General features: G+C 63.6%; 52 protein-coding genes and 1 tRNA gene (2 of these 53 running past the window's edge). 38 read left to right on the plus strand and 15 right to left on the minus strand.

Annotation, left to right across the window (positions count from 1 at the left end; all coding sequences use genetic code 11):
* The 6 genes from ABID58_RS19410 to ABID58_RS19435 form a co-directional block, all read left to right on the plus strand.
* Nucleotides 1-418, plus strand: partial view of a MaoC family dehydratase gene (locus ABID58_RS19410; protein WP_148749390.1) — the 3' portion only. Its footprint begins 29 nt before the window's first position; the window shows 418 of its 447 coding nt (coding positions 30-447); its start codon lies off the left edge, out of view; its stop codon occupies nucleotides 416-418.
* A 101-nt stretch (nucleotides 419-519) separates the two neighbouring features.
* Nucleotides 520-1,017, plus strand: coding sequence for a hypothetical protein (locus ABID58_RS19415; protein ID WP_148749391.1), 498 nt, complete (start codon nucleotides 520-522; stop codon nucleotides 1,015-1,017).
* Nucleotides 1,018-1,179: 162 nt separating this feature from the next.
* Nucleotides 1,180-2,298: a helix-turn-helix transcriptional regulator gene (locus tag ABID58_RS19420; protein ID WP_354034087.1), complete on the plus strand. Its 1,119-nt coding sequence runs from the start codon at nucleotides 1,180-1,182 to the stop codon at nucleotides 2,296-2,298.
* Nucleotides 2,299-2,408: 110 nt separating this feature from the next.
* On the plus strand, nucleotides 2,409-3,530 hold the full coding sequence (locus tag ABID58_RS19425) for a helix-turn-helix transcriptional regulator (protein WP_354033949.1): 1,122 nt from the start codon (nucleotides 2,409-2,411) through the stop codon (nucleotides 3,528-3,530).
* A 219-nt stretch (nucleotides 3,531-3,749) separates the two neighbouring features.
* The gene (locus ABID58_RS19430) at nucleotides 3,750-4,007 is read left to right on the plus strand and encodes a hypothetical protein (RefSeq protein ID WP_354033951.1); all 258 of its coding nucleotides are present in this window, start codon (nucleotides 3,750-3,752) and stop codon (nucleotides 4,005-4,007) included.
* A gap of 186 nt (nucleotides 4,008-4,193) precedes the next feature.
* The gene (locus ABID58_RS19435; RefSeq protein ID WP_354033952.1) at nucleotides 4,194-4,922 is read left to right on the plus strand and encodes a sulfite exporter TauE/SafE family protein; all 729 of its coding nucleotides are present in this window, start codon (nucleotides 4,194-4,196) and stop codon (nucleotides 4,920-4,922) included.
* Here the strand turns inward: ABID58_RS19435 and ABID58_RS19440 are convergent.
* Both ABID58_RS19440 and ABID58_RS19445 read right to left on the minus strand, forming a co-directional pair.
* The gene (locus ABID58_RS19440) at nucleotides 4,919-8,119 is read right to left on the minus strand and encodes an efflux RND transporter permease subunit (protein WP_354033954.1); all 3,201 of its coding nucleotides are present in this window, start codon (nucleotides 8,117-8,119) and stop codon (nucleotides 4,919-4,921) included. The two genes, ABID58_RS19435 and ABID58_RS19440, sit on opposite strands and share 4 nt — an antisense overlap.
* A 185-nt stretch (nucleotides 8,120-8,304) precedes the next feature.
* Entirely contained in the window at nucleotides 8,305-9,546 is a 1,242-nt protein-coding gene (locus ABID58_RS19445; RefSeq protein WP_354033955.1) for an efflux RND transporter periplasmic adaptor subunit, read from the minus strand.
* Nucleotides 9,547-9,747: 201 nt separating this feature from the next.
* Here ABID58_RS19445 and ABID58_RS19450 point away from each other — a divergent pair, with 201 nt between their 5' ends.
* Both ABID58_RS19450 and rnz read left to right on the plus strand, forming a co-directional pair.
* A complete protein-coding gene (locus tag ABID58_RS19450) occupies nucleotides 9,748-10,350 on the plus strand; it encodes a TetR/AcrR family transcriptional regulator (RefSeq protein ID WP_354033957.1) in 603 nt (200 codons plus the stop codon).
* A 46-nt stretch (nucleotides 10,351-10,396) separates the two neighbouring features.
* A complete protein-coding gene (gene rnz, locus ABID58_RS19455; RefSeq protein ID WP_354033959.1) occupies nucleotides 10,397-11,302 on the plus strand; it encodes a ribonuclease Z in 906 nt (301 codons plus the stop codon).
* A gap of 16 nt (nucleotides 11,303-11,318) precedes the next feature.
* Here the strand turns inward: rnz and ABID58_RS19460 are convergent, their stop codons facing one another.
* Complete coding sequence (locus ABID58_RS19460) at nucleotides 11,319-12,167, minus strand: IclR family transcriptional regulator (protein WP_354033960.1); 849 nt, start codon at nucleotides 12,165-12,167, stop codon at nucleotides 11,319-11,321.
* A 139-nt stretch (nucleotides 12,168-12,306) separates the two neighbouring features.
* Between ABID58_RS19460 and ABID58_RS19465 the strand changes: the two genes are divergently transcribed.
* From ABID58_RS19465 to ABID58_RS19520, 12 genes are all read left to right on the plus strand, one after another.
* Nucleotides 12,307-13,227: a dihydrodipicolinate synthase family protein gene (locus tag ABID58_RS19465; protein ID WP_354034088.1), complete on the plus strand. Its 921-nt coding sequence runs from the start codon at nucleotides 12,307-12,309 to the stop codon at nucleotides 13,225-13,227.
* 28 nt (nucleotides 13,228-13,255) lie between these two features.
* Nucleotides 13,256-14,362, plus strand: coding sequence for a four-carbon acid sugar kinase family protein (locus tag ABID58_RS19470; RefSeq protein WP_354034090.1), 1,107 nt, complete (start codon nucleotides 13,256-13,258; stop codon nucleotides 14,360-14,362).
* On the plus strand, nucleotides 14,359-15,396 hold the full coding sequence (pdxA, locus tag ABID58_RS19475; protein ID WP_354033961.1) for a 4-hydroxythreonine-4-phosphate dehydrogenase PdxA: 1,038 nt from the start codon (nucleotides 14,359-14,361) through the stop codon (nucleotides 15,394-15,396). Before ABID58_RS19470 ends, pdxA begins: the two co-directional genes overlap by 4 nt.
* Before the next feature lie 13 nt (nucleotides 15,397-15,409).
* The gene (locus ABID58_RS19480) at nucleotides 15,410-16,540 is read left to right on the plus strand and encodes an iron-containing alcohol dehydrogenase (protein ID WP_354033962.1); all 1,131 of its coding nucleotides are present in this window, start codon (nucleotides 15,410-15,412) and stop codon (nucleotides 16,538-16,540) included.
* 63 nt (nucleotides 16,541-16,603) lie between these two features.
* The gene (locus ABID58_RS19485; protein ID WP_354033964.1) at nucleotides 16,604-17,575 is read left to right on the plus strand and encodes a Bug family tripartite tricarboxylate transporter substrate binding protein; all 972 of its coding nucleotides are present in this window, start codon (nucleotides 16,604-16,606) and stop codon (nucleotides 17,573-17,575) included.
* Nucleotides 17,576-17,753: 178 nt separating this feature from the next.
* Nucleotides 17,754-17,827 (plus strand) — tRNA-Gln (locus ABID58_RS19490).
* A gap of 155 nt (nucleotides 17,828-17,982) precedes the next feature.
* Entirely contained in the window at nucleotides 17,983-18,348 is a 366-nt protein-coding gene (locus ABID58_RS19495; RefSeq protein WP_354033965.1) for a DUF1428 domain-containing protein, read from the plus strand.
* Between the two features lie 410 nt (nucleotides 18,349-18,758).
* The gene (locus ABID58_RS19500; protein ID WP_354033967.1) at nucleotides 18,759-20,012 is read left to right on the plus strand and encodes an ABC transporter substrate-binding protein; all 1,254 of its coding nucleotides are present in this window, start codon (nucleotides 18,759-18,761) and stop codon (nucleotides 20,010-20,012) included.
* Nucleotides 20,013-20,079: 67 nt separating this feature from the next.
* Nucleotides 20,080-20,943: a branched-chain amino acid ABC transporter permease gene (locus ABID58_RS19505; RefSeq protein WP_354033969.1), complete on the plus strand. Its 864-nt coding sequence runs from the start codon at nucleotides 20,080-20,082 to the stop codon at nucleotides 20,941-20,943.
* Nucleotides 20,944-20,970: 27 nt separating this feature from the next.
* A complete protein-coding gene (locus ABID58_RS19510) occupies nucleotides 20,971-21,942 on the plus strand; it encodes a branched-chain amino acid ABC transporter permease (RefSeq protein ID WP_354033971.1) in 972 nt (323 codons plus the stop codon).
* Entirely contained in the window at nucleotides 21,932-22,699 is a 768-nt protein-coding gene (locus ABID58_RS19515) for an ABC transporter ATP-binding protein (protein ID WP_354033973.1), read from the plus strand. Before ABID58_RS19510 ends, ABID58_RS19515 begins: the two co-directional genes overlap by 11 nt.
* Nucleotides 22,696-23,415 (plus strand): ABC transporter ATP-binding protein, encoded by a 720-nt coding sequence (locus tag ABID58_RS19520; protein ID WP_354033974.1) that lies wholly within the window; start codon nucleotides 22,696-22,698, stop codon nucleotides 23,413-23,415. The genes ABID58_RS19515 and ABID58_RS19520 overlap by 4 nt, the downstream gene beginning before the upstream one ends.
* 45 nt (nucleotides 23,416-23,460) lie before the next feature.
* Here ABID58_RS19520 and ABID58_RS19525 read toward each other — a convergent pair whose 3' ends face one another.
* The 3 genes from ABID58_RS19525 to ABID58_RS19535 form a co-directional block, all read right to left on the minus strand.
* Nucleotides 23,461-24,033, minus strand: a complete 573-nt coding sequence (locus ABID58_RS19525; protein ID WP_354033976.1) for an invasion associated locus B family protein — start codon at nucleotides 24,031-24,033, stop codon at nucleotides 23,461-23,463.
* Nucleotides 24,034-24,097: 64 nt separating this feature from the next.
* Nucleotides 24,098-27,235 carry a multidrug efflux RND transporter permease subunit gene (locus ABID58_RS19530; protein WP_354033978.1) on the minus strand — a complete coding sequence of 1,046 codons (3,138 nt, stop codon included), beginning with the start codon at nucleotides 27,233-27,235 and terminating at the stop codon, nucleotides 24,098-24,100.
* Complete coding sequence (locus ABID58_RS19535; RefSeq protein ID WP_354033979.1) at nucleotides 27,232-28,407, minus strand: efflux RND transporter periplasmic adaptor subunit; 1,176 nt, start codon at nucleotides 28,405-28,407, stop codon at nucleotides 27,232-27,234. The genes ABID58_RS19530 and ABID58_RS19535 overlap by 4 nt, the downstream gene beginning before the upstream one ends.
* Before the next feature lie 400 nt (nucleotides 28,408-28,807).
* Between ABID58_RS19535 and ABID58_RS19540 the strand changes: the two genes are divergently transcribed.
* From ABID58_RS19540 to ABID58_RS19570, 7 genes are all read left to right on the plus strand, one after another.
* A complete protein-coding gene (locus tag ABID58_RS19540; protein WP_148749412.1) occupies nucleotides 28,808-29,047 on the plus strand; it encodes a hypothetical protein in 240 nt (79 codons plus the stop codon).
* A gap of 234 nt (nucleotides 29,048-29,281) precedes the next feature.
* The gene (locus tag ABID58_RS19545) at nucleotides 29,282-31,690 is read left to right on the plus strand and encodes a TonB-dependent receptor (RefSeq protein WP_354033980.1); all 2,409 of its coding nucleotides are present in this window, start codon (nucleotides 29,282-29,284) and stop codon (nucleotides 31,688-31,690) included.
* Nucleotides 31,691-32,002: 312 nt separating this feature from the next.
* On the plus strand, nucleotides 32,003-34,516 hold the full coding sequence (locus ABID58_RS19550) for a TonB-dependent receptor (protein WP_354033981.1): 2,514 nt from the start codon (nucleotides 32,003-32,005) through the stop codon (nucleotides 34,514-34,516).
* A gap of 20 nt (nucleotides 34,517-34,536) precedes the next feature.
* Entirely contained in the window at nucleotides 34,537-35,226 is a 690-nt protein-coding gene (locus ABID58_RS19555; protein WP_148749414.1) for a Fe2+-dependent dioxygenase, read from the plus strand.
* On the plus strand, nucleotides 35,223-36,236 hold the full coding sequence (gene exbB / locus ABID58_RS19560; RefSeq protein ID WP_354033982.1) for a tonB-system energizer ExbB: 1,014 nt from the start codon (nucleotides 35,223-35,225) through the stop codon (nucleotides 36,234-36,236). Before ABID58_RS19555 ends, exbB begins: the two co-directional genes overlap by 4 nt.
* Nucleotides 36,237-36,239: 3 nt before the next feature.
* The gene (gene exbD, locus ABID58_RS19565) at nucleotides 36,240-36,701 is read left to right on the plus strand and encodes a TonB system transport protein ExbD (RefSeq protein ID WP_354033984.1); all 462 of its coding nucleotides are present in this window, start codon (nucleotides 36,240-36,242) and stop codon (nucleotides 36,699-36,701) included.
* A 10-nt stretch (nucleotides 36,702-36,711) separates the two neighbouring features.
* Nucleotides 36,712-37,503, plus strand: coding sequence for a TonB family protein (locus tag ABID58_RS19570; RefSeq protein ID WP_354033985.1), 792 nt, complete (start codon nucleotides 36,712-36,714; stop codon nucleotides 37,501-37,503).
* Nucleotides 37,504-37,602: 99 nt separating this feature from the next.
* On the opposite strand, the gene ABID58_RS19575 is transcribed toward ABID58_RS19570, so the two are convergent.
* The 8 genes from ABID58_RS19575 to gntR form a co-directional block, all read right to left on the minus strand.
* Nucleotides 37,603-38,025: a hypothetical protein gene (locus tag ABID58_RS19575; protein WP_354034092.1), complete on the minus strand. Its 423-nt coding sequence runs from the start codon at nucleotides 38,023-38,025 to the stop codon at nucleotides 37,603-37,605.
* Nucleotides 38,026-38,128: 103 nt separating this feature from the next.
* Nucleotides 38,129-38,809 (minus strand): site-2 protease family protein, encoded by a 681-nt coding sequence (locus tag ABID58_RS19580; RefSeq protein ID WP_148749418.1) that lies wholly within the window; start codon nucleotides 38,807-38,809, stop codon nucleotides 38,129-38,131.
* Between the two features lie 181 nt (nucleotides 38,810-38,990).
* Entirely contained in the window at nucleotides 38,991-39,383 is a 393-nt protein-coding gene (locus tag ABID58_RS19585) for a GFA family protein (RefSeq protein WP_354033987.1), read from the minus strand.
* 3 nt (nucleotides 39,384-39,386) lie between these two features.
* Nucleotides 39,387-40,544, minus strand: coding sequence for a serine hydrolase domain-containing protein (locus tag ABID58_RS19590; protein WP_354033989.1), 1,158 nt, complete (start codon nucleotides 40,542-40,544; stop codon nucleotides 39,387-39,389).
* A 27-nt stretch (nucleotides 40,545-40,571) separates the two neighbouring features.
* Nucleotides 40,572-41,318, minus strand: a complete 747-nt coding sequence (locus ABID58_RS19595; RefSeq protein WP_354033990.1) for an SDR family NAD(P)-dependent oxidoreductase — start codon at nucleotides 41,316-41,318, stop codon at nucleotides 40,572-40,574.
* A 21-nt stretch (nucleotides 41,319-41,339) separates the two neighbouring features.
* The gene (locus ABID58_RS19600) at nucleotides 41,340-42,071 is read right to left on the minus strand and encodes an SDR family oxidoreductase (protein ID WP_354033992.1); all 732 of its coding nucleotides are present in this window, start codon (nucleotides 42,069-42,071) and stop codon (nucleotides 41,340-41,342) included.
* 165 nt (nucleotides 42,072-42,236) lie between these two features.
* Nucleotides 42,237-44,066 (minus strand): IlvD/Edd family dehydratase, encoded by a 1,830-nt coding sequence (locus ABID58_RS19605; protein WP_148749423.1) that lies wholly within the window; start codon nucleotides 44,064-44,066, stop codon nucleotides 42,237-42,239.
* 127 nt (nucleotides 44,067-44,193) lie between these two features.
* On the minus strand, nucleotides 44,194-45,291 hold the full coding sequence (gene gntR / locus ABID58_RS19610) for an HTH-type transcriptional regulator GntR (RefSeq protein ID WP_354033993.1): 1,098 nt from the start codon (nucleotides 45,289-45,291) through the stop codon (nucleotides 44,194-44,196).
* A gap of 205 nt (nucleotides 45,292-45,496) precedes the next feature.
* Between gntR and ABID58_RS19615 the strand changes: the two genes are divergently transcribed.
* From ABID58_RS19615 to ABID58_RS19665, 11 genes are all read left to right on the plus strand, one after another.
* Complete coding sequence (locus ABID58_RS19615) at nucleotides 45,497-46,558, plus strand: ABC transporter ATP-binding protein (RefSeq protein WP_148749424.1); 1,062 nt, start codon at nucleotides 45,497-45,499, stop codon at nucleotides 46,556-46,558.
* 56 nt (nucleotides 46,559-46,614) lie between these two features.
* Nucleotides 46,615-47,928, plus strand: a complete 1,314-nt coding sequence (locus tag ABID58_RS19620; protein WP_148749425.1) for an ABC transporter substrate-binding protein — start codon at nucleotides 46,615-46,617, stop codon at nucleotides 47,926-47,928.
* Between the two features lie 68 nt (nucleotides 47,929-47,996).
* Complete coding sequence (locus ABID58_RS19625; RefSeq protein WP_148749426.1) at nucleotides 47,997-48,944, plus strand: carbohydrate ABC transporter permease; 948 nt, start codon at nucleotides 47,997-47,999, stop codon at nucleotides 48,942-48,944.
* A 2-nt stretch (nucleotides 48,945-48,946) separates the two neighbouring features.
* Nucleotides 48,947-49,822 carry a carbohydrate ABC transporter permease gene (locus ABID58_RS19630; RefSeq protein ID WP_148749427.1) on the plus strand — a complete coding sequence of 292 codons (876 nt, stop codon included), beginning with the start codon at nucleotides 48,947-48,949 and terminating at the stop codon, nucleotides 49,820-49,822.
* A gap of 89 nt (nucleotides 49,823-49,911) precedes the next feature.
* Nucleotides 49,912-50,898 (plus strand): D-erythronate dehydrogenase, encoded by a 987-nt coding sequence (denD, locus tag ABID58_RS19635; RefSeq protein WP_354033994.1) that lies wholly within the window; start codon nucleotides 49,912-49,914, stop codon nucleotides 50,896-50,898.
* Nucleotides 50,899-50,928: 30 nt separating this feature from the next.
* Nucleotides 50,929-51,894 carry a sugar kinase gene (locus tag ABID58_RS19640; RefSeq protein ID WP_354033996.1) on the plus strand — a complete coding sequence of 322 codons (966 nt, stop codon included), beginning with the start codon at nucleotides 50,929-50,931 and terminating at the stop codon, nucleotides 51,892-51,894.
* Nucleotides 51,895-51,907: 13 nt separating this feature from the next.
* Nucleotides 51,908-52,558 (plus strand): bifunctional 4-hydroxy-2-oxoglutarate aldolase/2-dehydro-3-deoxy-phosphogluconate aldolase, encoded by a 651-nt coding sequence (gene eda, locus ABID58_RS19645; protein ID WP_354033998.1) that lies wholly within the window; start codon nucleotides 51,908-51,910, stop codon nucleotides 52,556-52,558.
* A 60-nt stretch (nucleotides 52,559-52,618) separates the two neighbouring features.
* A complete protein-coding gene (locus ABID58_RS19650; RefSeq protein ID WP_148749431.1) occupies nucleotides 52,619-53,788 on the plus strand; it encodes an acetyl-CoA acetyltransferase in 1,170 nt (389 codons plus the stop codon).
* Between the two features lie 126 nt (nucleotides 53,789-53,914).
* Nucleotides 53,915-54,121, plus strand: a complete 207-nt coding sequence (locus ABID58_RS19655; RefSeq protein WP_148749432.1) for a hypothetical protein — start codon at nucleotides 53,915-53,917, stop codon at nucleotides 54,119-54,121.
* Between the two features lie 574 nt (nucleotides 54,122-54,695).
* Entirely contained in the window at nucleotides 54,696-55,223 is a 528-nt protein-coding gene (locus ABID58_RS19660) for a carboxymuconolactone decarboxylase family protein (protein ID WP_354033999.1), read from the plus strand.
* A gap of 28 nt (nucleotides 55,224-55,251) precedes the next feature.
* On the plus strand, nucleotides 55,252-55,554 hold the full coding sequence (locus ABID58_RS19665; protein WP_187434639.1) for a nucleoside triphosphate pyrophosphohydrolase family protein: 303 nt from the start codon (nucleotides 55,252-55,254) through the stop codon (nucleotides 55,552-55,554).
* Between the two features lie 7 nt (nucleotides 55,555-55,561).
* On the opposite strand, the gene glsA is transcribed toward ABID58_RS19665, so the two are convergent.
* A protein-coding gene (gene glsA, locus ABID58_RS19670) for a glutaminase A (RefSeq protein ID WP_354034000.1) crosses the window boundary here: on the minus strand, nucleotides 55,562-56,628 show its 3' portion. Its footprint extends 778 nt past the window's final position; the window shows 1,067 of its 1,845 coding nt (coding positions 779-1,845); its start codon lies off the right edge, out of view; its stop codon occupies nucleotides 55,562-55,564.

Consider the following 56,628-nt stretch of genomic DNA (forward strand, 5'->3'; position numbering starts at 1 on the left):
CACCGTCGGCATGCGTTTCAAATCTCCCGAGGTCGAGGTCACCGAAGCCGACATCAAGCGGTTTGCCGCCGAGTTTGATCCGCAGCCGATGCATCTCGACCACGAGGCCGCCAAGGCGACCTTGTTCAACGGGCTGGCTGCGTCGGGATGGCACACGGCGGCGATCGCCATGAACCTCGCGATCCAGACCCGTCCCTTCGGCCCGCACCCGCTGATTGGCGCCGGCGTCGACGGGCTGCGCTGGACCATTCCGGTGCGGCCGAATGACCGCCTGCATCTGGTCGGCGAGGTCATGAGCCTGACGCCGTCGAAGTCGAAGCCGCAGGGCATTGCGCTGGTGAAATGGACGATGTTCAACCAGAACGGCGAGGAGGTTTATACCTTCACCCCGATCGCGATCGTGCCGCGGCGCGCCTAGCTAGGGCGGGTCGCCTTTCACCATTGGCTGGACCGGGCCAGCCCTTGCGGCCTGCCGGGAGAGGTGGTCAGCTTGCTCCGGGGAAAACGCTGGAGGCTGACATGAAGCCAATCCTTCTTGCCGCTGTGCTGCTGGCCGGCGCCTTGAGTGCCGGGCCTGCGGTGGCGCAACAATCCAAAGTCGGTGACTGGACCATCGAAAAGCGCAGCCAGGACACCCATTGCAACGCCAGCCGCGGCTACAAGGACAAGGACGACGAGAACCGCGACTATGTCATCGTCATCACCTATTCCGACAAGGCCATCGTGATCGTGATGATCTACGACGGCTGGGAGTGGGACAAGCTCGGCGAGATCCTGAAGGCCGACGTCGGTACCGATGATGCCGACATCATGTCGAAGGCGAAGTGGGAGGTCATGGACAAGACCACCGTGCGCGGCATCTTCGAGTTCGATCAGTCCATCATGGACCGCCTGTCGAAAGCCAAGCGTCTCACGCTCGATTTCGAGGACGATGACGACGACAGCATCGAGATGCAGATTCCGCGCGCCGGCGAGGCGCTCGCTGCGCTGAAGTTCTGCGAGGAGAACCGGAAATAAAGTGCCGGGCGCCTGAGGCGCAGCAGGGCGCCGGCGAGCTAAAGGCCAACGTCCATGCTGGCGTGATCACGTTCCAGCGCACTATCCTCCGATCGGATGATGAGGGTCTGCTCCGGTTGTGGTATCGTGCCCGACATTGTTCATCCAAAGCTATTCAACGCCATGCACAGACCGCGGAAACTGCCCGATCTGGTCGAGTCCATTTACGATGCCGGTCTCGATCCCTCGCTGTGGAACGACGTCGTCGTGGGCATCCGCGATTTCGTCGGTGGGCAGGCCTGCGGGCTGTTTTCCAAAGATTCGATCAGCAAGTTCGGCGTCACGCATTATTATTGCGGGGCCGATCCGCACTACATCCAGCTCTATTCGGAAACCCATTCCAAGTTTGATCCGCTGGCGATCCTGCCGCCACACGGCCAGATCGTAAGCATCCCCGATCTCGTCAATTTCGACGAATATCGCCGCGGGCGCTTCTATCAGGAATGGATGCGGCCGCAGGGTTCTCACGATGCCGCCAATGTCGTGCTCGAGAAGTCGAACGCGAACTGCCCGGTGATGATGACGGTGCTGTCGGGCCGGCGCATGATCGACGCCGGGATGAAGCACCGGATGTCGCTGATCGTGCCGCATGCAAGCCGCGCGCTGCTCGTCAACCGCGCCATCAGCGCGGAGCTGACGCTGGCCACAGCGCTCGCGGATGTCCTGGACAATCTGTCATCGGGTATCTTCCTGCTCGATTCCAGCTGCCACGTAGTCCACGCCAATGCGAGCGGCTACGCGCTGCTCGAGGCTGACGACGTGGTCCGCATCGTTGCCGGCCAGCTCGTGACCAGCGGCACCGAGGCCAATCAGACGCTGCGCGAGGCTTTTGCGGCCCGCGGCGATGCTGCCTCGCTTCTCGCAGGCGGGCACGCGATTCCGCTGCTTTCGCACAAGGGCGAACGCTACGTTGCGCATATCCTGCCGCTGTCGTCGGTGCTGCGGAACGGCAGCGAGCGGTCGTCCGATGCCGTCGGCGCGCTGCTGCTGCGCAAGGTCACGCTGGGCGGGCAGTCCTACGGCGAGCTGATTGCACGGACCTTCGATCTGACGCCGGCGGAACTGCGCGTGTTCCTGTCGATCGTCGAGGTCGGCGGCGTTCCGGAGACCTCCATCGCGCTCGGCATCGCGGAGACGACGGTGAAGACGCATCTGCATCGCGTGTTCGCCAAGACGGGCACCGCGCGCCAGGCGGATCTCGTCAAGCTTGCGGCCGGATTCTCCAATCCACTCGTCAACTAGCTGGTCAATTGGCGCGAAACCGTTGAACCTATTGGTGTCTCGGCCGACTCCATAGAAAAGCCAGAGGGCATCAACGTCTTAAATCCTCGCGCCGGACTATTGACCGTTCAATGCAGCTGACCGCAAAACACTCCGAGCTGATCGAGAGCATCTACGACGCCGGACTCAATCCTGAGTTGTGGTCCGATGTTGTCGTCATGCTCAACGGATTCTTCGGCAGCCGAGCCTGCGGCCTGATTTCAAAAGACAAGATCAGCAAGTCCGGATCGACGCACTATTATTGCGGGGTCGATCCGCACTTCATCCAGCTCTATGCCGACGAATATTCGCAGCATGACCCGCTCACCAGGCTGCCGCGCTACGGCGAGGTCCGCAACATCCCGGATCTCGTGAATTTCGACAAATATCGCCGCGGGCGCTTCTATCAGGAATGGCTGCGTCCTCAGGGATGTGCCGACGTCGCGAATGTGGTGCTGGAACAGGCGATCTCGCCGTGCCCGATGCTGATGACGGTGATCCCGGGCAGGGAGATGCTGGACGCGAAGATGCGTGCGCGCATGCAGCTCGTCGTTCCCCATGCAAGCCGCGCCTTGATGATCAACCGGACAATCGAGCGGAAGCAGCAGAAGGCAATCGCGCTTGCCGATGTCGTCGATCGATTGAGTGCCGGCGTGATCCTGCTCGATGCCGCCTGCAACATCGTCCACAGCAATCCGGCCGCCGACCTCATCCTGGACGAGGACGACGTCTTGCGGTCCGTCAACGGCCGCCTGCTGGCGAGATCGCCCGACGCGAATGCAGCGCTACGCAACGTCTTTCGTGACGAAGCGGAGGTGGTCGCAGCCGCGGCAGCGGACCGTAACATTTTGCTGACATCAAGCGGTGGGTCGCATCACGTCGCCCATGTGATCGCGCTGCCCTCGCTGCTGCGAGAGGGAAGCGCAGGGCGCGCCTGTGGCGCCATCGGCGCCCTGTTCGTCTGGAAGGCGAAGCTCGACGCGCGCTCTTGCGCCGGGCTGATCGACCGCACGTTCGAGCTCACGCCTGCGGAACTCAGGGTCCTACAGTCGATCGTCGACGTCGGCGGCGTGCCGGAGACGGCCGGCGCGCTCGGGATCGCAGAGACGACGGTGAAGACGCATCTGCATCGCGTGTTCGCCAAGACCGGTACGAGCCGCCAGGCCGACCTCGTCAAGCTCGCGGCAGGTTTCTCCAACCCGCTGATCCACTGACGCTCGTCAGCGCTGAATAAAGCATCAGCGCCGCGCCTGCAATTTCATCATCAGAATGTTATCGCGCGTCATTCGTTTGGGTGACGCGATTTGCTGCGTTCTCTCCTACGAGAGATCACACGACTTGTTGTTCGCCGCGTTCGATTCTTGTGTGAAGCAACTCACAGCGGCTGGAAGTGAATTCCATCAATTTCGCTTTCAGGTTGAGAGGAGACCGTCATGCGAACAACGGCACGGAGCCTGGTTTGGAAGTTCCACGACGTTTTCGATCGCATGATCGCAACGCTGCATCAGCAGCGTGCGATCGAGGCGCGGCGCGTATTGCAGCGCTATCGCCACCTGCTGGAAACGCAGCACGAAACATCGCGTTTGAATGAAGCCAATTTTTTCTGCAGTGAAGAGGAATTTTCAGAAAATGCCCATCAATCTGATGCGCGCGAGCGCGGAGCCAGCCACCCCAGTCTCGCGCGCGCGTAACGGCAACGTTGTCGCGATAGCGCTCACCGCCGCGCTCGTCACCCTTCAGCTGGCCGGCCTCATCATGCTGGAACGATCGCACGCGCATGCCATGCGGGTGTCGTTTCCTCGCGAGCCTGTAAGTTGTGCAGAAGGCGCCGCCGCACCGGTCACGCAGATTCCCTATGATTGATTGGAGGGCAGACTGTGCCTGACATCACGACACTGCTGCTCCTCAGCGCCGCCGTGTTCGCCGGAGCCTTCGTCTCGGGGCTCTCGGGCTTCGCATTCTCCGCCGTCGCGGGCGCGATCCTGCTGCGGGTGTTTCAGCCGCTGGAGGCCGTACCGTTGATGATGGCGTGCAGTATCGGCGTGCAGGCGACCAATCTGTGGGCGCTTCGGCGCAGCATCCGCTGGGAGGGAAGCCTGTTCCTGATCATCGGCGGGTTGATCGGCGTTCCCATTGCGGTCTCGCTGTTGCAGTCGACCGACACACATCTGCTTCGGCGCGGCTTTGGTGTCGTCGTAGCACTCTATGCCGCCTATATGCTGCTGCGGCCGACGCTGGTGACGGCGAGTGAAGCCGTCGGCCGTCACTGGGTTGCGCTGATCGGATTCGGAGGCGGGCTGGTCGGGGGCCTCACGGCGATGCCAGGCGCGATTCCGACGATCTGGTGCGACATGCGCGGCATGCCCAAGAGCGAGCAGCGCGGCCTCGTGCAGCCGTTCATTGCCGCGATGCAGCTGTTTGCGATCATCCTGCTGGTCGGACACCAGGACCTGTCGTCAAAGGTTTTCGTCGATCTCGCGGTCAGCCTGCCGGCGCTGTTCGCGGGATCCGCGCTCGGCGTAATCGCTTTTCACCGGGTCAACGAGACGGTCTTTCGCAAGACCGTGCTCGTTCTGTTGCTGATATCGGGGATTTCCCTGATCTAGTGGCCAGCCTCATGGCCAAGACTCTGGACAGGTGCCACAGTGGAGCCGCTGCCGTGATGCACCAGCGGCTTCATGCCGGTGACAGTCCGCAGCAGCACATAGAACCCCGGGGTCAGGAACAGGCCGAACACGGTGACGCCGATCATGCCCGAGAACACCGCGACGCCCATGGCGCGCCGCATCTCCGAGCCGGCGCCGGTCGAGAGCACCAGCGGCAGCACGCCCATGATGAAGGCCATTGACGTCATCAGGATCGGACGTAACCGCAGCCGGCTCGCCTCGATCGCGGCCCGGATCGGCGTGCGACCGGCGAACTCGAGCTCGCGCGCGAATTCGACGATCAGGATCGCGTTCTTGGCGGAGAGGCCGACGAGCACGATCAAGCCGATCTGGGTGAAGACGTTGTTGTCGCCCTTGGAGATCCAGACGCCGAACATCGCAGCGAGCAGACCCATCGGCACGATCATGATGATCGAGAGCGGCAGGGTCAGGCTCTCATAGAGCGCCGCCAGCACCAGGAACACCAGCAGGATGGCCAGCGGAAACACCCAGAGGCCGGAATTGCCGGCGATGAACTCCTGATAGGTCAGGTCGGTCCACTCGAAGGCAAAGCCGGGCGGCAGCGTCTCCGCCGCGATCCGCGTCGCTGTTTCCTGTGCCTGGCCGGACGAGAAGCCGGGCGCTGCGGCCGCGTTGATGTCGGAGGACAGGAAGCCGTTATAGCGGATCGCGCGTTCCGGCCCCGCGCTCTGGCGGATCGTGAGCAGCGCCGACAACGGCACCATGTCGCCCGAGGACGAACGCACCTTCAGCTGCCTGATGTCGTCGGCGCGGGCGCGGAAAGGCGCATCGGCTTGGACATAGACGGAGTAGGTGCGGCCAAACTTGTTGAAGTCGTTGACGTAGTAGGAGCCCAGATAAATCTGGAGCGTGTTGAACACCTCCGTGACGGGGACGCCAAGCTGGAGCGCCTTGGTGCGGTCGATGTCGGCGAACAGCTGGGGCACGTTGACCTGGAAGCTCGAGAACACACCGGCGATCTCCGGCGCTTTCTGCATCGCCGCCATGAATGCCTTGGTCGCCTCGTTCAGCGCTTCATAGCCGAGGCCGGCACGGTCCTCAATCTGGAGCTTGAAGCCGCCGATGGTGCCGAGGCCGTTGACCGGCGGCGGCGGGAACATGGCGATGAAGGCTTCCTGGATGCCCGAGTATTTCTTGTTGAGATCGGCCGCGATGGCATTGCCGCTCAATGCCGGGCCCTTGCGCTCGTCAAAAGGCTTCAGCGTCGAGAACACGATGCCGGCGTTGGACGAGTTGGTGAAGCCGGCGATCGACAGGCCCGGAAAGGCGACTGAACTCTCGACACCGGGCTGGGTCAGCGCGATGTCGCTCATCTTGCGGATCACCTCTTCGGTGCGATCGAGCGCTGCGCCGTCAGGCAGCCGCGAGAAGCCGACCAGATATTGCTTGTCCTGGCCCGGCACGAAGCCACTCGGCACCTGCTGGAACAGGAAGGCGGTTGCGCCGACCAGGACCACATAGAGCCCCATCACTGCGGCCTTGCCTGAGATCACCTTGGTGACGGTGCCGCTATAGTTCTCCGAGGAGCGCGTAAACGCCTTGTTGAAGCCGCGGAAGAACCAGCCGAGCGCTTTTTCGAGAATGATCGTCAGGCGATCCTTCGGCTCGTTGTGGCCCTTGAGCAGTAGGGCGGAGAGGGCCGGCGACAGCGTCAGCGAGTTGACGGCCGAGATCACCGTCGAAATCGCGATCGTCAGCGCAAACTGCTTGTAGAACTGCCCGGTGAGGCCGGAGATGAAGGCCAGCGGCACGAACACGGCGATCAGCACCATCGCGATCGCGATGATCGGGCCGGAGACCTCACGCATCGCTTGATAGGTGGCATCGCGCGGCGACAGCCCGCCCTCGATGTTGCGCTCGACGTTCTCGACCACGACGATGGCGTCGTCCACGACGATGCCGATCGCGAGCACCAGCCCGAACAAGCTGAGCGCATTGATGGAGAAGCCGAACACGTGCATCACCGCGAAGGTGCCGACGATCGATACTGGCACGGCCAGCAGCGGAATGATCGAGGCGCGCCAGGTCTGCAGGAACAGGATCACGACCAGCACCACCAGCGCGATGGCTTCCAGCAGCGTGTGGATCACGGCCTCGATCGAGGAACGCACGAATTGCGTCGGATCGTAGACGATCTGGTAGGACACGCCTTCGGGCATGTTCTTCTTGATCTCGGCCATGGTGGCGCGGACGTGGTCGGAAATCTCCAGCGCATTGGAGCCCGGCGCCTGGAAGATCGGGATCGCGACCGCCTGCTTGTTGTCGAGCAGCGAGCGTAAGCCGTACTCGGACGCGCCGAGCTCGATGCGGGCAACGTCACGCAAGCGCACGACTTCGCCGCGCGAGCCGGTCTTGACCACGATGTCGCCGAACTGCTCCTCGTTCGCAAGGCGGCCTTCCGCATTGACGGACATTTGCAGGTCGATGCCCCTGACGTTGGGGGAGGAGCCGACCACGCCGGCGGCAGCCTCGACGTTCTGCGCCTGGATCGACTTGACGATGTCGCTTGCGGTCAGCCCATGCTCGGCGGCTTTTTGCGGATCGACCCAGACCCGCATCGAATAATCGCCGGCGCCGTAGAGCTGGACGTCACCGACACCGTCGATGCGCGCCAGCCGGTCCTTGACGTTGAGCACCGCGTAGTTACGCAAATACGTCATGTCGTAGCGGTTGTTCGGCGATAGCAGATGCACGACCATGGTGAGGTCGGGCGACGACTTCTTGGTGATGATGCCGAGTTGACGCACCACCGCCGGCAGGCGCGGCTCGGCCTGCTGCACGCGGTTCTGCACCAGCTGCGTCGCCTTGTCGGGGTCGGTGCCGAGCCGGAACGTCACCGTCAGCGTCATGGCGCCGTCGGTGGTCGCCTGGCTCGACATGTACAGCATGCCTTCGACGCCGTTGATCTGCTCCTCGATCGGTGTGGCCACGGTTTCCGCGATCACCTTGGGATTGGCGCCGGGATAGGTCGCGCGCACCAGCACCGATGGCGGCACCACGTCGGGATATTCCGAGATCGGCATCGCGAACAGCGAGATCAGGCCTGCGAGGAAGATCAGGACCGAAAGAACGCCTGCAAAAATCGGACGATCAATGAAGAACTTCGAGAGATTCATGGTTTTGCCCCTGGGCAATATTCTGCGGTTCTCCGACAGCTCTGCCGTCATTCCGGGGCGTGGGCGAAGCCCGCGAACCCGGAATCCAGAGGCGAAGTGATCGGAGTCTCGTAACTGCCGGATTCTCAGGTGCGCAATTGCGCACCCTAGTTCGTGCTATGCGCGCCCCGGAATGACGGAGAACACTAGCGTTGCACCACGTCCTGGTTGCTGTGGTTAGAGGCCTGCTGCCCGCGCGCGCCCATTGTCGCCACCTCGGTCTTGAGGAGAGCGCCGGGACGCACGCGCTGCAGGCCGTTGACGACGATGCGATCGCCGGGTTTCAAGCCCGTTGTCACGATGCGCAGTCCGTCGACCGAGCCGCCAAGCGTGATCGACCGGTAGGCCGCACGGCTGTCGTCGCCAACCGCCATCACGAACTTCTTGTCCTGGTCGGTGCCGATCGCGCGCTCGTCGATCATGACCAGCGACTGCTGCTTCGGCTGGCCCATGCGCACGCGGGCGAACTGGCCGGGGATGAGACGCCCGTCTTCGTTCTGGAACACGGCGCGGACACGGATGGTGCCGCTCTGGCCGTTGACCTGGTTGTCAATCAGCTGGATATGGCCCTTGGCCGAGAGGCCGCCGGAGGTCGCCATCTCGACAGGGATCTGATCGAGATTGCCGCGCTTGCCGGAGGCATCGGCGATCGAGTTCAACGCCCGCAGCACAACCTCTTCATCCGCATCGAACGAGGCGTAGATCGGATTGACCGAGACAAGCGACGTCAGGACCGGAGAGGCGGTGCCGGCGGCGACGAGATTGCCGACGGTGATCTCGAACTTGCCGACGCGGCCGTCCACGGGCGCCCGCACCTCGGTGTAGTCGAGATTGAGCTTGGCGATCTGCAGCGTCGCTTCGGCCGCCTTCACATTGGCAATGGCTTCGCGATTGGCGTTGTCGCGCTGGTCGTAATCGCGCCGCGTGACGACAGCGTTGCCGACCAGCTGTGCGCCGCGTTCAAGCTCGCTCTGGGTGAAGACCACGCGCGCCTTCGCGGCCTCGAGCTGGGCGTTGGCCTTGTCGACCTCGGCCTCGTAAGGCGCCGGATCGATCTTGAACAGGACGTCACCGGCCTTCACCAGCGCGCCCTCGGTAAAATTGGTCGACAGGATCGCGCCGGCAACGCGCGGCCGAAGCTCGACGCGGTTGATGGCCTCGAGCCGGCCCGAGAAATCGTCCCACAGCACGGTCGGCCGTGGTTCGATCATCGCGACAGTCACGGGGACGGCTTGCTCGGTGGCGGCGGCCGTTGCGGTCGCTTGTGCTGCATGAAAGTAATGGCCGGTCGCAATCGAGCCGGCTGCGGCGAGGGCGCCCACGATGGCAACGCCGCCAACAAGACGGCGGAGGCGGCCGGGGCGAGAGGTATTTTCGGACGGGGGCATTTGCGCGCTCCAGATATGTAGTGTTCACTACAGATGTGGAGCTGGATATCGCAGCGCAAGATACTTATGTACCATTCACTAAGAAAATTGTAGCCCCTTACCGCAAGATTGGGAAGGCGGAAGAGAAAATAAAGCGAGAACAAATAGATAGGATCAGGCGTTAGGTTCAGGGACGACGCCGATACCGAGGAGAGCAGGCACATGGGCATGGGACGCCCCCGCGAATTCGACGCCGAAGTGGCGTTGGATCAGGCGATGGAAGTGTTTTGGCGCCATGGCTATGAGGGCGCCACGATTGCCCAGCTCACGGAGGCCATGGGTATCAACCCGCCTAGCCTCTATGCCTGCTTCGGCAACAAGGAAGGCCTGCTCAAGGCCGCGCTCGACCGCTACACCAAATTGCGCAACGTCTGGATGGACGGGGTCGTCGCGGCGCCGACCGCCCGAGACGTCGCCGAGCGGATGCTGACGGGCATCGCCGAGAAGCAGACCGATCCCGCCAATCCGCCCGGCTGTCTCCTGGTGCAAGGCGGCATTGCCTGCGGTACCGGCTCCGAGAACGTCCCGTTCGAGCTCGCTGCCCGCCGCGCCCAGAACGAAGACCAGCTCCGCGACCGTTTTGTGCGCGCCAAGGCCGAAGGCGATCTCAAGCCGACGTCGGATCCAGCGGCACTCGCGCGATATGTGTCGGCCGTGTCGGTCGGCATGGGCGTGATGGCATCGTCGGGCTCCGACCGCGAGGCGCTGCGGCAGGTCGCGACCGTGGCGGTGCAGGCGGTTGAGGCGCAGTCGGAGCGCAGGTAAGGCTCCCAAAGAGGATCAGCCCTGCGACCTCGCACAAGAGTAGGCAATGTTCGCCCTGACATTTCTCGGGACCTCGGCCAGCGTTCCATCCGCAGAGCGCAACCATCCGGCGCTTCTGCTGGAGGCCGCGGGCCAGCGCATGCTGATCGATTGCGGCGAGGGCACGCAGCGACAGTTGCTGCGAAGCGGCGCCGGCTTCCGGCGGCTCGATCGCATTCTGCTGACGCACGGGCATCTCGACCACGTGCTCGGCATCCCCGGTCTGTTCTCGACATTGGGGCTGCGGCACACCTCCGACGTGATGACCATCCACGGCGGGCCAGGCACGCTCGATATCGTCATCCGCATGCTCGCAGGCCTGTGGGGCGAGGGCCGGGCGCCGATCGCAATAGAGTTCGCGCCGCTCTCTGAAGGGCATGTCGTCGACGCCGGCGACTTCACCATCAACTGTTTTCCGGTCCGTCATCGCGACACCGACAGTTTCGGCTTCGTTTTTCAAAGCCCTGCGCGCCGCCATCTCTTGTCCGATCGCCTCTCTGCGCTTGGTGTGCCCGATGGTCCCATGCGCGGCGAGCTTGCCGCGGGTCGGCCGATCATGATCGAAGGTCGCCGGACGATCGATCCGGAGGATGTCCTGGGTCCGCCGAGTGGCGGCAACAAGCTGGTCGTGATCGGCGACACCGAGGCCACCGAGGGGCTATCAAGACATGCCGCGGATGCGGACCTGCTGGTGATCGAGGCGACGTTCCTGGATCGGGATGCGCCGACCGCGCGGGACTACGGCCATCTCACCGCGGCGGAGGCGGCTCGGTTCGCGGCCACGAATAACGTTCGGCAGCTTGTGCTGACCCATCTATCAGGCCGCTATGAGGACGGAGAGATCCTGGCCGAGGCGGCAAAGATCTTTCCGAACGTCAGGATTGCCGCAGACTTCGATCGTATCGCTGTTTAGGCAGTGCATTGCGCGCTCAGCCCAACAGGCCCGACTTGATCGTGATATCCTGCACCGTGCTCGTCAGCCGCATCAGCTTCGGCAGCGCCTGATCGCGAAAGGTCGGCATGTCCATGCGCATCGCATCCACTGTGACGCTCAGTCCGGCAATCACAAAACCCTGCGCGTCCAGGATTGGCATCGCCAGCGTGCGCAGGCCATAGGCGTTCTCGCCGTCGGAGACGGCATAGCCCTTCTTCTTCACCTGATCGAGCCGGGCGAGCAGGGCGTCGAGATCGGTCAGCGTTCGCTCCGACAGCTTGACGCGGGGCCGTGACTCCAGCCGCTCGATCTGCTCGTTGCGCTGAAGATGCGCCAGCATGGCATGGCCGAGCGCGGCGCTATAGGCGGGGATGCGCGTGCCCGGCCGACGATCCATCTTGTGGCGGTCGAGGCCGGCGCCGACACGCGCGAGATAGATCACGTCGCCGCCATCGAGGATGCCGAGCGAGGCCGCATCGCCGACCTCGGGCACCAGGTCGCGCAGCAAGGGCTCGACGATGGTGCGCAACGATCCGTGCGACAGCACGGTGTAACCGAGGTCGAGGCAGGCCACGCCGAGACGGAACCGGCGGCTCTGCGGTACCGCCTGGAGAAAACCGAGCTCGATCAGGGTCTGGATCAGCCGGAACGCTGTGCCGCGATCGAGATCGGCGCGTGCGGCAACTTCACTCAGCGTCAGCTCGAACGCCTCGCTGGTGAAGCTCTTGAGCACGGCAAAGGCTTTGCCTACGGACGCGACATGGTTCTTGGGATTTTTATTCTTGGGATTTTTCGGTGTAGCTTCCGGTGCGCGTTTCGCCGCCTTCTTTTCGACCTTGGCCATGCCCGTACGCCCTGCGATGACAGCCACAGCCCTTGACGCGGCGGCAGCCTGATCTTACCAACGGGTCAGATTATAACAAATGTTCGCATTCCGAACAACATCGATCTGACGATCGGAGGAAGCTTTGTCGACATCATCGCTGCACCCCCAGTCCTTGCACCCACATGGCGTGTTCTCCGCCGCGTTGACGCCGCTCGACGCCGAGCTCGCGCCCGATCATGCGCGCTTTGTCGCGCATTGCCGCTACCTGCTGGACGAAGGCTGTGATGCCATCGCGATGCTCGGCACCACGGGGGAGGCGAACTCCTTCTCGGTCTCCGAGCGCACCACGCTGCTGGAGGCCGTGATCGCCGGCGGCATCAAGCCGAAACAGCTGCTGCCGGGCACCGGCGTCGCCGCGTTCACCGACACCATCGCCTTAACGCGCCATGCGCTGTCGCTCGGCGTCGACACCATGGTGATGCTGCCGCCGTTCTACTACAAGAACGTCAGCGATGACGGCGTCTATGCCGCCTACAGCGAAATCATCCAGCGCATCGGTGATAATCGCCTCAAGATCGTGCTCTATCATATCCCGCAAATGTCGATGCAGCCGATCTCACACGCGCTGATCGAGCGGTTACGCGCGGCCTATCCGTCGACCATCGTCGGCATCAAGGATTCCTCGGGCGATTTCGCCAACATGACCGCGATGGTCGAGCGGTTTCCGGGCTTTTCGGTGCTGACCGGCGCCGACCCGCTGCTGCTGCCGCTGCTGCGCAAGGGCGGCGCGGGCTGCATCACCGCGACCTCGAACCTCGTCGCGCGCGATCTCGCCTATGTCTTTAGACATTTCCGCGACAGCGACGGCGATGCAAGCCTCGCGGCTGCACAGGCGCGCATCGTGAAGGCACGCGAGCTGGTCTCGCGCTTCGCGCAGATGCCCTCCCTGAAGGCGCTGATGGCCGAGCGCACCGGTCACGCCGGCTGGCAGCGCCTGCGGCCGCCGCTGGAGACCTTGCCGGCAGCTCAATTGAAAGAGCTCCTCGCGAATGCCGCGGCATTCGCGACGGCCGCTTAAGGCGGGCGCGAACGACGAGGCGATGACGATGACCAGCATCCGCCTGCTTGCCGACGACCTGACCGGTGCACTCGACACCGCTGCGGAGTTCGTCGGCCTGTGCGGACCGTTCGATGTCATCTGGGAGGATATGCCGGCGGCGTCAGGCTCCCCGAGCCTCGCCATCGACAGCGGCACAAGAGAACGTTCGAAAGCCGAAAGCGTCGCGATCGTCGGCCGGCTGGCGCCGCTGCTTCGCGACGGCACGATCGCCTACAAGAAGGTCGACAGCCTGCTCCGTGGCGCTTGGGCGGCCGAGCTCGGCGCCTGCCTCAGCACTGGTCACTGGGCGTCATGCGTGGTCGCGCCTGCCTTCCACTATCAGGGACGCCGCACCATCGATGCCCAGCAATATGCGCGGGCGACGGACGGCGACTGGCATCGCGTAGGCGACAATCTGCTGGACCGGTTGCGACAGGATGGCATCGAGGCGCAGCGCGGCCGCTCCGATACGTTGGCGCGAGGCGGCGTTCAGGTGTTCGATGCCGAGAGCGACCTCGATCTCGATCGCGTCGTCGAGATGGCGCGGCGGATGCCCGGGCCCGTGCTCTGGTGCGGAAGTGGCGGGCTGGCCGGTGCGCTCGCGCGTGGCCACCGCGCAGATGCGCCTTCGAAATTGAAGCGCCCGGTGCTGGGCCTGTTTGGCTCGGACCAGGCCGCCACCGCATCCCAGCTGAGCGCATGCGGCGACGCTGCTGTTGCGCTTGCCGAGGGTGAGGGCGGCGCGGTCGTTCAGCGCAAGCTGGTCGCGCGCAATGTGGCGTTGGTGAAGTTCTCGCTCGCCGAAGGACTGTCGCGCGCCGATGCGGCGCGGCGGATAGCGCGCGAATTGACAGCGTTGACGGCGGCCCTCGATCCGCCTGGAACCCTGATCGTTGCTGGCGGAGAGACGCTGAAGGCCGTATGCCTTGCACTCGGCGCGCACGCGCTGCAGGTGACAGGGCGGATCGTGCCGGGCTTGCCGCGCTCGACGCTGCAAGGCGGCCGCTGGGCCGGCGTCGATGTGATCTCGAAATCCGGAGCGTTCGGCGGGCGCGATCTCTGGCGCGATCTGCTCCGGGACAATCATTTGCTCAATATGGGGAGCCCGACATGACCTCTCGTCATCTTGCCATCACCATGGGCGATCCCGCCGGGATCGGGCCGGAGATCATCATCAAGGCCTGTGTGGGATTGAAGGATCGGATCGCGAGTGGCGATCTGCGTCTGCTGATCATCGGCAGCGGCGCTGCGCTGGACGGCGCGAAGGCCGCGCTCGGTGCCAATGTTGCGATCCCGCAAGTCACGGCCGACGATCGCGGCTGGCCCAACCTCTGCTACCTGCAAGCCGACGCCGAGGGCGACCCGATCAGGCCAGGTGTGCTCAGCGCCGATGGCGGCCGCTTTGCCTACAAGGCGATCGAGCAGGGCGTGCGCCTGACGCAGGCGGGCCGGACCGGAGCCATCGTCACGGCGCCGCTCAACAAGGAAGCTCTCAACAAGGCCGGCTATCACTTTCCGGGGCACACCGAGATGCTGGCGCATCTCACCGGCGTGCGCGGCTCGGTGATGCTGCTGGCCCACGGCAACATGCGCGTCAGCCATGTTTCGACCCATGTGGCGCTGGAGGACGTGCCGAAGCGTCTGACACCGGAGCGGCTGCGCATGGTGATCGATCTCACCAATGATGCGCTGCTGCGGCTCGGCATCGCCAGGCCCAAGATCGCGATCGCGGCGCTCAATCCGCATGCCGGCGAGGGCGGCCTGTTCGGCCGGCAGGATATCGACGTCTCCGTGCCGACGATTGCGAAAGCGGTCGCCGACGGCCTCGACGTCGTCGGTCCCGTGCCCGGCGACACCATCTTCGTCAAGCTGCGCGCCGGCCAGTACGATGCGGTGGTCGCGATGTATCACGACCAGGGGCACATCCCGGTCAAGCTGCTCGGCTTCCAGGTCGATCCCGCCACCGGTCGCTGGCAGGAACTCTCCGGCGTCAACATCACGCTGGGCCTGCCGATCATCCGCACCTCCGTCGACCACGGCACTGCCTTCGACATTGCCGGCAAGGGCATCGCCAACGAGCACAGTCTGATCGAAGCCATCGACTATGCCGAGCGTCTCGCCGCCGGCGCCGCCGCTTCCAGGTCCTGAGATCGAGCCCACCATGACCAACGCCTTCACGCCCATCGAAATTCTCCGCCCCACCATCCTGGAGTTCGGCAACGGCACGATCACTGCAGCAGCGCGCTTCGTCGAGCGGATCGGTGCCAAGCGTCCGCTGGTGATCTCCGATCCCTTCAATGCGCGTCGCGTCGACGCGCTGGCGCTGTCGGGCGCAGTCAAAGTGTTCGGCGAGGTGAAGCCCGAGCCGGACCTGCCCAATCTCGAGAAGGCGGTCGCGATGGCGCGCGACGTCAAGCCCGATCTCGTCGTCGGCTTCGGCGGCGGCAGCGCAATGGATATCGCCAAGCTGGTCGCCGTGCTCTGCACCAGTGATGTCGCCTTTGCCGACATCGTCGGGCCGGAGAAGGTCGCCGGCCGCAGCGTCGCGCTAATGCAGATTCCGACCACCTCCGGTACCGGCAGCGAGGCGGGTACCCGCGCGCTGGTCACCGATCCCGTCAGCCAAAACAAGCAGGCGGTGCAGAGCCGCTTCATGCTGGCCGATATCGCCATCGTCGATCCTGATCTCACCATGACCGTACCGAAGGAGATCACTGCAGCCACCGGCGTCGATGCGCTGGCGCACTGCGTCGAAGCCTATACCAGCCGCAAGGCGCATCCGACGATCGATCTCTATGCGCTCGAAGGCGCGCGGCTGGTCGGCCGCTATCTCAAGCGCGCGGTGGCCGACGGCAGTGATCGCGAGGCGCGCGCCGGTCTGTCGCTGGCCTCGCTGTATGGCGGCTACTGCCTGGGGCCGGTGAACACCACCGCCGGACACGCCGTGGCCTATCCGCTCGGCACACGGCATCACATTGCCCACGGGCTCGCCTGCGCCGTGATCTTTCCGCACACGCTGGCGTTCAACATGCCGGCCGTCGAGGCGAAGACGATCGCGGTACTAGGCGCGCTCGGTCTCCCGGAGTGTAACGATGCCAAGCTTGCGTTCGATGCGACCTATGCGTTCTGCAAAAATCTCGGCGTCGAGATGCGGCTGTCGGCGCTCGGCGTGCCCAGGAATGATCTCGGTGTGATGGCCGACGAGGCGCACGCCATTCGCCGGCTGCTCGACAACAATCCGCGCGATCTGAGCCGGGATGCGATCCTGAGCATGTACGAGGTCGCGTTCTAGCCATCTCCGCCGCGCGCCCCGCGGCAACTCGACAACAATACTGTAAAAGGTGAGGAAACTTCGATGAGATCGATGTGGCTTGGTCTTGCCTCGGCAATTTTGCTGGCGATGTCCCCGGCGAGTGCGCAGGACGGCTATCCGTCCAAGCAGGTGACCGTGATCGTGCCCTTTGCCGCCGGCGGCACCGCGGACATCTTTGCGCGCATGGTGTCGAACCATCTGCAGATGAAGCTCGGCAAGCCGTTCGTGGTCGAGAATGTCGGCGGCGCCGGCTCGATCCTTGGTGTGACGCGGCTGGCGAAGTCGGCCGCCGACGGTATCACGCTCGGGCTTGCCAGCACGTCGGCGCTCGCGATCAATCCGTCGTTGTACGGGCCGAAGCTCAGCTATCAGCCGGACAGGGACCTGGCGCCGGTCGCCCAGATCAGCGTCGTGCCCAACGTGCTCGTCGTCAACCCCAACAAGATCGCGGCGCGGACCGTGCCGGAGCTGATCGCCTATCTGAAGGCGAACCCGGACAAGGTCTCGTTCGGCTCGGCCGGCGTCGGCACCTCGCAGCATCTCGCCGGCGAGCTGTTTCAGCAGATGACCGGCACCAGGATGGTGCACGTGCCCTACAAGGGCTCGAGCCAGATGCTGACGGACCTGTTGAGCGGCCAGATCGATATCGCCTTCGACAACGTGCCGCTGCTGCTGCCGCAGGTGAAGACCGGTCAGCTCGCGATGCTTGCCACCGCAACGCCGAAGCGCGCCGCCTTCGATCCGGAAGTGCCGGCCGTGGCCGAATTCCTCCCCGGTTTCGAAGCGGTCGCCTGGCACGGCTTCTTCGTTCCGGCCAGCACGCCAAAGCCGATCGTCGAAAAGCTCTCGGCCGAGATCCGCGCCTACATGCAGCAGCCGGAGACGGTGCAGAAGATGGCCGAGCTCGGCGCCACCGCAGTCGCGGTCGATTCCGAGCCGTTCGCGGCCTACATCGCCTCCGAGACGGAGCGGTGGAAGAAGGTGATCGAGGCTGCGAATATCAAGGTGGAGTAGGGGCGGGGCGCGTGCTTGAAGCTGTGGCGGCTGCGCTTGATCCGTTCACAGCCGCGCTTGCCAGCCTAGGGCTGAGCAGGTAGAAGGCTGCCACGCCTGAGCCGCGATTTGCGCCAAACGCGCTTCCGGCCGCAGTCGGACAAATCGGTAAGACCTTGAATTTGTTCGGCTATTCCGTTGGGGAATGGTGTAACGGTAGCACAACAGACTCTGACTCTGTTTGTCTTGGTTCGAATCCAGGTTCCCCAGCCAATTCCAGGCGCTCCCACAAAGTCTGAATTGCCTCTGATCCGATGACCCGCGGCGGCGCGGCTCGCGACGGTTTGCCTCATCCCGACATTGCCAGCGCCGGTCGGATCGGGGCACATCCGATCGTCCTTGGGACGTATAACCCAAGGAGATCCGTGATGCCCTATGTCGATGGTTTCGTGCTGGCCGTGGCGAAGGACAAGATCGAGGCCTACAAGGCGCTGGCCCGAACGGCTTGCGCGGTGTGGATGGAGCACGGTGCGCTCGACTACGTCGAATGTATCGGTGACGACGTGCCTTACGGCCAGCTCACGTCCTTTCCCCGCGCGGTGATGGCAACGGAGGATGAGATCGTCGTGTTCTCGTGGATCGTCTACCGCGACCGCGCGACTCGCGATGCCGTCAACGCCAAAGTGATGGCCGATCCGCGGCTCAAGGCCGCCGACATGCCGTTCGACGGCAAGCGCATGATCTATGGCGGCTTCACGACGTTGCTTCAGGCGTTGGCCGAGCGTGCTTCGTAGGGTGGGTTAGATTAGTTAGTTAGCCTTGCGGCCGCGCGAAGCGCAGTCCGCTGGCGTAACCCACCTCTTTCGTGTCCGCGGAAATAGACGTGGTGGGTTACGCCGAGCGGTTTGCGCTTCGCGCAATCCGCGGGGCTAATCCATCCTAGAGATCTGCGCAGCGGCAAGACAGCGATGATAGTCACTCCGGTTGTTATCCCTGCACCGAACGACGCCAGACCGAATGCGGGAAGCAGCGTGCGTGATCGCTGCTCCCTTATCCAGCATCGTCGCAATTCGTTTCACCTTGCCGGTATCCGGCTGGCATGCCATCCTCTCGTCACCAGGTATAAATCAAACGGAAGCGGGGCGCCTCGCCCACGCTTTCCAAAAAATCTTGGTTGGGGAAACCCTTTGGGAGGTCTGATCTCATGACATTGAAGCATGTCACGGGGCTGCTTTGCGCGGCCGCGATGTCCCTTGCGTTCGCGGCCGGCGCGCGCGCCGAGGACAAGGTGGTCAAGATCGGCGTGATCATGCCGATGTCCGGCGGCACCGCCTCGATCGGCGCGCACGCCAAGGCGGCGCTCGAAGTCGCCATGGACATCATCAACAACGCCCATCCCGAGCTTGGCAATTTGCCGCTGGCGAAGAACGCAGGCCTTGCCGGCCTCGGCGGCGCCAGGATAGAGGCGGTCTTCGCCGACAACCAGGGCAATCCGGCGACGGGGCAGAACCAGGCGCTGCGCCTGATCACGGAAGACAAGGTCGCGGCCGTGTTCGGCTCGTATCAGTCCGGAGTGACGCTGACATCGAGCGCCATCGCCGAGAAATACGGCATTCCCTTCCTGAATTCGGAATCGGTCGCCGCCAATCTCACCGAGCGCGGTTTCAAATGGTTCTTCCGCACCACGCCGATTGCGACGGACTTCGCCAAGATCTACGCCGACTTCCTCGCCGACATGAAGGCGACCGGCGCGAAGACCGACGCGATCGCGCTGGTCCATGACAACACCGAATACGGCACCTCGGTCGCCAACACGATCAGCGCCGCCTTTAAGGGGAAGGGACAGCCGGTCGCGCTCGACGTCGCCTATCCCGTCAATGCGACCGATTTGCAGGGGCAGGTGCTCCAGCTCAAGGATAAGAAGCCCGACGTGATCATCATGATCAGCTACACGTCGGATGCGATTCTGTTCGCCAAGACCATGCAGTCGCTCGACTACAAGCCGGCGATCCTGCTTGCCGACGATGCCGGCTATTCCGACCCCTCCTTCATCAAAGCGGTCGGCAAGATCTCGCAAGGCGTGTTCAACCGCTCGTCCTGGGTCGTCGGACCGCCGGGCTCGGTGTCGGCCGTCATCGCCGACATGTACAAGAAGAAGAGCGGTGAGGAGATGGATGACACGGTTGCCCGCCAGATGCAGGGCTTCTTCGTGCTGGCCGACGCCATCGACCGCGCCGGCTCGACCGACCCGGCAAAAGTCCAGGCCACTCTGAAGGCGACGGACCTGAAGGCCGACCAGCTCATGATCGGCTACAAGGGCGTCAAGTTCGACGACAAGGGCCAGAACATCCTGGCGTCCGGCGCCATCATCCAGCTTCAGGACGGCGAGAACTACGTCTCGGTGTGGCCGAAGGCGAATGCGGAAAAGCCGCCGGCGCTGCCCTACAAGGGCTGGTGAGATTTTTTAAAGGCGGGGCCGCGCGCCCCGTCTGTCCTAATATGATCTGATCAGAGCAACGCGGCTGATGTCCTTTGTCCTCGTGCAGGTGATTGTCGGCGGCCTTCTGCTTGGCGCTGTCTATGCCCTGTTTTCCTCCGGCCTCACGCTGGTGTGGGGCATGATGAACATCGTCAATTTCGCGCATGGCGATTTCGTCATGCTCGGCATGTATGTCGCCTACGTAGTTTATACGTTGATGGGCGTCGGGCCGATCCTCGGTGCGCCGCTGGCAACGCTCGTTCTCGCAACCGTCGGCGTCGTCGTCTACTTCGCCCTGATCCGCGACATCATGAAGGGGCCGATGCTGGCGCAGATTCTCGGCACCTTTGGGCTCGCGCTCCTGCTGCGCTATTCCGTGTTCTGGTGGTTCGGCGCCAATTTCTTGTCGATGCCGCAGAACATCGTCGGCGGCACCTATGCGTTTGCAGGCCTGCGCATCGAGGCCTCGCGGCTGTTGGCCGGCGTGGTCGCGCTGCTGGTGACGCTCGGCCTGCATCTGTTGCTGACGCGCACCTCGCTCGGCTCGAAAATGCTGGCGGTGGCGGAGGATCAGACTGCGGCGCAGCTGATGGGGATCAGGCCCGACGCCATGCAGGCGATCGCCTGGGCGATCGCGGCCGGCGCCACGGGGCTTGCCGGCGCGCTGATCGCGAATTTCTTCTACATCGTGCCGACGGTCGGCGAGACGCTCGGCATCGTCGCCTTCGTCACGGTCTCGCTCGGCGGTTTTGGCAGCGTGCCCGGTGCGCTCGTCGCGGGTCTTCTGATCGGCGTGATCGAGTCGCTCTCCGGCTATCTGATCGGTGCGGTCTACAAGGACATCATCGTCTATGTCATGTTCCTGCTCTTCCTCTGGTTCAGGCCACAAGGCTTAATGGGCAAGACCTGATGGAGAAGTCCTGATGGGGAAGATGTGATGCGGCGCCTGATCTGGCTCTCGGTCGTCGCAGCGATTGCGATCGCCTATCCGTTGCTGTTGTCCTCGCCGTTCCAGCAGCGCCTCGGTGCGCTGGTGCTGCTCTACGCGATTGCAGCGTCGGCCTGGAACATCGTCGGCGGCTATGCCGGCCAGGTCTCGGTCGGCCATGTCGTGTTCTTCGGCTGCGGGGCCTATGCCGCGATGGGGTCCTACGCCAAGTTCGGCCTGTCGCCGCTGTTCGGCATCCCCGGCGGCGTCGTGATCGCGGTTGGGCTCGCCGCGATCATCGGCGTGCCGACGCTGCGGCTGTCGGGGCATTACTTCAGCATGGCGACGATCGCAGTCGCCGAGACAATGCGGTTGATCGTCACCAACACCGACTGGCTGGGTGCGGCGGTCGGCCTCTCGGGCCCGACCGTACCGCGCAACATCTTCGATCTCTCGTTCCTGTCGTCGCTGCCGTATTACTATCTCTTCCTCGTCATCCTCGCGGTTACGCTGTTCATTACCTGGTGGATGACCAACAGCCGGATGGGCTTTTACCTGCGCGCGATCAAGGATTCTGAGCGCGCCGCGCGCTCTCTCGGCGCCCCCGCGAGCCGCACCAAGCTTTACGCCTACATGCTGAGCGCCGCGTTCACCAGCGTCGCCGGCGCGCTCTATGCGATGATGTTCGGCTTTGTCGACCCCGAGTCAGGCCTCGGCATCCTGATCTCGGTGAAAATCCTGATCATGGCGGCGCTGGGCGGGGCAGGGCTGCTGTTCGGACCATTGGTGGGTGCGGCGATCCTGGTGCCGCTGGAGGAGATCTCCAATAGCTGGCTCGGCGGCAGGGGCGCAGGCCTCACCTTCGTGCTCTATGGCGCGATCATCGTGCTGATCGCGCGATTCCAGCCCGGTGGTCTGCTCAGCCTGTTCACGCGGCGCAGGAAACCAACATCCGACACGGGAGCAAGCCATGCTCCTTGAGGCGCGCGGCATCACAAAAGCGTTCGGCAGCTTCAAGGCGGTGGACGATGCCTCTGTGACATTGGAGCAGGGCGATATTCTCGGCCTGATCGGCCCGAACGGCGCGGGCAAATCCACCTTCTTCAATTGCCTGACCGGCGATCTCAAGACCACCTCCGGCCGCGTGCTGTTCGAGGGACGCGATATCACCGATGTCGCGCCGGAGCTGCGCGCCGGGCTCGGGCTTGCCCGCACCTTCCAGGTGCCGCAGACCTTTGAAGGCATGACGGTGCTCGAGAACGTCATGATCGGCGCCTTCCTGCGCACCGCGCATCGCCAGGAGGCCGAGACCAAGGCGCGCGCCGTGCTGGAGCGCGTCGGCATGAGCCGGCTTGCGGATGCGCCGGCGCGTTCGCTCGGCACGCCCGGCCGCAAGCGTCTGGAGATCGCCCGCGCGCTCGCGACCGAGCCAAAAGTGTTGCTGCTCGACGAGGCCATGGCCGGCCTCAACGCGCATGAGGTGAAGCTCGCGATCGATCTCGTCCGCGATATCCACCGTTCCGGCATCACACTTGTCATCGTCGAGCACATCATGGAAGTGATCATGTCGTTGGCCAGCCGCGTCATGGTGTTTCACCAGGGCAAGGAGATCGCCCGCGGTAGCCCACGTGAGGTCACCTCGAACCCGGCTGTGATCGAGGCCTATCTCGGCAAGCGCGCGGCGAAGGCCGCCGCCGGCCACACGCCGATCGAACTGATGGGCGGGCCGGACCTATGAGCGGACCGTTGCTCAGGATCGAGCGTCTCGAGGTGCGCTACGGCGACTTGATTGGTGTCTCCGACGTCTCGCTGGAGGTGCCCGAGGGCAGCGTCGTCGCGCTGCTCGGCTCCAATGGCGGCGGCAAGACCACGACGCTGAATGCGATCGCCGGCCTCATCCCCGTGCATTCAGGAACGATCAGCTTTCGCGGCGAGGACATCGCCGGCCAGAAGGCCTTCACGATCGTGCGCAAGGGGCTGGCGTTGTCGCCGGAGGGCTGGCGGCTGTTCGTGCAGCAGAGCGTCGAGAACAATCTCATGCTCGGCGCAACGCCGCTGCACGACAAATCGCGTCAGGCCACGCTGCTTGAGCGCGTCTACGAGATCTTCCCGCGGCTGAAGGAACGCCGCAACCAGCGCGCCGGCACCATGTCCGGCGGCGAGCGGCAGATGCTCGCGGTCGGCCGCGCGCTGATGAGCGATCCGAAGCTCCTGATGCTGGACGAGCCCTCGCTCGGCCTCGCGCCGGCGGTGGTCGAGTCCATGTACGAAACGTTTGGCCGCCTGCATCGCGAAGGCCTGACCATCCTGCTCGCCGAGCAGTCGATCGAGCTCGCGCTGGAAGTGTCGGACTTCGCGACCGTGCTCCAGGTCGGCAAGAGCGTGCTGTCCGGCACCGCGGCAGCCTTGGCCGAGGATCCGCAGGTGCAGAAGGCCTATCTCGGGGTCGGGTGACCGATCTCGGCTTGAGCTGGTCAGTGTTCGAGAGCGAGACGCCCGCTACTTGATCTTGTCGTAGGCCGTCGCGAAATCGCCGAGCGGCATCGGGATTGCGATGGTCTCCTTGGCCATGTTCTGGAAGGAAACCTTCAATTGCTTGCCCGACTTCAGGCTCGCAAGCAGGTCCGGCGCGATCGGCGTCGAGGCGTAGCAGCCGCGGTTCTCGCAGGTCTGGATCGGGAGATCGACGGTCTTGCCCTCGTCGACCTGAAGCTTGGCGCCGATCGGTAGATTGAGGCCGAGCGGCAGCTGGAGCAACGCGACCGGCGTGCGGGTGTCGGGCGCGATGCGGATGTTGATCAGCACGATGGTCTGGCCGGTCTTGGTCAGGACCGCGTTCTGCTCGATCGCGCATTCGAGGGGAGCATCGCGGCTCGCGCTGGTGCAGCGCGCGATCCAGCCGGGCTGCGCCGGAGCGCCTTCGGCCTGCTGCGGCTGGGTCGGTGCGGGCGCGGGCTGCGTCGCAGGCGCCGGGGGAGCTGCGTTCTTCTTGGCGCCCTGCTGAGCATACGTAACACCCGTCGACAGCAGAAGGGCGGCGGCGAGAACGACAAGTCTGGATTGCATGGGCATGGCGAGACCGCGTTGGCGTGAACCGAGGGGCTCGCTGTAGCGTCGCGGGAGCCGCGGCGCAAGCTTACTCGGCGGCTTCCTTCACGGTGCCGTGCTCCGACCTCTCGTGTCCTTCGCCCTCGGTGGAGCGGCCCGAGAACAGGTTCGAGAACTTGTCGAGATAGAGGTAGACCACCGGCGTGGTGAACAGCGTCAGCGCCTGGCTGACGATCAACCCGCCGACCATGGCGTAGCCGAGCGGCTGGCGGATCTCGGCGCCGGTGCCGTGGCCGAGCATCAGCGGCACGCCGCCGAGAAGTGCTGCCATCGTGGTCATCATGATCGGACGGAAGCGCAGCAGCGCGGCCTGGCGGATCGATTCCTCCGGCGTCTTCCCGTCGCGTTCGGCCGCGATGGCGAAGTCGACCATCATGATGCCGTTCTTCTTCACGATGCCGATCAGCAGGATGATGCCGATCAGCGCGATCAGGCTGAAGTCGAAGCCGGCGGCCATCAGGATCAGGAGTGCGCCGACGCCGGCCGAGGGCAGGGTCGATAGAATCGTGATCGGATGGATGTAGCTCTCGTAGAGGATGCCGAGGATCAGGTAGACCACGACCAGCGCCGCGAGGATCAGCAGGGGCACGGTGCCGAGCGACTGCTGGAACGCCTGCGCCGTACCTTGGAAGCTCGAGTTCAGCGTCGCCGGCGCGCCGAGATCGGCCATCGCCTTCTGCACGGCCTCGGTGGCCTGGCCGAGCGCCACGCCTTGCGCGAGGTTGAAGCTGATCGTGATCGCCGGGAACTGACCCTGATGGCTGATCGAGAGCGAACGGACCGGATCGGTGGTCCAGGTCGCGAACGTTGACAGCGGCACCTGATCGCCGGTCAGCGGCGATTTCAGATAGAGCTTGTTAAGTGAATCGAGGTTGCCCTGCATCTCCGGCAGGATTTCCAGGATCACGTGATAGCTGTTCAGCTGGGTGAAATACTGCGTGACCTGGCGCTGGCCGAAGGCGTCGTAGAGCGTGTCGTCGATCAGCTGCGGCTGGATGCCGTAGCGCGATGCGGTGTCGCGGTTGATCTTGAGCTGGACCGTGGTGCCCTGGGTCTGCTGGTCGGTCGCGACGTCGCGCAGCTCCGGCAGCGTCTGCATCTTCGCGAGAATCTTGGGCGCCCACAAATTGAGCTCGCCGAGGTCGGCGTCCTGCAAGGTGAACTCAAACTGCGTGCGGGTCGGGCGGCCGCCGAGCCGGACGTCCTGGGCCGCCTGCATATAAAGGCGGGCGCCGGCGACCTTCTCGAGCTGGGGACGCAGCCGCGCGATGATCTGCTGCGCCGACGCCTGGCGTTCGTTGCGCGGCTTCAGGGTGATGAACATGTTGCCGTTGTTGCCGGCCCGGCCGCTGCCGCCGATGTTCATCGCCGTGGTGGCGACATCGGGATCGGCCAGCACGATCTTGCCGAGCTCGACCTGCCGCCGCTGCATCTCGGCAAACGAGATGTCCTGGGAGGCTTCGGAGGTCGCGGTGATCAGGCCGACGTCCTGCTGCGGGAAGAATCCCTTTGGAATCAGGACGAACAGATAGACCGACAGCGCCAGGGTGGCGAAGAAGATGACGAGCGTGGTACGGCGCCAGGCGAGAGCGCGGTCGAGTCCGTATTCATAGCCGCGCAGCATCGCGTCGAACGCGCGCTCGCTCCACTGATAAAACTTGCCATGGGTCACTTCGCCATGTGAGCGCAGGAAGCGCGAGGCCATCATCGGCGTCAAGGTCAGCGACACGAACATCGAGACGAAGATGGTCATCGCCAGCACGACGGCGAACTCGCGGAACAGGCGTCCGATGATGCCGCCCATCAGCAGCAGCGGGATCAGCACCGCGACCAGCGAGATACTGATCGACACGATGGTGAAGCCGATTTCCTTGGAGCCTCTGAAGGCGGCCGCGAGCGGCTTTTCGCCTTCCTCGATGTAGCGCGTGATGTTCTCGAGCATCACGATGGCGTCGTCGACGACGAATCCGACCGCGATCGTGAGCGCCATCAGCGACAGATTGTCGAGCGAATAGCCGAATACCCACATCAAGGCGCAGGCGCCTAGAAGCGCCAGTGGCACCGTGATGGCGGGGATGACGGTTGCCCAGAAACTGCGCAGGAAGACGAAGATCACCATCACCACGAGGAAAATGGTCAGCAGCAGCGTAAACTGGACGTCCTCGACGGCGGCGCGGATCGTCGTGGTGCGGTCGCTGATCAGCTCGATCTTGATCGCGGGTGGGATTGCAGCAACGAGCCGAGGCAGGGTGGCCTTGATCCTGTCGACGGTCTCGATGACGTTAGCGCCGGGCTGCTTGAACACCACCAGGAACACGCCGCGTTTGCCGTTGGCCCAGGCTGCCTGCTTGGCATCCTCGGCGCCGGTGACAGCCTGGCCGATGTCCTTGATGCGCAAGGGGCCGCCGTTGCGGTAGGCGATGATGACGTCGTTCCAATCCTTGGACTGCAACAATTGGTCGTTGGCGTAGATCGTGTAGGCGCGCTTGTCGCCGTCGATATTGCCCTTGGGGCTGTCGACCGTGGTGATCGCGATCGCGCTGCGCACGTCCTCCAGGGACAGGCCCTTGGCCACGAGTTTCGCCGGGTCGACCTGCACGCGAACCGATGGCTTCTGCTGGCCGCCGATGAACACCTGCGCGACGCCGGATATCTGGCTGATCTGCTGGGCGAGCTGGGCGTCAATCGAATCGCTGACGGTGGTCAGTGGCAGCGTGTCCGACGTCGCCGACAGCAGCAGGATCGGTGAGTCCGCCGGGTTCACCTTGCGATAGGTCGGCGGCGAGGGCAGGTTCTTCGGCAGCTGGCCGCTGGCGGCGTTGATGGCGCCCTGCACGTCGTTGGCGGCGCCGTCGATGCTGCGGTTGAGGTCGAACTGGATGGTGATCGAGGCAGTGCCCAGATAGCTCGTCGAGGTCATCTGCGCGATGCCGGGAATCTGGGCGAACTGGCGCTCCAGCGGCTGCGCGACCGACGAGGCCATCGTCTCCGGGCTGCCGCCCGGCAGGTTGGCCGTAATCTGGATGGTCGGGAAGTCCACCTGCGGCAGCGGGGCGACCGGCAGCAGGGGATAGGCCACGAGACCGACAAAAAGAATGCCGGCCATCAGCAGCGATGTGCCGATGGGATAACGGATGAAAGGTGCCGAAATCCCGCCTTCGGTCATTCCTGCTGAACCTTGCTTTTCTGAACCGGATCCGAACTCGCCACGGCCGTCGACACGAGACTTCCGGGCTGCACCTTGTATTGACCGCCGGTGATGACTTGTTGACCTGGGCTCAATCCTTCCTCGATGACCGAACGTCCGTCGATGGCGTAGTTGACCTTGATCTTGCGAGCCTCGGCCTTGTTGTCCTGGCCGACGGTATAGGCGTAGAGGCCGTTGGTGGAATGCAGCACCGCGTCATCGGGGACGATGGTCGCATCCTTCAGGGTCCGCACCAGCAGGCGTGTCGACACCGATTGTCCCGGCCACAGCGTGTGTTCCTTGTTGGCGAACACCGCCTTGAGCCGAATAGTCCCGCTGGTCGTATCGACCTGGTTGTTGATGACGGCGAGCTTACCCTCGGCCAGCGTCTTCTTGCCGTCGGTGGTGAACGCAATCACCTTGAGCTCGCCGGACTTCTGGCCCTCGCTGATATAAGGCAGCTGGTCTTCGGGCGCTGTGAAGATCACCGTGATCGGCTCGACCTGGGCGATGGTGACGACGCCGGTCTGGGTCGAGGCGTTGACGATGTTGCCGATATCGACTTGGCGGAGGCCGGCGACGCCGGTGATCGGCGACTTGACCTGGGTGTAGTCGAGCTGGGTCTGGGCGTTGGCGATCGCGGCTTCGTCGGCGGCGATCTGGGCGGTGAGCTGGGCAACGGTAGAGCGTTGCGTATCGGTTTGCTGCCGCGTCGCGAATTCACCGAGCTTGGTGTAGCGCTGCAGATCGAGATTGGCGTTGGCGAGATTGGCCTCGTCCTGCGCCTTCTTGGCCTTGGCCTGATCGAAGGCGGCCTGGAACGGGCGCGGATCGATCTCGACCAGGAGATCGCCTTGCTTGACCATTTGGCCCTCGGTGAAGGCAATCTTGTCGATCTGGCCGTCCACCCGGGTCCGGACTTGTACGGTGTTGAAGCCCTGCACCGTGCCGAGGCCGGTGAGGTAGACAGGGAAGTCGGCCTTCTGGACCGGCGCAACGCTGACGGGCACGGCGGGGGCCCGCGGCGGACCCTTCTGCGCGGTCTGGGCTTTCGCGGCCTCAGACGCCGAGAAGCGCTGCCAACCGTAATAGCCGCCTCCGGCCACAGCTGCGATGATGACAATCCACAGGATCGGCCGTGACTTTTTCATATCTATTCGTATCGGCTTGTATGCCCAAAGGAACGAAATGCGACGCCAGCAAACGGGTTCCCGGCGCCTGTTGTATAATACACGCCAAGTTCCAGTGTAAACAGCACTATCGGTTGAGAATCCTAAACAATTGGAAAGCTTTGCACCCCTTAGGCAGACGGGTGACGCCGCGGTGTGCAGTGCTGCATTTTCCCGCTGTAAGCCGGCAAAGTGCAAAAGCTGGGCAGTGCTCGCGGACCGCGTGAGTGGTCACTCATGCGCGTGGCGTTGCACGCGGCAGGACGCATCTTCAATGTTTCGGAGTAATCGCAATTAGGACGGTTCTAAACCGGCCGTGTGCCGTTTCGGTTGTCAGGAAAATCAGTGTCGTTCATATCGGGCCGCACAAAGGAAGCATATGATGGACGAGCTGAACGGCAAGCTGATCGCGTGTCAGATTCTGATCACGGGGTTGATCGCACGCGTCGCCAATGAGCAGCGCGATCCCTTGCGCTTCCTCACCGACTTCCGAGACGAGATCAAAGCCGTCGTCAAAGGCGTCAATATCGCCGGCATGGACAATTCGGATCGCGTGCGCGCGACCGCGCAGCGCACCGTCGACGAATTGTTCTCGCTTATGAAGCCGCCGAGCAGCGACTGACGGCTGCGCAAAATGACGCGCGAAGACAATCGCGGCTGTGTCTGGCTGCTTCAATGTGTCGCGCGACATTTCGGTTATTTCAGATTCGCAATTTTAGAATCGATTTGAACTAGAGCGATTCAAGTGGTCGCGCGCGCCTGCTCGCATTGACCTGATTTTTCGTGATGGATAGCACCACCTCATCGTTCGTCGCGCATGTTGCGTATCGACGAACTTTAAATGGGGTGTGTTGGAATGGGGCTCGCGGTGGCTCCGCGATCGTTGCGTGCGATCGCGGCAAGAAATTCATTTGAACTCGATGGCTATTCCGGCAAGGCGGTGTCGGCCGTTGCCGGCCTGATTGCGGTGGCGTCGATGTCGAGCGGCGCGCAGGCGCAGCAGTCGAGCCTGCCGCCGGTGAATGTCGATGCACCGGTCGAGCGTTCGCGTCCGGCGGCCTCGAAGCCGACGCCGGAGCAGGTCCGCGCGCGCAACGCGCTTCGCCGCGCCGCGCAGCGCCGGCAGGCGCAGCAGCAGGCTGCCGCCGCCGCACCGGCGCCAGCCGGCGCCGTCGATCGCAATCCCTATGCCGATCCTGCTGCGCCCTACAAGGTCGACCACGTCCAGGCCTCCGGCAAGTTTCCCGAGCCGATGCTGAACACGCCGAAGACGATCACGGTGCTCAGCAAGGAGGTGCTGGAGGACAAGAACGCCACGACGCTGAAGGAGATCGGGCGCTCGACCGCTGGTGTGACGCTGGGGTCGGGCGAGGGCGGCAACGCCTTCGGCGACCGCTTCTTCATCCGCGGCTTCGATGCGCGCAACGACGTCTTCATCGACGGCATCCGCGATCCCGCCGTATCGATCCGGGAGAACTTCTTCACCGAGCAGATCGAGATTTTGCGCGGACCGGCATCGTCATATGCGGGCCGCGGCACCGCCGGCGGCGCCATCAACATCGTCACCAAGCAGGCCGGCGACGTCAACTTCAAGCGGATGGATACCGAGTTCGGGACCGACAGGACCAAGCGCGTCACGCTTGACGTCAACCAGGTCGTCGATCCCTCGTTCTCGGTGCGCACCGGCGGCCTGTTCCAGGACGCCAATGTCGCCGGCCGCAACTACGTGACTGACGATCGCTGGGGCACCTTCCTGTCGACCAAGTATACCCCGACCAACGACATTAAGATCACGACGAACTACGTCCACACCGATCTCAGCGGCCTGCCCGATTTCGGCGTGCCCTATTACAAGCAGGGCAACGTGCCGGTGACGTCGGCCGGCATTCCGCGCGGGACCTGGTACGGCTTCCTCAACCGCGACTTCCAGACCGCGCGGCAGGATTTCGGCACTGCGACCGCGGAGTACAAGGTCAACGACGCCATCACACTGAGCAGCAAGGTGCGCGGCGAGCATTCGCTGCTCAACTATATCGGCACGCTGCCGCAGAACCCGGTGACGACCAACATCAATCCGCTGCTCTGGACCACGACGGCGAGTGCGCAGAGCCGCTACCAGACCGTGGATGTGTGGGCCAACCAGAACGAGGCCACGTTCAAGCTCGACACCGGCGGGGTCAAGCACACGGCGGTGTTGGGCGTCGAATACACCAACGAGAACATCTCGATCGACCGTTATTCGGGCCTCGCATCGGAGCTGGCCGGCGCCGGCTTCACGAGCAACGGGGCTCTCCCGGGGATCAATCTCTACTCACCCCAGTCCACTTATGTCGGTGGCTTCGGTACGCCGTCGCTGACGGGCAATCCGACACGCTATGGCGTCAACACCAGCAGCGTCTACGTCATGGACACTGCGAACTGGCAGGACACCATCATCGTCAATGGGGGCATCCGCTATGACGGCTACAGCATGAGCTCGTCCACCAACGCGGCCTATCTGAAAATGAACTCCGATCTGGTCAACTACAACGTCGGCCTGGTCTACAAGCCGACGTCGATCGGCAGCATCTATGCGGCCTATGCGACCTCGGCCAATCCGTTCGGGTCGGAGCTTGACGCGACCGCCACCGATTACGGCGGCGTTCCCGCCAACACGACCGTTCTGCTGGGACCCGAGCGCAACAAGGCGGCCGAGGTTGGCACCAAGTGGGAGCTCGCCGATCGTCACCTGCTGGTCAGCGCGGCGCTGTTCCAGACCACGAAGGACAACGCGCGCGAGACCAACGCCGCGGGTTTGCTGACCTCGAATGCGGCCTACCGCATCCAGGGCATCGATATCGAGGCCGAGGGCAAGATCACCGATCGCTGGAGCATCTTCGGTGGCCTGGTGCTGATGCAGTCCAAGGTGACGCAGAGCAACATCGCCTCCAATCTCGGCCTGCAACTCGCCAACGTCGCGCACCAGTCGTTCAGCATGCTGACCAAGTACAAGTTCGACGGCGATTGGGAAGTCGGCGGACAGGCCGTGTACCGCTCCAAGGTCTATGGCGGCACGTTCGCGGCCAACACCGGCAACGAGCTACCGAGCTACTGGCGCTTCGACGCGTTCGTCGAGAAGAAGATCGACAAAAACTGGACCATGAAGTTCTACGCGCAGAACCTCACCAACAAGCTCTACTACGACACGCTCTATCGCAGCGCCGTGCCGTTCGTCGCGGTCGCGCCGGGGCGGGCGTTCTATCTGATCACGACGGCCAAGTTCTGATGAAGTTCTGATGAAGTTCTGATTGCGCCGATCCAAATCCGGGGTGCCTGCTACGGCAGCTATCCCTCCGCTTCAGTCACCCATTGCGATGCGCGAGAGCCGGCATTGCAGGGTCATACACCGGCTCCAGTTTAGAACACTTACAAACTCGAATTTAGAACAGTTCAAGCTCGAGTTTAGAATCGTTTTGATCTGGATCGATTCAAGGTTGCTGCTGCCGTGACTTCGTTGACCCTCTTTGCCCCGCTCGTTACCACCAGTGTGTCGCATTGTCGCAATGCGACACACTGCAGAAATGGAATGGGGTACAGGATGGGTATGGCGAGAACTCCGCGGTCGTTGCGTTCGACCGCGGCGCGGGGATCATTTGGCAGCAATTTCGATGTTGCGGCCGGCAAGACCGCTTCCACCGTTGCGAGTCTGATTGCGGTCGCGTCCGTCTCGACCGGCGCGCAGGCTCAGCAGTCAACTCTGCCGCCCGTGAACGTCGACGCGCCGAAAGAGCGGCTGCGCTCCACCGCCGCGAAGCCGACGCCCGAGCAGGTCCGCGCCCGCAACGCGCTGCGCCGTGCCGCACAGCGTCAGCAGGCTGCAACGGGCCCGGTTCTCGATGCGGCCGGTCCGGCGCCCGATCGCAATCCCTATGCGGACCCGGCTGCGCCCTACAAGGTCGATCATGTCCAGGCAGGCGGCAAGTTTCCGGAGAAGTTGGTCGACACGCCAAAGTCGATCACTGTTCTGAGCAAGGAAGTGCTCGAGGACAAGAACGCCACGACGCTAAAGCAGGCCATTCTCAGCACCGCCGGTGTGACCCTGGGCACGGGCGAGGGCGGCAACGCCTTCGGCGACCGCTTCTTCATCCGCGGCTTCGATGCCCGCAACGACGTCTTCATCGATGGCGTGCGCGATTCCGGTGTCAGCGTTCGTGAAAATTTCTTCACCGAGCAGGTCGAGATTTTGCGCGGGCCGGGATCGACTTTCGCGGGCCGTGGCACGGCCGGTGGCGCGATCAACATCGTCACCAAGCAGGCGACCACCGAGAAGAGCTTCTACAACATGGACACCACGTTTGGCACCGACAAGACCAAGCGTGTCGTGCTCGACGTCAACCAGGTGATCGATTCGACCTGGTCGGTGCGTGCGGGCGGCATGTTTCAGGACGCGGGCGTCGCCGGACGCGATTACGTCAAGGACAATCGCGACGGCGCATTTGTGGCCACGACCTGGAAGCCGATTGATGCGGTCAAGATCCAGGCCAACTACATCCACACCGAGCTGACCGGACTGCCGGATTTCGGTGTGCCCTACTACCGGCCGAGCACGGCCAGCACCGCGGGCGGACCGTTCCCCGACTTCGGCGCCAATCGCAACAACTGGTACGGCTTCGCCAACCGTGACTTCTTCCGGACGGGGCAGGACATTGGCTCGCTCAATGCCGAAGTTCAGATCACGCCTGATTTGCTGATCACCAACAAGTTCCGGGATTCCTATTCAACCCAGAATTACATCGGTACGCTTCCGGAGGGTCCGGTTCTTGCCACGCCGCTTTCGGCCTCGACACTCAGCGCCAATCCGCAGAGCCGCTTCCAGACTGTCAACGTGATCGCCAATCAGACCGAGGCGACCTACAAGTTCAACGACGATGCCGGCTTCAAGCACACCGCGCTCGCCGGTTTCGAATACGACAATGAAAGGTTGTCGATCGACAAATATCTCGGTCTTAGCTCCGAAGCCCTGGGCGGCTTCAGCGGAACCGGATCGTTATCCGGCGTTAGCGTCTTCAATCCGCAGTTCACGAATCTTCCGTTCGGAATTCCCGGAGGTCTGTCGGGTTTGCCCACCAAGGTCACAATCGACACCAAGAGTGTCTATGTGATGGACAGTGCGAACTACAACGATCTGCTCATCCTGAATGGCGGCTTCCGCTATGATGACTACAACATCAAGGTGAGCGGGTATGGCACCGTTGGCGGTGTCGCCAATACCTTCGGTCAGCAGCAGCAAGAGTACGGATTGCCGAACTTCAATCTCGGTCTGACGCTGAAGCCGCTGCCGAACGGCAGTGTTTATGTTGCCTATGCCACATCATCGAACCCAGTCGGTGCTGAATTCGACGGGACGAGCGTTCAGTATGGTGGCCTTGCTCCGTCACTCAACGGGAATCCGAACCAGATCTTCGGTCCCGAAAAGAACAAGGCGATCGAGTTGGGGACCAAATGGGAGCTGTTCAACAGGCATCTGTTGCTGACCGCTGCGTTGTTCCAGACCGAGAAGGACAACGCGCGTGAATCCCGCAATGTGGCAGGGGCCGGAGGAAGCATCGTATCCCTCATCACTGCAGGTGCAGCCTATCGCATCCGCGGTATCGACCTCGGCGTCGGCGGTAAGATCACCGACAAATGGAGCGTCTTCGGCGGTCTGGTGCTGATGCAATCGGAAGTCACGAAGTCGCTAATTCCGCCTGCGAACCCAATTCTCTACGCGACGAACGTCGGCCTGCCGCTCTCGAACGTGGCGCATCAGTCATTCAGCATGCTCAGCAAGTACCAGCTGAACGACACGTGGGAACTTGGTGGCCAGGCGGTGTACCGCTCGAAGATTTACGGCGGCACATTCCTCGCGGCCAACCAGGGCACGTCGATCCCGAGCTACTGGCGGTTCGACGCGTTCGCGGAAGCCAAGATCGACAAGAACTGGCAGCTCAAGCTGTTCGTCAACAACATCTTCGACAAACGCTACTATGACGCACTGTACCAGAGCGCCGCGCCCTTCGTGCTGGAAGCACCGGGCCGCGCCGCCTACCTGGTGATCTCTGCGCGCTACTGATGGAGAGATGACGAGGTGCCATGCTGACATGCATAGACGGTGTCCTGAGCAAGGATGACGTGGCGGATTTCCGCCGCATCATGGACGCCAACGAATGGGAGGACGGCCGTTCCACCGCGGGCGCGCAGTCGGCCATGGTCAAGCGCAACGAGCAGTTGCCGCCGGATAGCGAGGTCGCGCGCAAGCTCGGCCATCGTATCATCTCGGCGCTGACGGCGAACCCGCGATTTCTGGCCGCGGCGATCCCGCTTCAGATCTTTCCGCCGCTGTTCAACCGCTATGCGGCGGACAGCGGCCACCATTTCGGACTGCATGTCGACAACGCGATCCGCGGCGACCGGCTGACCGGCCTTCGCATCCGCACGGATCTCTCGGTCACGCTGTTCCTCAGCGAGCCCGAGGATTACGACGGTGGCGAACTTGTGATCGAGGACACCTACGGCTCGCACGAAGTCAAGTTGCCAGCCGGGGACTGCGTGCTCTATCCCTCGACCAGCCTGCATCTGGTCACCCCGGTGACCAGAGGGGCGCGGGTTGCGTCTTTCTTCTGGGTTCAGAGCATGATACGGGAAGATCAAGCCCGCAGCATGATCTTTGACCTCGACACCGCCATTCAGGCACTGGTGGCTCGGCTCGGGCGTGACGATCCCGAAACGGTCAAATTGACGGGTATCTATCACAACCTCATTCGCATCTGGGCCGAAGTATGAAGATCACATCTTTCCAAGCAAGCCTCGCTGCAGCCGTGCTGCTGGCGGCCACCTGGCTCGCTGCTCCTGTTTCTGCCCAGACACAAACCCAGCCGGCGGCGCCGGCACGGCCGGTTGCGGCACCGGCACCTGTGGCGGCTCAGCCGGCTCCGGCTGCTCCTACCGTCGCGGCGCAGCCCAGTGCGATTGCGGCGCCCGCGCCGTCGACTACCGCCCCCGCGCTGGTTAGGCCTGCAGCCGCCGCGCCCAGCGCGACCGAGGCTGCCGTGGCCCCGGCATCCGACACGGGTGGCACTGCGAAGGCCGGCATCGTGCCGGCGATGAAGGAACTGTCGCCCTGGGTTATGTTCATGTCGGCGGACATCATCGTGAAGGCGGTGATGATCGGGCTTGCCTTCGCCTCGCTCGTGACCTGGACGGTGTTCATCGCGAAGTCGATCGAGCTGTCGGTCGCGTCCGCCAAGCTCCGTTCGGCGTTGAAGAAGGTCGCGGAGGTGCGCTCGCTTGCGGAAGCCCAGATGGCGCTCGGCAGCAAGGAGGGCATCCTGCCGTCGTTCCTGACGGCCGCGCTGCGTGAGGCGCGGATGTCGGCCGGCCTGTCCAGCGATACCGGCATCAAGGAGCGCGCGGCCTCGAGCTTCGCCGAGATCGTGCGCGCGGAGCAGCGGCGCATCCGCATCGGAATGGGCTTCCTCGCCACCATCGGTTCGACATCGCCCTTCGTCGGCCTGTTCGGCACCGTGTGGGGCATCATGAACAGCTTCATCGGCATCTCGAAGTCGCAGACCACCAACCTCGCGGTGGTCGCGCCGGGCATCGCCGAGGCGCTGCTCGCCACCGCCATCGGCCTTGTCGCGGCGATTCCCGCCGTCATCATCTACAATCACTTCTCGCGCGTGACGAAGAGCTATCTCGAGCTCGTCAGCCGCGCCTCGGGTGCTGCGGCCCGGCTGTTGTCGCGCGATCTCGACCGCAGCCATGGCAGCGCGCATTCGCGCGCGGCGGAGTAGGCCATGGCAGTCTCGCTCACCGACAACGATGACGACGACGATTTCGCGGAAACGCATGAGATCAACGTCACGCCGTTCATCGACGTCATCCTGGTGCTGCTGATCATCTTCATGGTCGCTGCACCTCTGTCGACGGTCGATCTGCCGATCGACCTGCCGACCTCGAGCGCGACGCCACAGAAGAAGCCGGACAAGCCGACCTATGTCAGCATCAAGCCCGATCTGACGCTCGCGATCGGAGAAAATACGGTCAAGCGGACCGATTTGGTCAGCTCGCTCGACGGGATCGCCGACATGAGCAAGGACAAATACGTGTTCCTCCGCGCCGACAAGGCCGTGCCTTACGGCGAGTTGATGGGCGTCATGGAAATCCTGCGGTCCGGCGGCTATTCTCGGATCAAGCTGGTGGCGCTCGAAGCACCTCCTGCGGCGGCTGGGCCGGCGCAGGGGGCGGTCCAACCCTGATGGCAGCGCGATGTCCGACCCTGTGATCGAGGCGAAACCATCGCGGCGGCTCTGGATTCTGGCCGCGATTGCCGCGATCGGCCTGCATCTCGGCGGGGCCGCGCTGGCCCTCGCCAACCTTCGTGCCGACGACGGTGACGACGGCCTCGGCGCCAACGGCGCCGAATATGCCGTCGAGATGACCTCGCCGAAGCTCCCGGAGACGGATCTGCCGCCTGGCCCGGACAGCGAAGCCTCGCAGTTCCAGCCGCAACAGATGCAGCAGCAGGCCGAGGTGAAAGAGACTGATCTGCCGAAGGAAATACCTCAGGAAGCCGAAGACCCGGACCGCCTCGTCACCGAAAACGAATCCAAGAAGCCGGTCGAGGACACCACCAAGGTGGCCAAGGTCGAAACCCAGGCGGTCGAGGAGATGCCGAACGCGCAGGAATCGGCGAGGCAGGCCCTGAACGAAGACGCGCGCGAGGATGAGAAGGCGGCCGCCCCACACCAGGGCATCGGCAAGGATATTCGCAAGCTGACGGCCGAGTGGGGCAAGCGGATCAGCGCCTATTTCGAGCTTCACAAGCGCTATCCCAAGGACAAGAGCAAGACGACGACGGTCAAGCTCAGCCTGGTCCTGAACCGCCGCGGCAATGTCGTTTCCGTCGACGTGGCCGAGTCCTCAGGCGATCCGGCCTTCGACAGCGAGGCCATCTCGATGGTGCGCCGCTCGGATCCCGTGCCGGTCCCACCGGCCGACCTCACGGACGATCAATTCGCCTTCAGCCTGCCGGTGAATTTCAAGAAGCCGCCGAAATAAACGGCCAGAGCATGATCCGGAAAAGTGCGAAGCGGTTTTCCGAAAAGATCATGCTCAAACGATAGGCTAAAGCGCGATGACGTCATCGCGCTTTAGCCGTCAGCGCCAGTAGAGCTTGATCGAGACGTAGACTACGACCAGGCAGGCGAAGATCAGCGCCACCGGGAGGGGGCGCTTTTCGGTCCCACCAAACATCGTCGCCCCGAACCTGGCGGCCTTCTTCGGCTTGGGGGCCGGGCGCCGGAAGGCGGTAACATTGTCCGCCACCGGCTCAGCCGGCCGGCTGCGGACATCGGGCGGGTTCCCGGCGCCGCCCATCTCCAGATAATAGGATTTGTAGACCTCGGCGATGGTGGCCTCTGCCGCTTCGCCCTCGCTCATCCGCTGCAAGAGCTTCTTGTAGCCGTCGAGGAAGCCCTGTGCGTCCTCGGGCAGAGCCGACAACCCATTCAGCTTGGCCATCATCTTCCAGGTGGCGAAATCGGCGCGGGCACGGGTGTCGGCGCGTCGCGCGATCAGCATATCGGCAGCTTTGACCAAGTTGGCCTCTAGCCCTTCGGCTTTGTCTTCAAGTGCAGGATACTCAAGTGCAGAGTCTTGAAGTGCAGGATCTTTAACGCTTCAACTACGCATTGCCGGTCAGCAAGAGAACAGCTTGAATCACATAACCGGTCAACGTTCGCAGTATTGCTGAAATAACATCAAGATTTAGACCGAACTGGGAACCCGCCAGCGGCAACAGGATCAAGAGCGCAATCAGGATCATCATGCCGAACGGCTCGAGCCGCGACAGGGGCAGGGCGAGCGGCCGCGGCAACAGCCCGACCGCGACCCGTCCGCCGTCGAGCGGCGGGATCGGCATCATGTTGAAGACCGCGAGCACGGCGTTGATCAGCAGCGCATTCTTGAGGTTGTCGAAAATCCATTGCGCCGAACCGGCCGGAGCCCAGGGCAGCGCATGGAGAGCGAGGCCTGCTGCGAGCGCCAGCAGGATGTTGGTGACGGGGCCGGCCAGGGCGACCCAGACCATGTCGAGCCTGGGATTCTTGAGATTGCGATAATTCACCGGGACCGGCTTGGCGTAGCCGAACAGGAACGGCGAATGCGCAAACAGCAGCATCGCCGGCAGGATCAATGTGCCGAACGGGTCGATGTGGCGGAGCGGGTTGAAGCTGACGCGGCCGAGCTGGAAGGCCGTGTTGTCGCCAAGACGATGCGCGACGAAACCGTGCGCGGCTTCATGGAAGGTGATGGCGAGCACCAGCGGCAGCACCCACACCGAGAGGTCATAGTAGGAAATGTTCACGTCGCATCTCGCCCGGTTTTGCCTGTCGCCTTGCAGGCGACCTGGCCAAACCGGCGGTGCAGCAACGCTTCACCTCAACATAGGGTGGCCGGTTCCGAAATGCCACGCTGCAAATGATCGGTCGGGCCCGGCAGCCTTGGCGCCGAGGCTTGTCTTGGCGCGGAGCCTGCCGCCGGAGGGGCTACGTCGGGATCGTCCCCATATATTGGATTATACTTTCCTCGAGCGCGACCCAGCCGATCTTCTCGCTGACCCAGATATGCTCGGTCGGTGTGAAGGCGTTGCGGTCGTCAAACGTCGCGAGCGCCACGCCCGCCAGCGTACCGTTGCGGCGCCAGGAGAATAGCCGCGTGCCGCATGTCTTGCAGAATACGCGGTCGATATTCTCCGACGACGCATAGCGGCCGGTGTCGCCCTCGACGGTCAGCGCTTTCTGGTCGAACTGGGCGCGGGCGAAGTAGGGCGAGCCCATCGCCTTTTGACAGATGCGGCAATGGCAGATGCGCACGTTCAGCGGCTCGCCTTCCGCCTTGAACCGCACCGCGCCGCACAGGCATCCACCTTCCCGGATCATGGTTCAGGCCACCCGCCATTCGCTGACCTGGCGGGCCATGTTCCAATTGAGCTCATCGAGTTCGACATCCATCCTGGTCTTCGGCCGGCTCACATTGGTGAAGGCGGCCCAGCAGAAGCCGCCATGGGTTCTGACCGCAATGGTGCTGGTACCGGGCAGGCTGCCATTGTGCCACCAGTTTCCTGACTTGTTAATGCAAAAGCCCTTTGCGTAGTCCGCACTGTAGCTCGGCGCCGTGGTCATGACCTCGATGCTGCGCGGCCGCAGGATGTTCGCAGGCCGGGCATAGCCGTCGACGTGCATCAGGAATTGCACGAGGTCCGTCGGCGTCGCGATCCAGCCGCCATGGGAATCCATCCGCCGGACATTCATCTCGTAGGGACTTTCGACCTTGCAGTAATAGGCGACCTCGCCGGGCTGGCGCTGATCGCGGGTGTTGCCGGCGATCGTCATGTCGGTGACGCCGCAGCGCCCGAGCACCTCGGTGCGGACGTGTTCGGCGTAGTGCTGGCCGGTGAGCTTCTCGATGACGCGGCCCAGCACGCAATAGCCAAAATTGGAGTAGGCGTAGTGCTGCCCCGGCGGACGGTCCAGCGGCCGGTTCGCCAGCGTCCACGTGATCAGCTGCGCATGGTCCATGTGCGGATGCGTGAACATGGGATCGCGGTTGTCGTTGGTCCAGCCGCCGCCGGTATGCGTCAGGAGATGCTCGAGCGTGATCTGGTCAATGCCGGGCGAGTAGGGCGGCGCGCCGTAGTCGGTGCCGAGCAGCGCGCCGGGGCCGAACACGCGGTCGGTGAGCTTGACGCGATTCTCCTCGATCAGCCTGAACAGCGTGACCGAGGTGATCATCTTGCTGACGCTTGCGATGCGAAACAGATGCTGCGGTGTCGCTGCTTCATTCTGCTCGCGATCGGCAACGCCGAAGGCGGCCTGATGGACGATCGCACCGGCATAGCCGATCGCGAAGGAGAGCCCCGGCACCTCGAACTTGTCCATGAAGATCTGCGCCAGCCGGCCCATCGCCGTGCGTTCGGCCGGCGAGGGCGGGCGGATGCTCGGCGGGTTGGGTGCGAGCTGCGCGAGTGTCGTCGATGACAGCAGCGGCAACGCGCCTGCGCTCGCTGCGAGCTTCACAAAATCCCGACGTCCTAGGTCCATGGTCCGCCCCCTCGGACGGCCAGTGCTTCAGTAGGTCGCCCGTCCCCCGGAAATATCAAAGACCGCGCCGGTGGAGAAGGCACAATCTTCGGATGCAAGCCACGCCGCCATCGCGGCGAGCTCTTCCACCAGGACGAAGCGCGCTTTGGGGATCTTCGCCAGCATGAAGTCGATATGCTGCTGCGTCATCTGGTCGAAGATCGCCGTCTTCGCCGCAGCCGGCGTCACCGCGTTCACGAGAATGTCATGGGCGGCGAGCTCCTTGCCGAGCGACTTCGTCAGCGCGATCAGTCCGGCCTTGGACGCCGAATAGTGCGAGGCGTTCGGATTGCCTTCCTTACCGGCGATCGAGGCGATGTTCACGATCCGCCCGTATTTCTGCTTGAGCATCACAGGCACGATGGCCTTGCAGACGATGAAGGGGCCGTCGAGGTTGATGCGCAGCACCTTGCGCCATTCCTCGAGATCGGTCTCCCAGACCGGCTTGTTGACGCCGGCGATGCCGGCATTGTTGACGAGGATGTCGATCTTGCCGAAGGCGGCAAGCGTCGCGTCGCGCGCCTGATCGACGCCGGCGGTGTCGGTGACGTCGACCTTGAAGACACGGACGTTGTCGCCGATCTCCTTCGCCGTCTTCTCCGCCAGCGCGGCGTCGAAATCCCAGATCGCGACCCTGGCGCCGGAAGCTACGAAGCGCTCGGCGATCGCGCGGCCAAAACCCTGCGCGCCGCCGGTGACGACAGCGACGCGGCCGTTGAGATCAATCTTGTTCATGAGATGTGATCCCCGGAGTGATCAGAGCATGTAGCCACCGTCGACGACGAGGTCGACGCCGGTGGTGAAGGCGCTTTCGTCACTGCCGAGATAGACCGCCATGGACGCGATCTCGTCGGCGGTGCCGAGCCGGCCCATCTTCTGGCGGGAGATGAACATATCCTTGCCCTGCGGCCCTTGGGCTGCGGCGCGATCAAGCATCGACGGCGTTTCGACAGTGCCGGGGCAGATCGCGTTGCAGCGGATGCCCTTGGTGATGAAGTCGAGCGCGACAGCGCGGGTCAGCAGCGACACCGCTGCTTTCGACGAGCTGTAGACGTAGCGGTTCGCCGGCGGTCGCAATGCCGCGCAGGACGAGATGTTGACGATGCTGCCGCCACCGCCCGCGAGCATCCCGGGCAGGAATGCCTTGATGGTCCGGTGCATCGACTTGACGTTGAGGTCGAACGAGAAATCGAAATCCTCCTCCGAGCACTCCAGAATGGTGCCGTGATGCACGAAGCCGGCGGCATTGAGCAGGATATCGATCTTGCCGATACGCTTGGCGAAGGCGTTGACATCGGCGGTGTTGCGGACGTCGAGCTTTGCGGTCTCGGCGATGCCTTCCTTGGTCAGGCCCGCGATGCCGGCTTCGTTGATGTCGGTGGCGATGACGGTTGCGCCTTCACGCGCGAATGCGAGGGCGCATGCGCGCCCGATGCCCGCGGCTGCAGCCGTGATGACGGCGCGCTTACCTTTGAGGCGGTCTGCCATTTTGTTCTCCCTTGTGTTCATTCGAATGCCAACGCCACCTCATTGCGAGGAGCCCGCGACAAAATTGCAAAGCAATTTTGCGCTGGTGCGACGAAGCAATCCAGCACTGTCTCCGCGGAGATATCTCTGGATTGCTTCGCTTCGCTCGCAATGACGGTGTGGCTGCTAGTGATTATCCCGCGCCACGCCAAAGGTGCCGGCGACGTTCTGGTAGCGCGTGGCGATCTCCACGCAGGCGCCGGTGGCGTGCTGGCCAACCGTGTTGCGATAGAGCTCCTGCCACGGCGTCTGGTTCGCCGGATGCTTGAAGCCGCCATTGGCCTTGAGCTCGGCGTGGCGCTTCTTCAGCTCGTCGTCCGAGATCAGGATATTGGCGCTGCCCTTGTTGAGGTCGATGCGGACCTTGTCGCCGGTCTTGAGGATCGCGAGCCCGCCGTTGGCGGCCGCTTCCGGTGAGGCGTTCAGGATCGACGGTGAGCCCGAGGTACCCGACTGGCGGCCGTCGCCGATGCAGGGCAGGGAGTGGATGCCGCGCTTGATCAGGGCGGCCGGCGGCTGCATGTTTACGACCTCGGCGCCGCCGGGATAGCCGATCGGGCCGGTGCCGCGGATGAACAGCACGCAGCGTTCGTCGATGTCGAGCGAGGCATCGTCGATCCGCGCGTGATAATCCTCCGGGCCCTCGAACACGATGGCGCGGCCCTCGAAGGCGTTGAGATCCCCGGGGCTGCTCAAGTAGCGGTCGCGGAATTCCTTGGAGATCACAGAGGTCTTCATGATCGCGGAATCGAACAGATTGCCCCTCAGCACCAGGAAGCCCGCATCCTTCACCAGCGGCTTGTCATAGGCCCGGATCACGTCGTTATCGGGCTTGGGCGCATCCTTGCAGTTCTCGCCGATGCCGCGGCCGTTCACCGTGACCGCGTCCTCATGGATGCGCTTGTGCTTCATCAATTCGCGCACCACGGCCGGCACGCCGCCGGCGCGGTGGAATTCCTCGCCGAGATAGAAGCCGGCCGGTTGCATGTTGACCAGCAGCGGCACGTCGTGGCCGAATTTCTGCCAGTCGTCGATCGACAGCTCCACGCCGATGTGGCGGGCCAGCGCATTGATGTGGATCGGCGCGTTGGTCGAGCCGCCGATCGCCGAGTTGATGACAATGCAGTTCTCGAACGCCTTGCGGGTCAGGATGTCCGACGGCTTGAGGTCTTCCCAGACCATCTCGACGGCGCGCTTGCCGGTCTCGTAGGCGATCTGGCCGCGCTCGCGGTAGGGGGCGGGGATGGCCGCGCAGCCCGGCAGAGAGAAGCCGAGCGCTTCGGCGAGCCCGTTCATGGTCGAGGCCGTGCCCATGGTGTTGCAATGGCCGACCGAGGGCGCCGAGGACGCCACGATCTCCATGAACTCTTCATAATCGATCTCGCCGGCGGCAAGCCGCTCGCGCGACTTCCAGACGATGGTGCCGGAGCCGGTGCGCTCGCCGGCATGCCAGCCGTTGAGCATCGGGCCGCCCGACAGCACGATCGCGGGCAGGTTCACGGTCGCCGCCGCCATCATGCAGGCCGGGGTGGTCTTGTCGCAGCCGGTGGTCAGCACCACGCCGTCGAGCGGATAGCCGTAGAGGATCTCGACCAGGCCGAGATAGGCGAGGTTGCGGTCGAGCGCCGCGGTCGGGCGCTTGCCGGTCTCCTGGATCGGGTGGGTCGGGAATTCCATCGCAATGCCGCCGGCCTCGCGGATGCCTTCGCGGACACGGTGGGCCAGCTCAATATGATGCCGGTTGCAGGGGGAGAGGTCGTTGCCGGTCTGGGCGATGCCGATGATCGGCTTGCCGGACTGCAGCTCTGAGCGGGTGAGGCCGTAGTTCAGATAGCGCTCCATGTAGAGCGCCGTCATCCCCGGATTATGCGGGTTGTTGAACCATTCCTGCGAGCGAAGGTGGCGGCGGGTGCCGTTACCGGCGGGCGCATGCCCATTGGTTGGCTTTTTTGTCATTGGTTTCTCCTTCAATGCAAACGCGCGGACCGACGTCCGGGATGTCGATCGATGCGATGCCCGGCAGCGCGAGCATGTAACGACGGCCCGCCTGCTGGCGAACGTTTCCTCACAAATGCGATACTACTCATGGGTCGTTGGTAACGCTATCATTTTGTACGACTGGCGCCCATTCCGGCGCGCGCGGGCCGGCTGCTGGCCGCTGCGTCTGCGAGCTCTGCCGCTCGATCACGGTAAAGCCGAGATCGAGCACGGGCTCTTGGGGACGCTTGCCTTCGATCGCCTCGATCAGCATCGCGGCAGCGGCGCTGCCCATTTCGTAACGGTTGGTCCGCACACTCGTCAGCGTCGGCACCGAGGAGGCCATGAATTCGAGGTCGTTGAAGCCGACGATCGCGATCTGCTCGGGGACCGCGATCTCCCGGCGCCGGCATTCGAAGAGCACGCCGAGCGCGAGGTCGTCATTGGCGCAGAACACCGAGTCGATGCCGGACTCGCGCGCGAGCAGATCGGCGAACAGCGCGCCGCCGAGCGTCACCGAGGTCGGCGTCGCCGTCGTCACGATCAGTCTTTGGTCGAACAGGCCGGCGTCCTTCATGGCCGCGACATAGCCGTCGAGCCGGCGCTGCACCCGCGGGTCCATGCGTGCGCCGACGAAGCCGACCTTGCGGTGGCCCTGCGCGAACAAATGAGCAATCGCCGCGCGCGCTGCATCATAATGGGAAAAGCCGATCATCATGTCGACCGGGTTGGGCCCGATCTCCATGATCTGCACGATCGGGCAGTCGGCCGCCTCCAGCATCGCGCGCGATTCCGTGGTCTGGTCGATGCCTGTGACGATCAGTCCCGCCGGCTTCTGCGCCAGAAACAGGCGCAACAGCTTCTCCTCCTGGAGAATGGAGTAGCGTGTGTTGGACAATTGGATCGAGTAGGGGCTGCCTTCGAAAGCGTCATAGATGCCGCGCAGCACGTCGGAGAACACGTTGTTGGTCAGTGACGGAATCAAGACACCGATCACCTCGGTGCGCTGCGAGGCCAGCGCGCGTGCCGCCAGGTTGGGAACATAGCCGAGCTCCTGGGCCGCGCTTTCGACCCGCGTCCGCTTGGCGACCGAGAGCGCCTCGGGATTGCGGAAGAAACGGGAGGCGGTAATCGGGCTGACGCCGGCGAGCTCGGCGACTTCTGCCAGCCGAATCTTGCCAGACTTGGTGCGCTTTCGACCCATTTGTTGCTCTTAACACAGCCACTCCCGCAAACAAAGGATCGTTGACAGCGCTACCAGCAACGACTAACCAAAGACAAATTGCCAAAGCCGCACAAACTGCTGACAATGTCGCCTGTTAAGAAGGGCTTCGGGTCGGCGAAGTTCAGAAAAAACAAGACGGTGGCGGCGCCACAGTTGCGTCGTCTAAGTCGGAGGAGGGAGCTAGATGTCGTCTGTGCAAATCCGCGACGTGCGGAAATCGTTCGGCAATTTTGAAGTCCTGCACGGCGTCTCGATTCCGATCGAGGACGGCCAGTTCGTCGTCCTGGTTGGCCCCTCCGGCTGCGGCAAGTCGACGCTTCTGCGCATGCTCGCAGGCCTCGAGAACATCACCTCCGGCACCATCTCGATCGGCGACCGCGTCGTCAACAATGTCCAGCCCAAGGAGCGGGACATTGCGATGGTGTTCCAGAACTACGCGCTTTATCCGCACATGACGGTTGGCGAAAACATGGGCTTCTCGCTGAAGCTGCGCAATGCCGGCTCCGACGAGATCAACAAGCGCGTCAAGCGCGCCGCCGAAATCCTCGCGCTGACGCCATTGCTCGAGCGCTACCCGCGCCAGCTCTCCGGCGGCCAGCGCCAGCGCGTCGCCATGGGCCGCGCCATCGTGCGCGATCCCCAGGTCTTCTTGTTCGACGAGCCCTTGTCGAACCTCGACGCCAAGCTGCGCGTCGCCATGCGCACCGAGATCAAGGAGCTGCACCAGCGGCTCAAGACCACGACCGTCTACGTCACCCACGACCAGATCGAGGCCATGACCATGGCCGACAAGATCGTCGTGATGCATGACGGTATCGTCGAGCAGATGGGCACGCCGCTCGAGCTCTATGACAAGCCGGAAAACCAGTTCGTCGCCGGCTTCATCGGCTCGCCCGCGATGAACTTCCTGAAGGGGCATGTCCGCGTCAATGGCGTGGCGACCTTCGAGGGGCCGAACGGCGTCAAGTTGCCGCTCAGGAACGCCCCGGCCGGCTCGGATGGCAAGCCTGTGGTCTATGGCGTCCGTCCCGAGCATTTCACCATCGCCGATGACGGTGCCGACGCCGAGATCGTCGTGGTCGAGCCGACCGGCTCGGAGACGCAGGTGTTTGCGAAGGTCGGTGGCGAGCAGGTCGTCGCAGTTTTCCGCGAGCGTCACCAGTTCAACCCGGGCGACAAGGTCAAGCTGAAGCCCGATCCGGCCCTGGTGCATCTGTTCGACGAGGCGACGGGCAAGCGCATGTAGCGGCGTTTCGTGACGTAAGACGACCAAATACAAATATAAAATTCAGGGAGAGAACGATGAGCCATTTCGACAGGCGTAGTGTGCTTAAAGCCAGCCTGGGCGGCGCAGCTTTGCTCGCTGGCCCAGGGATCGTCCCGGTCCGTGCTGCGGAGTGGACCAACACGCCGGAGCCGAATGCCTCCATTCGCGTGTTGCGCTGGAAGCAGTTCATCCAGGCCGAGTTCGACAAGTTCGCCGAGCAGACCAAGAAGTTCTCCGAGAAGACCGGCGTCAAGGTGAAGCTCGAGGCCGAGAGCTGGGAAGACATCCGGCCGAAGGCCGCGGTTGCCGCCAATGTCGGCGCGGGCCCCGATCTCATCGTCGGTACGCTCGACGATCCCTTCAAATTCCCCGAGAAGCTGATCGACATGACTGACATTGCCGATTATCTCGGCAAGCAGTATGGCGGCTGGTATCCCGTTGCCGAGCGCTACGGCAAGAAGGGCAACAGCTGGATCGCCATTCCGCAAGGCGCGACCGGCGGCTGCCTGAACTACCGCATCAGCCACGTGAAGGCCGCGGGCTTCGACGAATTTCCCAAGGACACTGACGGCTTCCTCAAGCTGTGCCAGGCCCTGAAGAAGAACAACACGCCGGCCGGCTTCGCGCTCGGCCATGCCACGGGCGACGCCAACGGCTGGTGCCAGTGGGCGCTGTGGGCGTTCGGCGGCAAGGTCGTCAACGACAAGAACGAGGTCGTGATCGACTCGCCGGAGACGATCGCTGCTATCGAATACGTCAAGCAGCTCTATGCGACGTTCATTCCGGGCGTGCTGTCGTGGAACGACTCGAACAACAACAAGGCGTTCCTGAACGGCGAGCTCAGTCTCACCCTGAACGGCATCTCGATCTGGACCGTCGGCAAGAACTCCACCGATCCCAAGCAGCAGGAGATCGCCAAGGACATGAATCACGCGCCGATGCCGATCGGGCCCGTGGGCGTGTCGACCGAGCAGCAGAACGTCCTGGTCTACTACGGCTACAAGCACTCGAAGTATCCGAAGGCGGTCAAGGAATTCATCAAGTTCATGATGGACAAGGAGAACTACGACGCGTGGGAGGTCGCCTCCAACGGCTACGTCTCGCCGCCGCTCCCGGCCTATAACGACAACCCGGTCTGGACCTCCGATCCCAAGATCACGCCGTATCGCGACTGCCTGAAGCGTTGCCGCGACAACGGCTATGCCGGCGATCTCGGCTACGCCTCGGCCGCCGTGATGGGCGACTTCGTCGTGGTCGACATGTTCGCGGAAGCCGCCTCCGGACAGGCCACGCCGAAGGAAGCTGCCGCCCGCGCCGCCGAGCGTGCCAAGCGCTACTACCAGGTCTGATCAGCCACAGCCGGCGGCGTCCAGTTCGCTGGGCGCCGCCGTCGTCGTTTCCGTGAGGGGAGTCCGACATGGCAGTTATGGCCGAGCCCGTCGCCGCGCAGGTCAAGCGCAGCAGCCTGTGGTCCAGAGCATTCGAAAGCCGAAACTTTCTCGGCGCGATGTTCATGGTGCCGGCAATCGCCATCCTCATTCTGTTTCTGGCTTATCCTCTGTTGCTGGGGTTGTGGCTCGGCATGACGGATACCAAGATCGGGGGCGTCGGCCGTTACATCGGCTTCGCAAACTTCGTCTCGCTGGCAAAGGACTCCGTGTTCTGGCTGTCGGTGTTCAACACGATTTTCTACACGGTGGCCGCCAGCGTCGTGAAATTCGCGATCGGGCTTTACCTGGCGCTGCTGCTCAACGAGCGGCTGCCGTTCAAGTCGATGATCCGGGCGATCGTGCTGTTGCCCTTCGTGGTGCCGACGGTGCTCTCGGCGATCGCGTTCTGGTGGATCTATGACAGCCAGTTCTCGATTATTTCCTGGGTGCTGATCAAGGCCGGCCTGATCACGCACTACATCGACTTCCTCGGCGATCCCTGGAATGCGCGCTGGTCGGTGGTCGTGGCCAATATCTGGCGCGGCGTGCCCTTCGTGGCGATCACGCTGCTCGCGGGATTGCAGACCATCTCGCCCTCGCTCTATGAGGCCGCCAATCTCGACGGCGCCACCAATCTGCAGCGCTTCCGACACATCACGCTGCCGATGCTCTCGCCGATCATCGCGGTCGTGATGACGTTCTCTGTGTTGATGACCTTCACCGACTTCCAGCTGATCTACACCATCACCCGCGGCGGGCCGATCAACGCCACGCACCTGATGGCGACGCTGTCGTTCCAGCGCGCCATCACCGGCGGTAATCTCGGCGAGGGCGCGGCGATCTCGAACGCAATGATCCCGTTCCTGGTCGCGGCGATCCTGTTGAGCTTCTTCGGGCTTCAGCGCTCCCGCTGGCAGCAGGGCGGAAGGGACTGACCATGAGCACAGCGGACGACCAAAGCGTCGGAATGGACTACCTGGAAAGTTTTCCGCGGAAGTTTCTCCGCGTCTACCTTCCGCTCGGCCTGATCATGGTCTTCCTGCTGTTCCCGTTCTACTGGATGACGGTCGCGACCTTCAAGCCGGATGCGGAGATGTACGACTACGAGAAGTACAATCCGTTCTGGATTTTGCATCCGACGTTCGAGCACATCACAAAACTGTTCTTCGAGACCGACTATCCGCTGTGGATGTGGAACACCATCATCGTCTCGGTGTCCTCGACCTTCATCTCGCTGTTCGCCAGCGTCTGCGCGGCCTATGCGATCGAGCGTCTGCGCTACAAGGGCTCGCGCTATGTCGGCCTGGCGATCTTCCTCGGCTATCTCGTCCCGCCCTCGATCCTGTTCATTCCGCTGGCCGCGATCGTGTTCCAGCTCGGCTTGTTCGACGGCAATCTGGCGCTGATCCTGACCTATCCGACCTTCCTGATCCCGTTCTGCACCTGGCTCCTGATGGGCTATTTCCGCACCATTCCCTACGAGCTTGAGGAATGCGCGCTGATCGACGGGGCGACGCGGCTCCAGATCCTGACCAAGATCACGCTGCCGCTGTCGCTGCCGGGGGTGATCTCGGCGGGCATCTTCGCCTTCACACTGTCCTGGAACGAGTTCATCTACGCGCTGACCTTCATCTCCTCGTCGGAAAACAAGACGATTCCCGTCGGGGCCATCACCGAGCTCGTCAATGGCGACGTCTACCATTGGGGTGCCCTGATGGCGGCGGCCCTGACCGGCTCGGTCCCCGTAGTTATCCTTTATTCCTTCTTCGTAGAGTACTATGTGTCGGCGATGACCGGCGCCGTGAAGGAATGATCGCGGGGCCCGCCTGAGAACGCGCCAAGAACGTCTCAAAAGGGACTTTCAGGAGCGGCGCGTTCCGGCCAATAAGAAGGAGTAGGCTCTTGCACATTCTGGTTCTGGGCGCTGCCGGCATGGTCGGCCGCAAATTGTGTGAACGGCTGTTGCGCGACGGCCGGCTCGGCAAGAGCGACATCACCAAGCTGACCATGCACGACGTGGTCGAGCCCAAGAAGCCGGAGAAGGCCGGTTTCCCCGTCGAGACCGTCTCGGGCGACTTCGCCGTCCCGGGTGCTGCCGAAAAGCTGATCGCCGGCCGCCCCGACGTGATCTTCCATCTCGCTGCGATCGTCTCTGGCGAGGCCGAGCTCGATTTCGACAAGGGCTACCGCATCAATCTCGACGGCACGCGGATGCTGCTGGATGCCGTCCGCCTCGTCGGTGGCGGCTACAAGCCGCGTGTGGTGTTCACGTCCTCGATCGCGGTGTTCGGTGCGCCGTTTCCGGATGCGATCGGCGACGAGTTCTTCCACACGCCGCTGCTCAGCTACGGCACCCAGAAAGCGATCGGCGAGCTGCTGCTTGCGGATTATTCGCGCCGTGGCTTCCTCGACGGCATCGGCATTCGCCTGCCGACCATCTGCATCCGTCCCGGCCTACCCAACAAAGCGGCTTCGGGCTTCTTCTCCAACATTCTGCGCGAGCCGCTCGCCGGCAAGGAAGCGGTCCTCCCGGTGTCCGAGGACGTCCGCCACTGGCACGCCACGCCGCGCTCGGCGGTCGGCTTCCTGCTTCACGCCGGCACCATGGACCTCGCCAAGGTCGGTCCGCGGCGCAACCTGACCATGCCGGGCTTCTCGGCCACGGTCGGTGAGCAGATCGCCGCGCTCAGGCGGGTTGCCGGCGACAAGGTCGCGGCGCGCATCAAGCATGAGCTCGATCCGTTCATCGCAGGCATTGTCGGCGGCTGGCCGCGCAATTTCGAGGCGAATCGGGCGCGCGAGCTCGGCTTCACCACCGAAGAGAAGAGCTTCGACGATATCATCCGCATTCACATCGACGACGAGCTCGGCGGCAATTTCGTTGCCTGATCGTTGGAGATGAACAGCCTGGATATGACGATGGCGAGCGTTGCTTGCATCGGTGAATGCATGGTCGAGCTCCGGCAGGCCCAAGGTGGGCAAGCCGGGCAGGGCGGTGGCCTGTTCTCGCGCGGCTTCGGCGGCGACACCCTCAACACGGCGGTGTATCTGGCGCGGCTCGAGGTCAAGGTCGACTATCTCACCGCGCTCGGCGACGATGGCATGAGCGAGGAGATGATCGCGGCCTGGAATGCCGAGGGCGTCGGCACGCGCCGCGTGGTGCGGCTGCCGGGCAAGCTGCCGGGCCTCTACATGATCCAGCTCGATGCCAATGGCGAGCGTCAGTTCTTCCACTGGCGCGACAGTGCAGCGGCGCGCCAGCTGATGAGCCTGCCGGAGACCGACGAGCTCCTGAACTCGCTGATGAGCTATGACATCGTCTATCTCTCCGCGATCACGCTCTCGATCTACGAGGCGGCCGGACGCGATCGCCTGTTCGCGGCGATCAAGCGCGCCCGGCTGCTCGGCACCCGTTTCGTGTTCGACACCAATTTTCGCGCGCGCGGCTGGCCGGACCGCGACGTCGCGCGCGAGGTGTTCGCCGCGGCGTTTGCAGCCGCCGATATCGTGCTGACCTCGACCGAGGATCTGCTCGCGCTCTATCCCGGCGAGAGCCCCGAGCAATTGATGGCGCGCATCCCCACGCCCGAGCTGGTGTTCCGGCTCGCCGAGCCTGTCAGCCTGCTGCGCTTTCCCGGCGGCACGAGCGAGGTCCGCGCCGAGCCCATGACCAAGCCCGTGGTCGACACCACAGCGGCCGGCGACAGCTTCGCTGCGGCCTATATCGCGGCTCGCCTGGCCGGTTCCGAACCTGTCGAGGCCGCCCAGGCCGGGCATCGCCTCGCCAGCCTCGTGATCTGCTATCCTGGTGCCATCATTCCGGGCTATGCCATGCCGCCGAAGAAGCGGCACCGGCCCGCGACCACGCGTCAAGCGACCAAGTAAAACGAAAGCCAAGATGACCACCGCTGCCCAACAGAACCACCTCGTCGCGCTGTTCAAGACCGCGACCGTCATTCCAGTCCTCACCATCGAGCGTATCCAGGATGCCGTGCCGCTGGCGCGTGCGCTGGTGGCCGGTGGCGTCCGCACGCTGGAGGTGACCCTGCGCACCCCCGTCGCGATCGAGGCAGCAAGGGCGATGATGGCCGAAGTGCCCGAGGCGGTCGTCGGCATCGGCACGATTCTCAATCCGGCCGACTTCACCCGTGTCGAGAAGCTCGGCGTCGCGTTCGGCATCAGCCCGGGCCTGACACCCGATCTGCTGAAGGCCGCCACCGATAGCTCCTTGCCGTTTGCGCCGGGCATTGCCACGGCGTCCGAACTGATGATGGCGTTGTCCTACGGCTTCGACGTCGCAAAATTCTTCCCGGCCGAGCAGGCCGGCGGCATCAAGGGCCTCCGCGCGCTCGGCGGACCATTCCCGAATGTGCGGTTCTGCCCGACCGGCGGGGTCGGCGAGGCCAATGCGGCGAGCTGGCTCGCCGAACCCAATGTGGTTGCGGTCGGCGGTTCCTGGCTGTGCCCGACGGCGGAGATCAGGGCCGGGAACTGGGCCGGCATAACTGCCATCTGCCAGCGCACCCTCCAGGCCCTTAAACCTGCGTGAAGTCTTGCCGTCCCTGGGCTAAGGCTTAGCTCAGCAAGAGACCGCCAGGGAGAAAAGACCATGACCGCCAGCATCGTCGGGTGGGCGCATACGCCGTTCGGCAAGTTCGACACCGAAACCGTCGAAAGCCTCGTCACCCGCGTCGCCAACGAGGCGATGGCCGATGCCGGCATTTCGGCCGCCGATGTCGACGAGATCGTGCTCGGCCATTTCAACGCCGGCTTCTCGGCGCAGGATTTTACCGCCTCGCTGGTGCTCCAGGCCGACCCGAAGCTGCGCTTCAAGCCGGCGACCCGCGTCGAGAACGCCTGCGCCACCGGCTCCGCGGCCGTGCACCAGGGCCTGCGCGCGATCGCCGCAGGGGCCGCCAAGATCGTGCTGGTCGTCGGCGTCGAGCAGATGACCCGCACCCCGGGTCCGGAGATCGGCAAGAACCTGCTCAAGGCGTCGTACCTGCCTGAGGACGGCGATACCGTCGGCGGTTTCGCCGGCGTGTTCGGCAAGATCGCCAGTTCCTATTTCCAGAAATACGGCGACCAGTCCGATGCGCTGGCGCTGATCGCGGCCAAGAACCACAAGAACGGCGTTGCCAATCCCTTCGCCCAGATGCGCAAGGATTTTGGCTTCGAGTTCTGCCGCGCCGAGAGCGAGAAGAATCCGTATGTCGCGGGCCCGTTGAAGCGCACCGACTGCTCGCTGGTCTCCGACGGCGCGGCCGCGCTGGTGCTGGCCGATGCCGAGACCGCCAAGGGCATGGGCAAGTCGATCGGCTTCCGAGCCACCGCCCACGCGCAGGACTTCCTGCCGATGTCCAAGCGCGACATCCTTCAGTTCGAGGGCTGCACCGTCGCTTGGCAGCGCGCGCTGGAGCAGGCGGGCGTTGCGCTCACCGATCTCTCCTTCGTCGAGACCCATGACTGCTTCACCGTCGCCGAGCTGATCGAGTACGAAGCGATGGGCCTGACGCCGAAGGGGCAGGGCGCCCGCGCCATCAAGGAAGGCTGGACGCTCAAGGACGGCAAGCTGCCGGTCAATCCGTCCGGCGGGTTGAAGGCCAAGGGCCATCCGATCGGCGCCACCGGCGTCTCTATGCATGTGATGACCGCGATGCAGCTCGCAGGGCAAGCGCCCGAGGGCATGCAGCTCAAGAACGCAAAGCTCGGTGGCATCTTCAACATGGGCGGCGCCGCCGTCGCCAACTACGTCTCCGTCCTGGAGCCGCTGAAGTAGGTCTCGTCGGGTGGGCAAAGGCGCGTGCGCGCCGTGCCCACCTTTTTCTCGCGCTAGATCATGGTGGGCATGCTGCGCTTTGCCCACCCTACCTACCGCTCCTGATTGATTTGCAGGGGATGTATTATGAGCAATAGCTACGAAGATTCGCTTCCTCTCGACGCCCTCAACGAGCGCATCGCGATCCTCGAGGACAATATCCGCCAGCTGATCGAGCAGGCCGCGGCCGCCTCGGGCGAGCAGAACGAGTCGCGGATCGCCGACCGCATCAGCCAGCAGAACGACGAACTCGATCGTCTCATCAAGATCCGCGACTCCCGCCAGAAGAAATAGCGGACGCATCGCGCATGCGGCCATACCGCGGCCGCCCTTGCGCGCGCGAAAGCTGGTCCCGTTCTTTGAAGAAGACGTAGTGGGATTCCGTCATTCGGGGGCGGTCCCAGGAAAAACAACTTGGGACCGAGCCTGGAACGGGTATTCTGGGCCTGGCTTGTGCGAAGGCCACCCCGGAATGACGAAAACTCTGAGAGCCTAACTCAACGCCCGTAGAACAAGATGCTGGCGATGACCAGCATCGCCGTCACCGCCAGCATATGCGCGAGCGCACCCGAGGCCGCCCCCTTGGTGGCTTCCTTCATGCCAATTTCTCCCTAGACTTGGGCGTGACTCGTCGTTGCGTGGTGAGCGCAAGGACGGCCAGTTTATTTTACTCGGAACACCCCACTTCGCGTATTCGCCGCGATCAAGTCCCCACGTGGCGAATATCGACTGTACCAAGGTCGATCAGCAATGCGGCGGCATTTTGACTCGATGTTGTTGCTCCTGCGTCGCTGCGCGAATACAATTTTTCGGGAACTTGCCCCGACGACGACAATAAGCATCAAAGGCTCAAGGAAAAAATTCCACCATGGCCCGCATCGACTACAGCGATCCGTCCAAGGCATCCGACCGCACCCGCGAAATCCTCGACAAGAACCGTAATGCCAACATCTTCCGAATGATGTCGCATTCGCCGAGCTATTTTGAGCAGTACTGCCGCCTCGGCGGCGCCATCCGCCACAAGGGCGAGCTCGATCCGATCGTGCGCGAGCTCGCGATCACGCGCACCGGAATTTTGTGCGAGGCGCCGTACGAGATCATCGCGCACAAGCGCATCGGCAAGAACGTCGGCGTCACCGACGCGCAGAACGAAGCGCTGGAAAACTGGCAGGCTGCAATCTGCTTCGACGAGACGCAGCGCGCCGCGCTCGCCTTCACCGACGAGATCGTGAAGCTGAAGAAGCCGACGGATGCGACCTTCAAGGCGATTGCGGCAAAACTGACGCCGGCAGCGCTCATCGAGCTGCAGCTCTCGGTCGGCTTCTACATCATGACGTCAAAGTTCCTGGAGACATTCGAGATCGATCTCCAGCCCGTCACCGAAGTGGTGGGCTGAACCAAGGCTTGGCTTGCGAGGGATGATCATGACTATCGATGAATATGCGGCTTGGGCCGCAACCATTGCCAAGGTCGATGAGCATCCCTCGAACGAGCGGCTGTCCTATCTCGGGCTCGGCCTCGCCGGTGAAGCGGGCGAGGTGGCCGACCACATCAAGAAGCTGCTGCGCGACGACTGGCTCGACAAGGCGGGTCTCGTCGACGAGCTCGGCGATGTCATCTACTACTGGGCCTGCCTGTGCGCTGCGACCGGCCAGCAGCCATCCGAATTGCTCAAGGCCAGCGCAGCCAAGATCAAGCGGCGGCTCAGCGAGGCGGCGAGCCGGTAGGCTCAGCTCACGTCGACGTCAGGATGTCGACCTTGGTGTTGGCGACGATCAGGCGATCGGCCAGGAGCTGCGCCAGGTTGCGCATGATGCGCTCGGAGGCGCGCGGGTGCTGCCTGCGAAAACGCTCGAAATCCTTCAGCGGCACTTCGAAAGCGGTCGCGGCCATGTCCGCGAACACATCGGCTGAGCGGGCGGTCTCGATCAGCGCCATCTCGCCAAAGGCCATGCCGGCGGTCAGCGTCGCGAGCCTGACGCCGTCGGGCAGGGTGACATGCACCGCGCCGCTGCGCAGGAAGAACAGGGCGTCCGCAGGATCGCCTGTCGTAAGGATCTTTGCGCCGGACTGATAGGTCCGGATCGTGCAGATCGAGGCGAGGTCCGTCAGCTCCTCGGCGCCGAGGCCGTCGAGCAGCGGCTGTTCGGACAGCTCTGTGGTCTCGTGAAAATCGATCGAGCCGCCATAGCGGTAGACGATCTGGTCCTCCGCCCATTCGATCGCGGTATCGAGCAGATAGAAGTCGCGGACGTTCTTCAGCTCCGCAGTCCATTCCCGCAGCGTATTCCACTCCTTCGACGCGCGCCTGACGCCGGATATCACCACCGTGACGTCGAGCGCGGCGAGATCCTCGAAGGCCTCCGCGATCAGCCGCGCGCCGGCCCGCGTGGTGGCGGTCACACGGTGCAAGTCGAAGATCACGAATTGCGGCCGCGGCCGCTCCGCCAGCCGGCGCGAGACGTAGTCGACCGCCGACAGCGACAGCGTGCCCACCAGCTCGATGACCCGCACCTCCTGCTCGTGCGCGGCCAGGATGTCGCGCTCCTGCTGGCGGCGAACGCGGCGTGACGGGCTCTTGCCGATGTCGTAGTCGGCGATCACCGCGTTGCGGGCGTCGTCGCTACGGTTGAGCATGTGCAGATCGTAATGCGAGGACAGCGCCTCGCAGACCTTGATGCCGCGCACGCTGTTGCCGTGCTTGTCGAGCTTCGGCGAATAGCTGCCGAGCCCGAGGCGGGCGGGGAGCGCCGCCAGAATGCCGCCGCCGACGCCGCTCTTGGCGGGAATCCCGATCCGGT

Source organism: Bradyrhizobium sp. S3.2.6, from assembly GCF_040546885.1.
GTDB classification, from domain to species: Bacteria; Pseudomonadota; Alphaproteobacteria; order Rhizobiales; family Xanthobacteraceae; genus Bradyrhizobium; species Bradyrhizobium cytisi.

What these genes read in the sequence shown, in the direction of transcription:
- ABID58_RS19440 (WP_354033954.1), bottom strand. Translation starts at nt 8,119, where the DNA reads ATGAATCTCTCGAAGTTCTTCATTGATCGTCCGATTTTTGCAGGCGTT.
- ABID58_RS19485 (WP_354033964.1), top strand. Translation starts at nt 16,604, where the DNA reads ATGAGATCGATGTGGCTTGGTCTTGCCTCGGCAATTTTGCTGGCGATG.
- ABID58_RS19655 (WP_148749432.1), top strand. Translation starts at nt 53,915, where the DNA reads ATGAGCAATAGCTACGAAGATTCGCTTCCTCTCGACGCCCTCAACGAG.
- ABID58_RS19540 (WP_148749412.1), top strand. Translation starts at nt 28,808, where the DNA reads ATGGACGAGCTGAACGGCAAGCTGATCGCGTGTCAGATTCTGATCACG.
- ABID58_RS19445 (WP_354033955.1), bottom strand. Translation starts at nt 9,546, where the DNA reads ATGCCCCCGTCCGAAAATACCTCTCGCCCCGGCCGCCTCCGCCGTCTT.
- ABID58_RS19430 (WP_354033951.1), top strand. Translation starts at nt 3,750, where the DNA reads ATGCGAACAACGGCACGGAGCCTGGTTTGGAAGTTCCACGACGTTTTC.
- ABID58_RS19665 (WP_187434639.1), top strand. Translation starts at nt 55,252, where the DNA reads ATGACTATCGATGAATATGCGGCTTGGGCCGCAACCATTGCCAAGGTC.
- ABID58_RS19595 (WP_354033990.1), bottom strand. Translation starts at nt 41,318, where the DNA reads ATGAACAAGATTGATCTCAACGGCCGCGTCGCTGTCGTCACCGGCGGC.
- rnz (WP_354033959.1), top strand. Translation starts at nt 10,397, where the DNA reads ATGTTCGCCCTGACATTTCTCGGGACCTCGGCCAGCGTTCCATCCGCA.
- ABID58_RS19510 (WP_354033971.1), top strand. Translation starts at nt 20,971, where the DNA reads ATGCGGCGCCTGATCTGGCTCTCGGTCGTCGCAGCGATTGCGATCGCC.
- ABID58_RS19450 (WP_354033957.1), top strand. Translation starts at nt 9,748, where the DNA reads ATGGGCATGGGACGCCCCCGCGAATTCGACGCCGAAGTGGCGTTGGAT.
- ABID58_RS19585 (WP_354033987.1), bottom strand. Translation starts at nt 39,383, where the DNA reads ATGATCCGGGAAGGTGGATGCCTGTGCGGCGCGGTGCGGTTCAAGGCG.
- ABID58_RS19420 (WP_354034087.1), top strand. Translation starts at nt 1,180, where the DNA reads ATGCACAGACCGCGGAAACTGCCCGATCTGGTCGAGTCCATTTACGAT.
- ABID58_RS19630 (WP_148749427.1), top strand. Translation starts at nt 48,947, where the DNA reads ATGAGCACAGCGGACGACCAAAGCGTCGGAATGGACTACCTGGAAAGT.
- ABID58_RS19530 (WP_354033978.1), bottom strand. Translation starts at nt 27,235, where the DNA reads ATGACCGAAGGCGGGATTTCGGCACCTTTCATCCGTTATCCCATCGGC.
- ABID58_RS19600 (WP_354033992.1), bottom strand. Translation starts at nt 42,071, where the DNA reads ATGGCAGACCGCCTCAAAGGTAAGCGCGCCGTCATCACGGCTGCAGCC.
- ABID58_RS19640 (WP_354033996.1), top strand. Translation starts at nt 50,929, where the DNA reads ATGGCGAGCGTTGCTTGCATCGGTGAATGCATGGTCGAGCTCCGGCAG.
- exbB (WP_354033982.1), top strand. Translation starts at nt 35,223, where the DNA reads ATGAAGATCACATCTTTCCAAGCAAGCCTCGCTGCAGCCGTGCTGCTG.
- ABID58_RS19550 (WP_354033981.1), top strand. Translation starts at nt 32,003, where the DNA reads ATGGGTATGGCGAGAACTCCGCGGTCGTTGCGTTCGACCGCGGCGCGG.
- exbD (WP_354033984.1), top strand. Translation starts at nt 36,240, where the DNA reads ATGGCAGTCTCGCTCACCGACAACGATGACGACGACGATTTCGCGGAA.
- ABID58_RS19520 (WP_354033974.1), top strand. Translation starts at nt 22,696, where the DNA reads ATGAGCGGACCGTTGCTCAGGATCGAGCGTCTCGAGGTGCGCTACGGC.
- ABID58_RS19620 (WP_148749425.1), top strand. Translation starts at nt 46,615, where the DNA reads ATGAGCCATTTCGACAGGCGTAGTGTGCTTAAAGCCAGCCTGGGCGGC.
- ABID58_RS19470 (WP_354034090.1), top strand. Translation starts at nt 13,256, where the DNA reads ATGACCAGCATCCGCCTGCTTGCCGACGACCTGACCGGTGCACTCGAC.
- ABID58_RS19480 (WP_354033962.1), top strand. Translation starts at nt 15,410, where the DNA reads ATGACCAACGCCTTCACGCCCATCGAAATTCTCCGCCCCACCATCCTG.
- ABID58_RS19605 (WP_148749423.1), bottom strand. Translation starts at nt 44,066, where the DNA reads ATGACAAAAAAGCCAACCAATGGGCATGCGCCCGCCGGTAACGGCACC.
- ABID58_RS19590 (WP_354033989.1), bottom strand. Translation starts at nt 40,544, where the DNA reads ATGGACCTAGGACGTCGGGATTTTGTGAAGCTCGCAGCGAGCGCAGGC.
- ABID58_RS19660 (WP_354033999.1), top strand. Translation starts at nt 54,696, where the DNA reads ATGGCCCGCATCGACTACAGCGATCCGTCCAAGGCATCCGACCGCACC.
- ABID58_RS19505 (WP_354033969.1), top strand. Translation starts at nt 20,080, where the DNA reads ATGTCCTTTGTCCTCGTGCAGGTGATTGTCGGCGGCCTTCTGCTTGGC.
- ABID58_RS19535 (WP_354033979.1), bottom strand. Translation starts at nt 28,407, where the DNA reads ATGAAAAAGTCACGGCCGATCCTGTGGATTGTCATCATCGCAGCTGTG.
- ABID58_RS19525 (WP_354033976.1), bottom strand. Translation starts at nt 24,033, where the DNA reads ATGCCCATGCAATCCAGACTTGTCGTTCTCGCCGCCGCCCTTCTGCTG.
- ABID58_RS19625 (WP_148749426.1), top strand. Translation starts at nt 47,997, where the DNA reads ATGGCAGTTATGGCCGAGCCCGTCGCCGCGCAGGTCAAGCGCAGCAGC.
- gntR (WP_354033993.1), bottom strand. Translation starts at nt 45,291, where the DNA reads ATGGGTCGAAAGCGCACCAAGTCTGGCAAGATTCGGCTGGCAGAAGTC.
- ABID58_RS19555 (WP_148749414.1), top strand. Translation starts at nt 34,537, where the DNA reads ATGCTGACATGCATAGACGGTGTCCTGAGCAAGGATGACGTGGCGGAT.
- ABID58_RS19575 (WP_354034092.1), bottom strand. Translation starts at nt 38,025, where the DNA reads ATGCTGATCGCGCGACGCGCCGACACCCGTGCCCGCGCCGATTTCGCC.
- ABID58_RS19425 (WP_354033949.1), top strand. Translation starts at nt 2,409, where the DNA reads ATGCAGCTGACCGCAAAACACTCCGAGCTGATCGAGAGCATCTACGAC.
- ABID58_RS19650 (WP_148749431.1), top strand. Translation starts at nt 52,619, where the DNA reads ATGACCGCCAGCATCGTCGGGTGGGCGCATACGCCGTTCGGCAAGTTC.
- ABID58_RS19545 (WP_354033980.1), top strand. Translation starts at nt 29,282, where the DNA reads ATGGGGCTCGCGGTGGCTCCGCGATCGTTGCGTGCGATCGCGGCAAGA.
- ABID58_RS19500 (WP_354033967.1), top strand. Translation starts at nt 18,759, where the DNA reads ATGACATTGAAGCATGTCACGGGGCTGCTTTGCGCGGCCGCGATGTCC.
- ABID58_RS19495 (WP_354033965.1), top strand. Translation starts at nt 17,983, where the DNA reads ATGCCCTATGTCGATGGTTTCGTGCTGGCCGTGGCGAAGGACAAGATC.
- ABID58_RS19615 (WP_148749424.1), top strand. Translation starts at nt 45,497, where the DNA reads ATGTCGTCTGTGCAAATCCGCGACGTGCGGAAATCGTTCGGCAATTTT.
- ABID58_RS19415 (WP_148749391.1), top strand. Translation starts at nt 520, where the DNA reads ATGAAGCCAATCCTTCTTGCCGCTGTGCTGCTGGCCGGCGCCTTGAGT.
- eda (WP_354033998.1), top strand. Translation starts at nt 51,908, where the DNA reads ATGACCACCGCTGCCCAACAGAACCACCTCGTCGCGCTGTTCAAGACC.
- ABID58_RS19460 (WP_354033960.1), bottom strand. Translation starts at nt 12,167, where the DNA reads ATGGCCAAGGTCGAAAAGAAGGCGGCGAAACGCGCACCGGAAGCTACA.
- ABID58_RS19515 (WP_354033973.1), top strand. Translation starts at nt 21,932, where the DNA reads ATGCTCCTTGAGGCGCGCGGCATCACAAAAGCGTTCGGCAGCTTCAAG.
- pdxA (WP_354033961.1), top strand. Translation starts at nt 14,359, where the DNA reads ATGACCTCTCGTCATCTTGCCATCACCATGGGCGATCCCGCCGGGATC.
- ABID58_RS19570 (WP_354033985.1), top strand. Translation starts at nt 36,712, where the DNA reads ATGTCCGACCCTGTGATCGAGGCGAAACCATCGCGGCGGCTCTGGATT.